We start from the raw sequence: 55,358 nt of genomic DNA on the forward strand, positions 1-55,358 counted from the left end.
CAGACCCTCCATGTCGGCGTCGAAGGCGATCGGGTAGATGTCCTGGTACTTCTTCGGCGGGTTCTCCGCATAGGCGATGGTGCCGTCGGGACGGTGGTGGAACCACTCCGGGTGCTTCTGCACCCAGGGGTGGTCGGGGGAGCACTGGAGAGCGAAGTCCAGCGCGATCTCCAGACCGTGCGAGGCGGCTTCCCGCACGAACCAGTCGAAGTCCTCGATCGTGCCCAGATCCGGGTGCACGGCGTCGTGGCCGCCCTCCGGCGAGCCGATCGCCCACGGCACCCCCACATCCTCGGGGCCCGCGGACAGGGTGTTGTTGCGGCCCTTGCGGAACGTCGTGCCGATCGGGTGGATCGGCGGCAGATACACCACGTCGAAGCCCATCGCCGCGATCGCCGGCAACCGCCGCGCCGCACTGCGGAACCTCCCGTGCGGCCGCTCCGCAGTGCCCTCCGAGCGGGGGAAGAACTCGTACCACGAGCCGAACAACGCCCGCTCCCGCTCCACCAGCAGCGGCAACGACTCCGACGCCGTGATCAACTCCCGCAGCGGATGGCGCGCCAGCACCGCGTCCACCTCCGGCGTCAGCGCACCCGCAAGACGGGTGGCGACCGGCAACGAGTCGTCGGCGAGCGTCCTCGCGGCGGCCAGCAGCACCGCCTGCTGCGGTTCCTCCGTGACGCCCGCCGCGGCGCGGGTGTAGAGCTCGGCGCCCTCCTCCAGGACCGACCCGGTGTCGATACCGGCCGGCACCTTGACGCGCGCGGTGTGCCGCCAGGTGTTCACCGGGTCGCTCCAGGCCTCCACGCGGTACGTCCAGCGGCCCTCGACGTCCACCGTCACCTCGGCGCCCCAGCGGTCGCTGCCCGGGGCCAGCTCCCGCATCGGGGTCCAGGGACTGTGCCGGCCCTCCGGGTCGGTGAGGACGACGTTGGCGGCGACCGCGTCGTGTCCCTCGCGGAACACGGTTGCCGTGACCTCGAACGTCTCGCCCACGACCGCTTTCGCCGGGCGCCTGCCCGACTCGACGGCAGGACGGACGTCGCGTACCGGGATGCGGCCGATGGCCGGGGTGGTGCTCATGTTCTCGCCTCCGCCGTGCTCGAGGCCGGGCACTGGGCGCGCCCGGCCGGGGATCGAAGCTGCGCCGGAAGGCTGTCACCTCCCCGCGGGGGAACGTTCCGCCGATCTCTGTGGACCTCGTCTGACGGCGGCGCCCGCGTGCGGGAGGTCGCTCTGCTCCTGCAGGTAGGCGATCACGCTGCTGCGCAGATAGCGCTCGGCGGCGTCGGCGGCCTCGCGGGCGCAGCGCTTGCCCATCAGGACGCACAGCGTGTAGCCCGAGTCCTCGAAGGTGCTCCGGACGGTGAGGTCGGCGGGGGAGGCGAGCATGCGGCGCTCCCATGCGCGGTAGCGCCGCAGTTGCCGGGCGACTTCGGCTTTGGCCGGTAGCAGCATGGCGCCTTTCACCTTTCGGGGCCGGGGAAGATCCGGGACACGCGGGATCTTCACTCATGGTGCACGGGTAACGACTCAGCGTCTTGTTGGATCTTCAACGGGATGAGACCAGGCCGAGTCGGCCGACACCGGCAACACGCGCCTCAGGAACCGCTCGTGTTGCACGAATGGCGTAGCACTCCCACTCTGGAGTGACTCTGAAGCGAACAGCGCTCACGCTCCGTGTGTTTCGGGGCCCGGTCCCGCGGGGGCCGGGAGGAGCGGGAGCTTCGCCGGTGAGGAGCGAGCGACGATGAAGACCGCAGTCCCCTGCTACTACCACCTCGACGTGGAGGTCAGCCCGGAACGGGTCGGACAGGTCAGGCGCATCCTGGCCGCCCACCTACGTCTCTGGGACCTGGAAACTCTGGTCGAGCCCGTCTGCCGCGGTGCCGTCCTGCTGCTGAAGGCCATCGACGAGCACGCGACGGACAAGAACACCTCGATCGAGCTGTGGTGGAACGGTCAGCACCTCATCACGGCCGTCGGCGAGAACGACAGCGACCTGCGCCCGGACCTGGATCTGCGCGCCTGCCTCGAACGCATCGCCGTGATGAGCGACGGCTGGGGCTGCTGCGCCACGGAGACCGGCAGCAAGGTCATCTGGTTCTCCCAGCGGGCCCGCTCCGGGGAGCGCGTCCCGCTCGTGCCGACGGCGCCCGACCCCACCCTGCGGGAGGTCCTCCAGGTGCCGCGCGAACTGCCGGTCGCGGCCCTGGCCGCCGCTGCCGCCGAGGGCGGGTGCTGACGTGCCGGCGTCCAGGAGGAAGCCGGACAGGAACGGGAAGCGGGTGCCCGCCTGGAGCGGGCGCCCGTACCCGCTGGGCGCCGCCTTCGACGGCGAGGGCACCAACTTCGCGCTGTTCAGCGAGGTCGCCGAGCGCGTCGAACTCGTCCTGGTCGACGACAAGGGCGGCCACAGCACCGTCCCGCTGACCGAGGCCGACGGATTCGTGTGGCACGGCTATCTGCCCGGGGTCGGACCGGGGCAGCGGTACGGCTACCGGGTGCACGGCCCCTGGCAGCCCGAGTTCGGCCACCGGTGCGACCCCTCCAAGCTGCTCCTCGACCCCTACGCCAAGGCGGTCGACGGGCAGACGGACAACCACCCCTCGCTGGTCACCCCCGAGGCCGACAGCGCCGGGCACACCATGCTCGGCGTGGTCACCGACCCGGCCTTCGACTGGGGCGACGACACCCCGCCCTGCCGGGCCTACGCCGACAGCGTGATCTACGAGGCGCACGTCCGGGGGCTCACCCGCACCCACCCCGACGTCCCGCCCGAACTGCGCGGCACCTACGCCGGTCTCGCCCACCCGGCGGTGATCGACCACCTGACCTCGCTGGGCGTGACGGCCGTCGAGCTGATGCCGGTGCACCAGTTCGTGCAGGACGGGGTGCTCCAGGACCGCGGCCTCTCCAACTACTGGGGTTACAACACGATCGGCTTCTTCGCGCCCCACAACGCCTACGCCGCCCACGGCACCCGCGGACAGCAGGTCGCCGAGTTCAAGGCGATGGTCAAGGCGCTGCACGCGGCCGGTCTCGAGGTCATCCTCGACGTGGTCTACAACCACACCGCCGAGGGCAACGAGAAGGGGCCCACCCTTTCCTTCCGGGGCATCGACAACGCCTCGTACTACCGGCTGGTGGACGGCGACTGGGGCCACTACTACGACACCACCGGCACCGGGAACAGCCTGCTGATGCGGCATCCCTACGTCCTTCAGCTGATCATGGACTCACTGCGGTACTGGGTCACCGAGATGCACGTCGACGGCTTCCGCTTCGACCTCGCGGCGACCCTGGCCCGGCAGTTCCACGAGGTGGACCGGCTGTCGGCGTTCTTCGACCTGATCCAGCAGGACCCGGTGATCAGCCGCGTCAAGCTGATCGCCGAGCCGTGGGACGTGGGGGAGGGCGGCTACCAGGTGGGCAACTTCCCGCCGCTGTGGTCGGAGTGGAACGGCAAGTACCGCGACGCCGTACGGGACTTCTGGCGCGCCGAGCCGCACACCCTCGGGGAGTTCGCGTCCCGGCTGACCGGGTCCTCCGACCTGTACCAGCACAGCCGCCGCCGCCCCCGCGCGAGCGTCAACTTCGTGACCGCGCACGACGGCTTCACGCTGCGCGACCTCGTCTCCTACAACGACAAGCACAACGAGGCCAACGGAGAGGGCGGCCGGGACGGCGAGAGCACCAACCGGTCCTGGAACTGCGGGGCGGAGGGCGAGACCGACGACCCGGCCGTGCTCGAACTCCGGGGCCGTCAGCAGCGCAACTTCCTCGCCACGCTGCTGCTCTCCCAGGGCATCCCGATGCTCGGCCACGGCGACGAACTCGGGCGCACCCAGGGCGGCAACAACAACGCCTACTGCCAGGACAACGAAGTCTCCTGGATCGACTGGGCGTTGAGCGAGGAGCAGCGTGAACTCGCCGCGTTCACGCGGTACGTGATCGGGCTGCGGGCCGCGCACCCCGTGCTGCGCAGGCGCCGCTACTTCCGCGGGGAGACCGTGACGCACGCGGGGCAGCCGCTGCCCGACCTGGTCTGGCTGCTGCCGGACGCCCGCGAGATGACGGAGGCCGACTGGCAGCGCTCGGACGCACACTCGGTCGGCGTCTTCCTCAACGGTGACGCCATCGCCGAACCCGACCCGCGCGGCCGGCCGGTGGTCGACGACTCGTTCCTGCTGCTGCTCAACGGCTACTGGGAGCCCGTCGACTTCCGCCTCCCCGACCCCGCGTACGGCGAACGCTGGACGACCCTCCTCGACACGGCGGAGCCCCAGGGCGCCGACGAGTCGGAACACAAGGCGGGCACGGAGACGACGGTCCAGGCGAGGAGTCTCGTCCTGCTGTCCCGGCCGTCCCGCGGGGGCGGCTGACAGCGGAAAGGCAGGGGCGCCGCGAACTCCGTCGCGGCGCCCCTCCCTCGTTGAGCTCGCCCCTCCCTCGTTGAGCGCATCAGGCGATCGAGGCGCTCAGTGGCTGCGCCGTGACGTCACCGTGAACTGGGCTCCGTCGGGGTCGCGCAGGACGGCCTCGGTGCTGTCCTTGGTCAGGACGCTGCCGCCGTGCGCCTCGGCGGCCCTGGCGCAGGCCGTCACGTCGGAGACGGCGAAGTGGACCTGCCAGTGCGGCCGGATCGAGGGGTCGGGCGCGGAGCCGAGGGCCCCCGACTCGATACGGGCCACGACGTCACCACCGCTGCGCAGCACCACCTCGCCGCCCTCGTACTCGACCTCACAGCAGCCGGGGCGTCCCGTCGCCCACTCCAGGACCTCGCCGTAGAAGATCGCCGCGTCGAACGCGTCGCGGGTGTGCAGCCGTACGAAGGCCGGCTGGGCCCGCCGCCACCTCTCCCAGTCGGCGACCAGCTCGCCCTCCCAGATGCCGAAGGTCGCGCCGTCGCGGTCGGAGAGCAGCGCCGCGCGTCCGGGCGGGAAGGACAGCGGTCCCACCGCCAGCGTGCCGCCGCGCTCCTGGACCCGGGCCACGGCTTCGTCCGCGCCGGGCACCGCGAAGTACGCCGTCCAGGCCACCGCCATCTGCCACATCGACGCCACCGCCGCGATACCGGCGACCGGCGTGCCGTCCACCAGCGCGACCCGGAACCGCTCACCGAGCTTGACCGGCTTCCACTCCCAGCCCAGGACGGCTCCGTAGAAGTCCTCCGTGGTCGCCTGGTCACGACAGGTCAGGCTCACCCAGCAGGGGGCTCCGAAGACATGGTGGCTGGAGACGACGTCCGCGGTCGTACCGGGGAGTCTCGGGTGGTGGTTCATGGCGGTCGCGTCCTGCTCTCGTCGGGCTGCGGCCAGTGGGGCTTTCGTCCAGTGTCGATCCGGAACCCCTGCGGCCGCCTGCCGAGTACCCCGGGGGAGGCACCGAAACGGTGCCCCGTACGGACTCCTGCCCGCTGCCGGGGAGCCGTCCGAGTGACACGATGGACAGGTGTCAGGCGTACCCGAGGAACCCGCCGCGGACCCGGACCGGGTCTTCGCGCTCCAGGAGGAGATCGACCAGCTGAAGGAGGCGGTCGCCTCCCACGCCGTCGTGGACCAGGCCATCGGCATGGTCGTCGCGCTCGGCAGGGTGAGCCCGGACGAGGGCTGGGCCGTGCTGAAGGCCGTCTCCCAGCACACCAACATCAAGCTGCGCAACGTCGCCGATCTCATCCTCATCTGGGGCAGGACCGGAGACATCCCCGAGGAGATCCGGGTCGAACTCGAAGAGGCCCTCGACCAGTACGGCCCGACGCAGATTCCGGGTGCGCCGCCGGAGTGACGGCGCCCCCGGAATCCAGGGGTCCGATCAGCCGCCGTCGGCCAGGATCTCCTCGCGCAGCCGGTCGAAGCAGGTGCTGAGCAGCCGCGAGACGTGCATCTGGGAGATGCCGAGCTCCTCGGCGATCCCGCTCTGGGTCATGCCCCGGAAGAACCGCAGGTACAGGATGGTCCGCTCACGCTCCGGCAGGGCTTCCAGGCAGGGCCTGGCGGTCACCCGGTCGACTACGACGTCGTAGGCGGGGTCCGGGCCGCCGAGCGCGTCGCCCAGGGCGTAGCCGTCCGTGCCCGGCATCTCCGCCTCCAGCGACAGCGCCGAGAAGCACTCCAGCGCTTCCGCACCGGCGCGCACCTCGTCCTCGGTGAGATGCGCCCGTTCGGCGATCTCCGCGACGGTGGGCGTCTGCCCCGGGGTCTGCGACAGTTCCTTCGAGGCCTGCCTGACCCGGTTGCGCAGGTCCTGCACCCGGCGGGGCACGTGCAGGGTCCACATGTGGTCGCGGAAGTGCCGCTTGATCTCGCCGGTCACGGTCGGCACCGCGTACGCCTCGAAGGCGCTGCCGCGGGCCGGGTCGTAGTGGTCGACGGCCTTGACGAGGCCGAGGGCGGCCACCTGGTAGAGATCCTCGAGGGACTCGCCGCGGCCACGGAAGCGGACGGCGATCCGCTCCGCCATGGGCAGCCACAGCTCCACCAGTTCGTCCCGCAGCGCCTTGCGCTCCGGGCCATCCGGCAGCAGGGCCAGGCGCTCGAACGCCGCGTTGGTGTCGGGGGCGTCGTCATGAGGGTGGGGCTTGGTTCTGGTGGCGACGGTCATGCCGCGCACCTCCCTGAGCGGGTGCTGGATGGACAGACACCGTGGGAGGGGAGCACTCGGACCATGAAACATCCGGAACCCGCTCGCCGGGCTCCCACGGACGTGCCTCCTGTCCGAAGCACTGGATTAAAGATTCCCGCTATCGGGTGAAAACAAACAAATGATGGCGATAGTCCGATACTGGTATTTGGGGAGGGGTGAGTGCTTGACCCGTCCTTGGTCGAGATAGCTCTGTCGCAGAGGTAATCTCGGCCGTATGGACGAGGAGACCTTTCCGGAAGAGCTGGCCGACGCCCTCGTCGGAGTGCAGCGGCTGCTCAGGCGCAGACTCCGCGCGGGGCTCACGGTGCCGCGGCTGCGCGGCGCCGAGGTCGAGCTGCTGCGCCTGGTCGAGTCCCGGCCCGGCATCGGCGTCTCCGAGGCCGCGAAGGAGCTCCACCTGGCCGGGAACTCCGTCTCCACCCTGGTCAACCAGCTCGCCAAGGAGGGGCACCTGGTCCGTGAGACCGACCCCGCCGACCGGCGCGCCGCCCGCCTGCTGCTCACCGAGCAGGCCGAGGTGCGGCTCAGGGACTGGAAGCAGCGACGGGTCGCCCTCGTCGGGCGGCAGGTCGCCCGGCTCGACACGGCCGAGCAGGAAGCCCTGCGCGCCGCGCTGCCCGCCCTGCGCGCCCTCGCCGTCACCCTGCAAGAGGAAGCCGAGGAGTCATGACACCCGACGCCGTGTCCTGCACCGGACTCGACTACGCCTTCGGTGACACGAAGGCCGTGGACGCACTGGACCTGACCGTGGCGGAGGGCGAGGTCTTCGGACTGCTCGGCCCCAATGGCGCGGGCAAGACCACCGCCATCCGCTGCATCACCACCCTGCTCCCGGTCCCGGCCGGCATGATCCGCGTCTTCGGCCGCGACACCGCCGAGGACGCCATGGCCGTACGGCGGCTGCTCGGCTACGTCCCGCAGCAGCTGTCCGCCGACGCGAACCTGACCGGCCGGGAGAACATCACCCTGTTCGCCCGCGTCTTCGACGTGTCCCGCAGGGAACGCGCCGAGCGGGTCGCCCAGGCCCTGGCCGCCGTCGACCTCACCGACGCCGCCGACCGGCTCGCCGGCACCTACTCCGGCGGCATGGTCCGCCGCCTCGAACTCGCCCAGGCCCTGGTCAGCGCGCCCCGGCTGCTCATCCTCGACGAGCCGACCATCGGCCTCGACCCGATCGCCCGCACCGGCGTCTGGCAGCACATCAACGCCGTACGCGAGGCCACCGGCATGACGGTCCTGGTGACCACCCACTACATGGACGAGGCCGACCAGTACTGCGACCGGGTCGGCCTCATGCACCGCGGTCGGGTCCGCGCCCTCGGCACCCCCGAGGAACTGAGGCGAGGGCTGGCCGGGAAGCGGGGCACCGACACCCTGCCGACGCTGGAGGACGTCTTCCGGGACGTCGCCGGCAGCGGACTCGAAGACGAAGGAGGGGATTTCCGCGATGTCCGAAGCACCCGCCGCACCGCGAACCGTGTCGGCTGACATCGGCCTGCTGCTGAAGCCACCGGAGCCGCGCGCGGGGTGGCGGCTGCTGCCCGCCCGGGTCGTGGCGATGTGCGCCGTCGAACTCCAGAAGCTCCGCCACGACCGCACCGAGCTCTACACCCGCGCCGTCCAGCCCGCCCTGTGGCTGCTGATCTTCGGCCAGACCTTCACCCGTATCAAGGCGATCCCCACCGAGGGCATCCCCTACATCGACTACCTCGCGCCCGGCATCATCGCCCAGTCCGCGATGTTCATCGCCATCTTCTACGGCATCCAGATCATCTGGGAGCGGGACGCGGGCATCCTCAACAAGCTCCTGGTCACGCCCACTCCGCGCTCGGCGCTGACCACCGGCAAGGCCTTCGCGGCCGGAGTGAAGTCGCTGATCCAGGCCGTCGTCGTCATCGTCATCGCCGCTCTGCTGGGCGTCTCCCTGACCTGGAACCCGCTCAAGCTCCTCGGCGTCGGCGTGATCGTGATCCTCGGCTCGGCCTTCTTCTCCTGCCTGTCGATGACCATCGCCGGCATCGTGCTCAGCAGGGACCGCCTGATGGGCATCGGGCAGGCCATCACCATGCCGCTCTTCTTCGGCTCCAACGCCCTGTACCCGCTCTCCGTCATGCCGGGCTGGCTCCAGGCCGTCAGCAAGGTGAACCCGCTCAGCTACGAAGTCGACGCCCTGCGCGGCCTGCTGCTAGGCACACCCGCCCATCTGGCGCTCGACTTCGGGGTACTGGCCGTGGCCGCCGCACTCGGCATCACCGCGGCCTCCTCGCTCCTCGGCCGGCTGGCCCGTTGATCATGGCAGGGGAACGTGATGTGCGGCACGCCCGTGGAAGGGTTTTTCCGGCCGTCCGGCGGATTCTGCCTGCGCACGGCTTGATCAGCGATCAAAGAGGGTGAATTCCCTGGCCACAGCGCATTCTGCTCATTTGACAGTGCATTGAGCACACAGATAGGAAGCAGCTCTCTGAGGTCGAAGAGGTGCACTGTGTACAAGCCGAACGTGGTCGGGGACTGGCAGGAGTACGACGAGCATGCCGGTCTGCGGGTCCGCGTCCACCGTCTGGAGGCGGCCGAGCCGCCGCGCGGGCGGGACGACGCCGCCGAAGGGCTCACCTACTTCAGCGTCCGCGTGACCGTGGAGAACCGCGGCGAGAAGCACCCGACGGTCCACCTCGAGGACGGCCAGATCGACGTGCGGATCGGCCCCGACGGCGAGAGCGCCTTCATCGACTGGCGGAACTCGCAGTTCATCGAGGGCTTCGACGTCTATCCGCTGCGCCGCGCCACCGCCGTGCTGTTCGCGGCGGCCCCGGAGGCGAGCCTGAGCCAGATCGACGTGCAGATCCAGCTGCGGGTCGACGACGAGTGGGCCGACCGGCGGCTGTGGGCAGGCGGTATCGGTCTCCACGAAGGTGCCACGCACGCGGGCGCGGGCCGTGAGGGCCTGGCCTGCCAGATCAGCAACTTCCTGCGGGACCAGGCGGAGGAAGGCACGGCCTGAGCCGTCCGCGCTCCCGGCGCCCGGTCCCCCCGACTCAGTGCGGGATGCCGTCGATGATCTCGCGGGCGCCCTGACGCAGCAGTGCCACCGCCACCGACGTGCCGAGCGTGGCCGGATCCAGACGGCCCGCCCACTCGTGGGCGTTCAGCCGCGTCTTGCCGTCCGAGGTGAAGACACAGGCGCGCAGCGAGAGTTCGCCGGTGTGGTCCACGCGCGCGTACCCGGCGATCGGGCTGTTGCAGTGGCCCTGGAGAACGTGCAGGAACATCCGCTCGGCGGTGGCCTCCCGGAACGTGTCGGGATGACCCAGCGCGCTGACCGCGTCGATCAGTTCGGTGTCGCCCTCGCGGCACTGGAGGGCGAGGATGCCCGCGCCGATGGGCGGCATCATCGTCTCGGGGGACAGGATCTCGGTGATCACGTCCCGCCGGTCGATGCGCTCCAGGCCGGCGACCGCCAGCAGCAGTGCGTCCGCCTCGCCCGCCGCCAGCTTCGCCAGCCGCCGGTTGGCGTTGCCGCGGAACGGCACGCACTCCAGATGCGGATGGGTGGCGGCCAGCTGCGCCACCCGGCGCACCGAGGAGGTCCCGATCCGGGTCCCCTCCGGGAGTTCGTCCAGGGTGAGCCCGCCCGGGTGGATCAGGGCGTCACGGATGTCGTCCCGCTCGAGGAACGCGGCGAACGTGGTGCCCGCCGGGAGCGGCCGGTCGGCCGGCACGTCCTTCACGCAGTGCACCGCGAGATCCGCCTCGCCGGCCAGCAGCGCGGCGTCGACCTCCTTGGTGAACGCGCCCTTCCCCTCGACCTTCGACAGGTCGCCCATCCACTTGTCACCGGTGGTCTTCACCGGTACGACCTCGGTGCGCACACCGGGATACAGGGCGGTCAACTCGCTTCTGACGCGCTCCACTTGGGCCAGCGCCATCGGCGAGTCACGGGAGACGATGCGAATCAGTTCCGGGAGGGACATGCGGGACACGATAGACCCTGCGGAGGCCCGGTGTTTGAAGGTCGCGGAGCAACGGGTAAGCAATAGGGCCCTTTCGGCCCGGCCCGGGCGCCCCCGAAGAGGACACATCCGGTCGTCATCCCGGGCCCGGCTCCGACGCCTCCACCGCCGCCCGCGTGACGACGGTCGCCGGTCGGCACAGCACCACCAACGCCACCGCCGTGAGCAACCCCCCGGCCAGGAACGTGCCGCGGGTCCCGGTCAGGGGCAGCAGCACCCCGCCGAGCAGGGCGCCGGCGGCCACGCCCACGTTGAAGGCCGCCGAGTTGGCCGCCAGCGCCGTCTCGGTACGCCCCGGCGCCACCAGCAGCACCTGGCTCTGCGTCGCCATGAACGCGGGCGCCACCGACGCGCCCAGCAGCATGAGCAGCACCACGGTCGCCACCTGGCTGCTCCCGGCCGCGTACAGCCCGACCAGGGCCACCACCTGTCCCGTCACCGGGACGACCAGCGTGGCCCGCGGATACCGGTCCAGCAGCGGCCCCACCGCCGCGACGCCGGCCAGCCCCGCCGCCCCGAACGCCAGCAGGACGGCGCTCACCGCGTCCCGCCCGAACCCGCTCACCTCGTCCAGGAACGCGACGAGATACGTGAACCCGGTGAACGCCCCCGTCACCGACAGGGCGGTGGTGGTGAGCACCACCGCGAACCGGCGCCGGTCCGGGGCGGCGCCGTAGGCCGCGTGGCTCTCCCGCGGACGCGAGGTCGGCAGCAGCACGGCCACCATGACCAGCGACACGACGGCGAGCGCCCCGAGCACCGCGAAGGGCACCCGCCAGCCGCTGTGCCCGCCCAGCCACGTCCCGGCCGGCACCCCGGCCACCGTGGCCAGCGAACCGCCGACCGACAGCAGCCCGATGATCCGCCCCCGTCGCTCGGGCGGGAACAGACCGACCGCGACCGGCCCCATCACCGCCCAGAACAGCGCCTGCGCCAGCGCGGTCGCCACCCGGGCGGCCAGCAGCAGGCCGTACGACACGGCTGTGAGCGCGGAGAGCCAGCTGGCCGCCGCGAGCACCGCGAGCAGGCCGGTCATCAGATACCGGCGCGGCACGGACCGGGTGAGGTGGGCCAGCGGCAGCGAACCGACGGCCACCGCAAGGCCGTAGCCGGTGACCAGGGCGCCCACCGCGGTGAGGGAGACCCGCAGGTCGTCCGCCATCAGGGACAGCAGGCCCACCGGGAGGTTCTCGGTGGTGTTGAAGGTGAACGCGGCCAGCATCAGTGCCGCGACGACGGCGGCCCTGCGCCAGGGGGCCGGACGTGCGCTGTCCATCCAAGTGCCTTCCGGGGGGAGGGGAAGCAGGACGGCCAGCGTGCTGCGCCGGGCTGTACGGCTCTACTCTTTCGTTCCAGGACGAATCACTCACGGCCGCCGGGGAGGCTGGTGTGGCGCTGACCCTGCGGCTCGGGAACGACGACCTGCGCCGGAGCCGGTTCGCCGTCTCCCCGCTGTGCCAGACCCATGAGGCGCTGCGCATGCTGCGCCGGTCCGCCCGGCACGGCTACCACCGGGACTGGCTGCGCCGCGCGGCCCCCGCGGTGGCCGGGCTCGACCTGTCGCCGCTGTGGCTGTTCATCCCACCGGTCGGCGGCTACACCCCCGACTTCCTGGGGCCCCCGCCGGAGGAGCCCTGCCCCCGCTTCGAGGACGAACTGGCCCGGGTGCGCGCCACCGATCCCGCTCTCGCCCGCGAGGAGATGGCGCGTTCGCTCGCCTGCACCCCGGGCCTCACCGAGTCGCCGCGGGGCCGGGCCGCCCTCGACGACCCGGCCGCAACCGTACGGCGTCTCGCCGACCTCACCGAGCAGGCCTGGCAGGCTCTTGTCGCCCCCGACTGGGCGCGTCACCGGGCCGTGCTGGAGGCCGACATCGCCCACCGCTCCCGGCAGGTGGCGGACGCCGGGCTCGACGCCCTGTTCGCTGATCTGCACCCGGACGTCGACTGGGCCGACGGCAGTCTCACCCTCCCCGTGCGCGGAGACATGAGGGACGCCCAACTGGCCGACGGGCGAGGCGTGTTGCTCATGCCGAGCGTGTTCGTCTGGCCGGACGTGGTGAGCGGCTTCGCCCGGCCCTGGCAGCCGACGGTGATCTATCCCGCCCGCGGTATGCGTGCCCTGCACTCCGCCGCGGCACCGCGCCCGCCGGAGGCGCTCGCCCGGCTCTTGGGGCGCCAACGCGCCGCCGTCCTGGCCGGATTGGACGATCCTGCCTCGACCACGGACCTGGCCCGCCGACACGGCCTCGCCCCGTCGACGGTCTCCGCCCATCTGGCCGTCCTGCGCGAGGCGGGCCTGCTGGCCTCACGGCGGCAGGGCCTCCACGTGCTCTACGGGCGGACGTCCCTGGGCGACTCGGTGGTGGCCGGTGCCTAGACGAGCGGCTCGCTGAGCTCGACCGCGCGCAGGGCGGACGCGAGGGCCTGCTCGTCCCCGACGTCCAGGGCGGTGTCGGTGAGCTTGATGACGTGTTCGTCGCCGTGGGCGAAGGCCCGCTCCAGGACCTCCTCCGGCGCGAGACGCCCAGGCGGGACGTAGGCGACCGGCTCCTTCGGCGCGTACATCGCCGTGACCGCCGCCGACGCCGCCCAGGCCGCGTGCAGACTGGGGGCCCACTGGTCCCGGGGGAGTGAATCCAGCGTCCGCAGCACGGCGTTGGGGGCCGTCGCCGCGTGGACGAGCATGGTGGGCTCGCCGTGGCCGTGGGTGGCGTAGCGGTGGGTCGCGGCCCGGACCAGTTCGGTGAGCCGCTGCCTGGCGGTGTCCGGGTCGGTGACCTCCTGCGCCCAGACCGGCAGGCGCCGCACCGCGGCCAGCCGGTCCCGGAACCCCACGTGCCCCGGCTCGATCGCCGGTACGGCGTCCAGGGCCCGTGCGGCACCCGCAGCGCCCGGCACGGCCACGAGCCCGGTCACCGGCTGGTACCGGGCGGCCCAGTAGCCCAGCGCGTGGGCGAGTTCGGTGCGCCGGGGCGTGTTCTCCTCGGCCGCCACCGCGCGCACGGCGTGGCCGACCCGGATGACGGTGTGCGTGGCGCCGCCGTACAGGCCGGGCAGCAGACGTGGCCACCACTCGGCGAGGACGTCCCGCCAGGGACGCTCGGCGAGCGTGCGGGTGAAGTGGTCGGTCCAGTCGGCGATACGGCGCGGATCGCCCAGCGCCGTACGCCAGTTGTCGTCCGTGACGGGGGCCGTCCGGTCCGGGAAGTCCTCCAGCCGGTCCCGGTACAGGTCCAGCCATCGGTGCACCGAGTCCGCCCGTCCGTGTGCGGCGAGCGACTCGACGACCATGGGCGCGTGGTTGGACAGCCAGCCCTCTCGCTCCGGGCCGGACGCGTGCACGCGTTCCAGGGCCTCTTCCAGGAGTCCGCCGGTCTCTTTCGTGTGGGTCGTGTCCATGACTGAAACGCTAGATCGGGGGTGATCGGCGAGGATCGGGCGCGGGACGGAATCCGGCGGTGCCGGGGTCCTAGGTCCCGCGCCCGACGTCGGTCCTACGGGGCCCGGCGGGGGTTCGAACGGCCTCGCCGGCTCACGCGTTGGGGTCGAAGGGGATTCCCGACGGCTTCGCCGACGTCAGGTGGGCGGCGAAGTTGGCGTCCTTCAGGCCGAAGTTGGCGCTGCCGAAGTCGTAGGCGCTGAGCTTGTCGCGGAGAGCCGTGGACGGGTAGCCGTTCCAGCCGACCAGCGGCGGGTACTGCCACGTGCCCTTGGCGTTCTCCGGCGGCTCGTCGTTGGAGTTGGCCAGCCGGAAGCAGTGCGTGCTGATGCCGTCCTTGTGGTATACGATCTTCGCGTGCGTGCCCTCGAAACGGACGCCGGAGGCCGCGGTCACCGTGAACGAGCCGTGGTTGGACGTCGACACGTACTGGACCGTGCCGTTCTGCGTCCAGATCACGACGTGCTCCCAGTCGTTGCGGTGCCCGCCGATGCTGGTGTTCGCCAGCGCCTGGTCCTTCTCGAAGTACAGGCCGTACAGGTAGGCGCACCAGCCGTTGTTGCACTTGTAGCGCGAGTACGTGTTGGTGTTGTCCAGGTCCGAGGCGTCATGGCAGTCGCCGCTGAGTGAACCGGTCGGCTTCAGACCGCCGTTGATCGTGCCGTCGGGGCCGATGGCGGGTGTCGAGTAGCAGCCGTCGGTGTCGTAGTCGAAGGCCGGCTGGTAGGTGAACTCGGCGCTCTCGGCGTTGGCGGGCAGTGCCTTCGGCGGAGCGGCGAAGGCGACGGAGGGGAAGGCCGCCACGAGGGCCGCGGCGCCGGCCAGGCCGGTGAGCCATCTCGTGCGGTGCTTCTTGAACGACGGTGACGACACTGCGTCCTCCTCGTGTCCGGGCGCAGCCCAACGGCTGTGGGGTACTGGGGAGTTCAGCTTCCCGGCTTTCCATGTCCACGCCAAGAGGGGGGAGGTGTCACGTGGGTGGCTCCGGCAGATCGGCGGCGGAGTCCTCCGGGGCGAGATCGGGACGCAGCCGCAGCCAGGACGGCTGACGCAGCAGCCCGGCTCTCGTGCGGGTGCTGTAGCGCACCTCGCCGACCAGTCGGGGCAGCACCCAGCGGGCGCCGGGAGCCGGCGGGACGGGATCGAAGGGGCACACGTCCGTCGCCGCGGCCGCCAGCAGCGCGGCGAGTTCGCTGCGCTCCGTCGCGCTCCAGCCGGTGCCCACGGAGCCCACGAACCGCAGCCGCCCCTGCGCCCGCTGACCCACCAGCACCGCGCCCGGCAGTCCGGTGAGCCGCCCCTTGCCCGGCAGCCAGCCACCCACCAGAACGTCCTCGCTGCGCATGTTGCGGATCTTGATCCAGGCCCGGGAGCGCACCCCGGGCTCGTACACCGAGTCCAGCCGCTTGCAGACCAGGCCCTCCAGTCCGTGCTCCCGCGTGGCACGCAGGGCCTGCTCGCCATGGCCGACGAGGGCGGCGGGCGTCGACCAGCGGGGCCCGGCGAGCTCCAGCTCCTCCAGCCGCGCCCGCCGCTGTGTGTAGGGCAGGGCCAGCAGCGAACTCCGGCCGAGGTGCATCAGGTCGAACAGCACGAGATGCACAGGGGCCTCGGCCGCCCGGCGCGCTGCCCGGCCCGGTGCGTGGGCGAGCCCCATCCGCTGCTGGAGCAACTGGAAGTCCGCACGCCCCTGTTCGTCCAGGGCCAGGATCTCCCCGTCGAGCACCGCCGGGGTGGGACCGAGGGCACCGCCCAGCGGCGCGAGCTCGGGGTAGGCGCCGGTGATCTCCTCCCCGGACCGGGCCCGCAGCACCGCGCTGCCGTCTCCGGCGAGGTACACCACGACCCGCTGGCCGTCCTGTTTGGTCTCGTAGGCCCACCGGGCGTCCTGCGCGGCGGACGGCAGGGTTCCTGGTGTGGCCAGCATGGGCGCGATCAACGGGAGGGTCACGGGTGAGATGTCGACACGACCACCGGCCCCCACGCGCCCCGGGCGCGGGGTTCCCCTGAACGGGCGCGGCCGGGGGGCGCTCTTCGCGGCGAGCGCTGGAGGGGGGCGGCGTGTGTAGGGGTGGCGGAGGGAGGGGCACCGTGTGGCGGGCGTGGCGGGCGTGGCGGGCGTGGCGGACGTAGTGGCGTGGGGCGCGAGGCGAGCGGCGGAGGCGCGGTGAGCGCGGTGTCCGGACGCGCCGTCAGGCCCCCGGTACAGGCTGACCAGGTTGTCGTCCGGGATCCGCAGCCGCATCAGCCTGCGCTCCCGCGGCTGGGTGGTCGGCGGCTTGAAGATCTCGGCAGGGCGGCCTGGCCCCCCGACCTGTCAGGGCGGCGTGGATGCGGCCGGCAGGGCGCCGTGGCTCCCGCCAGTCCGGGCCGCGTGGCCCCGGCCTGCAGGGCGGCGTGGCCCCTGGCCGGTCAGACGATCCCCCCGTTGGCCCGCAGCACCTGGCCGTTGACCCAGTGGCCGGCCGGGCTGGTCAGGAACGACACGACGTTGGCTATGTCCTGGGGTGTGCCCAGCCGCTCCAGCGGGGGCTGGGACGCGAGGCGGGCGACGGTCTCCTCGTCCTTGCCGTCGAGGAAGAGGTCGGTCGCGGTCGGGCCGGGGGCCACGGCGTTGACGGTGACGTCGCGGCCGCGCAGTTCACGCGCGAGGATCAGGGTCACGGCCTCGACCGCGCCCTTGCTGGCCGCGTAGGCGCCGTAGCCGGGGAAGGCGAGGCCGACGACCGAGCTGGAGAGGTTGACGAGCGCCCCGCCCGGACGCAGCCGGCGCGCGGCCTGCTGGTCGACGACGAAGGTGCCCCGGATGTTGGTGCGGTACAGCGCGTCGAGTTCGGCGAGGTCGAGGTCCGCGATCGGGGACAGGGGCATCCGGCCCGCGGAGTGCACCACCGCGTCGACACCGCCGTAGGTGGCCTCCGCCAGGTCGAACAGGGCGGCGACCGCGGTCTCGTCGGCGACGTCCGCGCGGGCGGCGTACGCGGTGCCGCCGGTCTCCTCGATGGCACGCACGGCCTCGTCGGCCGCCTCCTTGTTCCCCGCGTACCCGACGACGACCGCGAATCCGTCGGCCGCCAGCCGCTGGGCGATCTGCCGCCCGATGCCGCGCGATCCGCCGGTCACGATGGCGACGCGCTGGTCCGTCCCGGTGTGAGTGGTCATGACCCATCCTTGGTTAGCGTTGCTACGAACGATTCGTATCGACGATAACATGGATTCGTAGCGACGGTAACCGCTCATTCGTATCGACGCTACGAATGGCGTACGGTAGGGGCATGGATGCGAGGGAAAAGATCCTGGAAGCGGCCACCGAGCTGCTGGCCGGTGCGTCGGCCGCCGATGTCTCCACGCGGGCCGTGTGCGAGCGGGCCGGGGTCGGGGCGCCGATGCTCTACCGGCTCTTCGGCGACAAGGCCGGTCTGCTGGCCGCCGTGGTCGACCGGGGCTTCGAGCAGTACCTCGCGTCCAAACGCGCGGCGCGGCCGAGCGAGGATCCCGTCGAGGACCTCAAGGACGGCTGGGACAACCACATGCGGTTCGCGCTGGAGCACCCCAGCCACTACCGCCTGATGTACTCGCCCGAGCTCACCGCGCCCCCGGCCGCCGCCCAGGAGGCCCATGACCTGCTCCACGGCATCCTGGAGCGCTGCGCGGCCGAGGGGCGGCTGACGGTGCCGCCCGCGCTGGCCACCCGCATGATCATGTCGGCCAATGTCGGGGCCGCACTGTCGATGCTGACCAGACCCGAGCAGTACACCGACGGGAAGTTCGCGGAGCGGCTGCGCGACGCGGTGCTGGACTCGGTGACCCGGCCCGCCGGCACCGCCGTACGGGACGAGGGGCGTCAGGTGTCCGTCGCGGCCGCCACCCTGGCCGCGAGGCTCCGGGCCGAGCTGCCGCCGACGCTCACCGTGGCGGAGACGGCCCTTCTCCAGCAGTGGCTGGAGAAGCTGTCCGACAGGTGAGCGGTCAGCGCTCCTCGGACGGCAGGGCCTGCACCAGACCCGACTGGTAGGCCATCACCACGAGCTGGGCGCGGTCCCGTGCGCCCAGTTTGGTCATCGCGCGATGGACGTGGGTGCGGACCGTCAGAGGGCTGACGAAGAGCTTCGCCGCGATCTCCTCGTTGGAGTGCCCCTCGGCGACCCACGCCATCACCTCGCGTTCCCGGGTGGTGAGGCCGGTCAGGTCGTCGGCGGCCGCGAGCCGGGTGCCCAGGCCCGGGGCCGACAGGAAACGGGTGATCAGGGTGCGGGTGGCGCCGGGGGAGAGCAGGGAGTCGCCGGCCGCCACGGTCCGGATCCCGGCGAGCAGGTCCTCGGCGGTGACGTCCTTGCCCAGGAAGCCGCTCGCCCCGGCCCGCAGTGCCTGGGCCACGTACTCGTCGATCTCGAACGTGGTCAGGATCAGCACCCGGGTGCCGGAGAGCTCGGGATCCGCGCAGATCGCGGACGTGGCGGCCAGACCGTCGGTCCCCGGCATCCGGATGTCCATGAGGATCACGTCGGGACGGTGGACGCGTGCGAGGTCCAGGGCCGCGGCACCGTCGGGCGCCTCCGCGACCACCTCCAGGTCCTCGCACGAGTCGATGAGGATCCGGAAGGTGGCCCGCAGCAGGGCCTGGTCGTCGGCGAGCAGCACGCGGATGGTCATGGTGTCCGTTCCTGGCGTTCCGGGGCGGTGGGGAGCAGGGGGAGCCCGGGCTGTCCCGCCACGTCGGGCCGATCGGGGCCGGGTTCGCCCTCGCCGTCCTGTGGTGACGCGGGCAGCCGCAGCCCGGTCGCCGCGGCGACGACCGTACGGACATGATCGTCGGCGTAGTGCCGCAGGGGCATGCTCATCGGCTCTCCGCTCGTGTCCTGGAACGGCTCCATTCTTCCTGGTCCCGGCCGCCCCGTCGTCGTACCTCCGCCGACCGTCACGGCTACTGAGAACGCAGTACGCGCCGGGGTGCGTCTCCTCCCTGGGCAGGACCCGTGCCCTCTGCACGACATGCACCGGCGACAGCCGGTGGCCGTCGGGCGGCGGCCACCAGGGGGATACGTGTCAGCTGCCGGAGGGGGCTCCCGCCGAGGTCTCCTCCGCGGCCGGTGCGGCGGACGCCGCCGGCGCCGCGACGCGCGGGCGGGGGATGAACGACGCGATGGCGAAGGCGAGGAGCGCGGCTCCGGCGCCGATCGCCATGACGGTCTTGAAACCGTTCTCGGACGGCAGGGCGTAGCCGCCGAGATCGATTGTCATCTGTGCCAGGACCACACCGGCGATGGCGCTCGCCGTCGACGTACCGATGGACCGCATGAGGGTGTTGAGGCTGTTCGCGGCCGCCGTCTCCGAGGCGGGCACGGCGCCCATGATGAGCGCGGGCATCGAGCCGTACGTGAAGCCGATGCCCGCCCCGATCACGCACGAGACCATCACCAGGTGCCAGACCTCGGACATCAGCACGATGTTGAGCCCGTAGCCCGCGGCCACGATCAGCGCGCCGATCATCAGCGTCACCTTCGGGCCCTTGGACTTGGAGACCGCCGCCGAGACCGGGGCCAGGGCCATCATCACCAGTCCGGACGGGGCCATCACCAGACCGGCGGTCAGCAGCGACTTGCCGAGGCCGTAGCCCGTCTGCGTAGGCAGCTGGAGCAGCTGCGGCAGGACCAGCGACATCGCGAACATCGAGAAGCCGATCGCGATCGAGGCGAGGTTGGTGAAGAGCACCTGACGGCGGGCGGTGGTGCGCAGGTCGACCAGTGGCTGGGCGGTGCGCAGCTCGAAGAAGCCCCAGGCCAGCAGGATGAGCACGGCCGCGGCGAACAGGCCGAGCGTGGTGCCGCTGGTCCAGCCCCAGTCGGCGCCCTTGGAGATGGCCAGCAGCAGTGAGACCAGTCCCGCGGCCATGCCGACCGCGCCGACCGCGTCGAAGCGGCCGCCGGTGCGCACCCGGGACTCCGGCACGAACGCCAGGACCAGGACGAGGGCTACCGCGCCCATGGCGGCCGACGCCCAGAACAGGACGTGCCAGTCGAAGTTGTCCGCGATCAGCGCGGCGGTCGGCAGACCCAGGGCGCCGCCGACACCCAGGGAGGCGCTCATCAGCGCGGTGGCGCCGGCCAGGCGGTCGGCGGGCAGTTCGTCGCGCATGATGCTGATGCCGAGCGGGATGACACCGGAGGACAGCCCCTGGAGGGCACGGCCGACGATCATCGGGACCAGGGCGTCGCTGAGTCCGCAGACCACCGAGCCGGCGACCAGCATCACCACGCTGACCAGCAGCATCCGGCGCTTGCCGAACATGTCGCCGAGCCGGCCGACCACCGGGGTGGCCACGGCGGCGGCGAGCAGCGTCGCCGTGACCGCCCACGCGGTGTCCGAGGCGGGCGCGTCAAGCAGCTTCGGCAGCTCCGGGACGATCGGGATCACCAGGGTCTGCATCAGCGAGACGACGATTCCGGCGAAGGCCAGCACCGCCACCACGGCGCCCGGCCGCGGCGGGGAAACGGCACCCGCGTCGGCGGGGCTGGCGGGAGCGTCTGTCATCAAAGGCCTCCATGGGGGCGGGACGGCGGGGCGCCGGGGCTAAATTAAGTCAGGTGCTTGACTTACGTCGACTTACCTTACTGGCCCCGACCGGACGGGTCGTACGGCGGTCTCGGGGCGGGTTCGGCGATGCCGGCAGGTCGCCGAGGTCGGCCGGTGCGCCGGAGTCGGCCCAGGTCTGCCCCGGTGCCTGCGCCTCGCCCCGATGTGCGGTTGCGTAGGCTTCCCGCACTGGAGACCGTCGCACCGCCGGCGGGCGTCGGGCGGCTCGAGGGACTGGCCGTCGGAGGGGTCAACGAAGTCCCGGTGCGGTGGTGGGCATGGCGGGCAGGACGGCACGCAAGGAGCAGGTCAGCGCCACCAGGGAGCTGATCCTGACCGCCGCGGAGCGCCTCTTCGCCGAGCGCGGTGTGCTCGCGGTCTCCAACCGTCAGGTCAGCGAGGCGGCGGGACAGGGCAACAACACCGCGGTCGGCTACCACTTCGGCACCAAGGCCGACGTGGTCCGGGCGATCGCCCGCAAGCACCACGTCCGCATCGAGGAGATCCGCGCGCGGCTGCTGGCCGAGGCGGGCGACTCCACCGACGTACGCGACTGGGTGGACTGCCTGGTCCGGCCCGTGCCCGAACACCTGGCCGCGCTGGGCAGCCCCACCTGGTTCGCCCGGTTCTGCGCCCAGGTCATGACCGACCCGGTGCTCCAGCAGATCATGGTCGAGGAGTCCATGACCTCGCCGTCGCTGCGGAAGATCGTCGAGGGGCTGAACCGCTGTCTGCCCGAACTGCCCGCCGACGTGCGCGCCGAGCGCGGTGAGATGGCCCGCCATCTGATCGTGCACATGTCGGCCGACCGCGAACGGGCCCTCGCGGAGAACACCCCGACCCCGCGCGCCAGCTGGCACGACGCGGCCACCGGTCTCGCCGACGCCGTGGTCGCCATGTGGACGGCTCCCGTCACGCCGACAGGACGCTAGGGCCCTTACGTCCGCCGGGTCCTGCCACCCCCTGGGGGCGCGGGGAACTGCGCGACCAGCCACGACGGACCCGCACCCGCCCGACAAGCGAACCCGGCGTACCTCACAGCCCGCCGCCGGAGGCCTCCGTACCGTCCAGTAATGTGCGCGGCAGCCCCCCGAAGGAGGAACCGTGTCCCGGTCCCCACGTTCGCCCCTGCTGCTCGCCGGACTGCTGGCCACCGCCGGCGTCGCCCACTTCGCCACCCCGCGTTCCTTCGACGCGACCATCCCGCGGGCCCTGCCCGGCGAGCCCCGCACCTGGACCTACGCCAGCGGTGCCGTGGAGCTCGCGCTCGCCGCCGGTCTTGCGCTGCCGAAGACCCGGCGTACGGCAGCCCTGGCCACCGCCGCCTTCTTCGTCGGCGTGTTCCCCGCCAACGTCAAGATGGCCGTCGACTGGCGCCACCGCCCCGCACGCCAGAAGGCCGCGGCCATCGGACGGCTGCCGCTCCAGATACCGCTCGTGCTGTGGGCGCGCAGCATCGCCGAGAACGGGAAGGACCAGGCATGAGCAGGACGATCGAGACCGGGGACACCGTCGAGGACTTCGAGCTCCCCGACGAGACCGGCACCGGCCGCAAGCTCTCCGAGCTGCTCGCCGACGGCCCGGTCGTCCTGTTCTTCTACCCCGCCGCCCTGACCGCCGGCTGCACCGCGGAGGCCTGCCACTTCCGCGACCTCGCCGCGGAGTTCGCCGCGGTCGGCGCCCGCCCGGTCGGCATCAGCGGCGACACCGTCGAACGCCAGCAGGAGTTCGCCGGGCAGCACTCCCTCGGCATGCCCCTGCTCTCCGACACCGACGGCACCGTGCGCGAGCTCTTCGGCGTCAGGCGCGGCTTCTCCATGGCCCCCACCAAGCGGGTCACCTTCGTCATTGCCGAGGACCGCACGGTCCTGGAGGTCGTCCGCAGCGAACTGCGCATGAACACCCACGCCGACCGCGCCCTCGAAGCCCTGCGCGCCCACCGGACGTGACGCACGGGGCCCGGTTGCCCCGTTTCGGTTGATGCGGTCCGGCAAAGGGACCATCCTGGACGATATGGAGCACGTCTCCGCTACGGCGGTCATCGATACCGCAGGTGTTGTGACGGGCTGGAGCGAGGGCGCTCGGAGGCTGACGGGGCGCACGGCCGAGGAGGTCGTGGGACGGGCGGCCCGGGAGCTGCTCGCCGAGGTTCCGCCGGGGCCCGCCGTGGCGGCACTGAAGGGGAACGTCGTCCTGCGACACCGCGACGGTTCCTCTCTCACGCACTTCGTGGAGGCGTGTCCCGTCGCGGGCGCCGACGGCACCCCCGTCGCGTACGTGCTCACCGCCCGGCCGCCCGCCTCCAGCAAGCCGACCGTCGCCGAACAGGCCTTCCAGCAGGCGTCCATGTCCATGTCGGTGTTCGACACCGACCAGCACTACCTGCGCCTCAACGGCGTGGCCTGCCGGGTGATGGGGATGCCCCAGGAGGCCCTGCTCGGGCGGCGTTTCCCGGAGACCGTCGAGGACGCCGAGCACAGCCTGGGATTCAACGCGCATCTGCGGCAGGTCGCCGAGACGGGCCTGCCCGTGCGCTACGAGAGCTTCACCGGTGCCCCCTCCCTCAACCGGGAGCACGCCTGGAGCATCGAGATGTGGCCGGTCCGCGACGAGGACTCCGGCGAGGTGACCGGCGTCGCCCTGGCCGCTTTCGACAGCAGCGACCAGTACTGGGCCCGACGGCGGCTGGCCCTGCTCAACGAGGCGGCGACCGCCATCGGCACCACCCTCGACGTGGTGCGCACCGCCGAGGAACTCGTCGAACTGCTCGTGCCCCGCTACGCCGACTTCGCCAGCGTCGACCTCCTCGAATGGGTGCTCGGTGCCGACGAACCACCGACCGTGCTCGAGGGCGACGTCGTCCTGCAGCGCGTCGCCCACGGCTCGGGACACGAGGGGACCCCCGAGGCCGCCGTCCGCCTCGGTGCGGCCGACACCTACCAGGCGTCCTCGCCCCCCGCGCAGGCTCTGCGCAACGGCCGGGCGGCCGTCAGCCAGGCCGGCGAACCCGAATTCACGCGCTGGGTCGCCGAACGCAACGCCCGCGCCCCGGCCGGCCGCTCCTTCCGCGAAGGCGTCCACTCCATGCTCGCGGTGCCGCTCAAGGCCCGCGGCACCACCCTCGGCGTGGTGGTCGCCGTCCGCATCGCCCACCCCGACGACTTCGGCGAGGACGACGCCCTCCTCGGCGAGGAACTCGCCAGCCGGGCCGCCGTCTGCATCGACAACGCCCGCCGCTTCGCCCGTGAGCGCACCACCGCCCTGGCTCTCCAGAACAGCCTTCTGCCGCGTGGGCTGCCCGGTCAGGCGGCGGTCGAGGTCGCCCACCGCTATCTGCCCTCCGGCTCGCTGGCCGGCATCGGTGGCGACTGGTTCGACGTCATCCCGCTCTCCGGCAGCCGGGTCGCCCTCGTGGTCGGTGACGTCGTCGGCCACGGCATCCCGTCCTCGGCGACCATGGGCCGCCTCTGCACGGCCGTGCGCACCCTCGCCGACGTCGATCTGCCGCCCGACGAGCTCCTCACCCACCTCGACGACCTGGTCACCCACCTCGCCTCCGACGACCGCCCCGACGAGGGCACCGAGGTCGCCGAACTCGGCGCCACCTGCCTCTACGCCGTCTACGACCCGGTCTCGCGCCGCCTGACCGCCGCTGCCGCCGGCCACCCGCCGCCCGCCCTCGTGCTGCCCGACGGCAGCACGAGGCTCCTCCCGCTGAGCGCGGGGCCCCCACTCGGCGTCGGCGGCCTGCCCTTCGAGGCCACCGAGATCGAACTGCCCGAGGGCGCCGTCGTCGCCCTCTACACGGACGGGCTCATCGAGGACCGGGACCGCGACATCGACCACGCCACCGAGGAACTGTGCCGCGCGCTGACGGCGAAGGCCGACACCCTCGACGACCTGTGCGACACCGTCCTGAAGGCCGTACTGCCCGAGGAGCCCGGCGACGACGTGGCCCTGCTGCTGGCCCGTACCCGGGCCCTCGGCGCGGACCGGGTCGCCACCTGGGACGTCGAACCGGACCCGGCGCACGTCGCCGCGACCCGGCAGGCCGCCATCGAGCAACTCGCCGCCTGGGGACTGGAGGGGGCCTCCTTCGTGACCGAACTCGTCGTCAGCGAGCTGGTCACCAACGCCATCCGATACGGGGCGCCGCCCATCCAGCTGCGGCTGATCCGCGACCGCACCCTCATCTGCGAGGTCTCCGACGGCAGTTCCACCTCGCCGCACCTGCGGCGCGCCCACGCCTTCGACGAGGGCGGCCGCGGGCTGCTGCTGGTCGCCCAGCTCACCCAGCGCTGGGGGAGCCGGCAGACGGGCAGCGGCAAGACGATCTGGGCCGAGCAGTCGCTGGAACCGCTCGACTTCTGATCGCCCTGTCCAGGCCGCTCTCCGGGCCGCTCACCGGGCCGCTCACTGGAAGGAGCAGCCCGGGTTCGGCACGTCCTCCGAGTACGGCGAGCCGTGCGGCAGCACGTACAGCACCTCCAGGACCAGCGGGGTGGTGCCCTCGTTGCGGCCCAGGTGCACATCGCCCGGCCCGCCCGGCTCGCGCACGACCGTGCCCTGCGGATAGACGCCGTCGCTCTTGCAGTCGGCGTGGTAGTGGCTGAGCGTGCCCTGCTTGACGTACCCGTAGACCGGGCCGTCGTGGTAGTGCCAGCCGGTGGCCTGACCCGGCGGCACGGTGATCTCCCTCAGCACGTAGTCGGTGTCGCCCACGGTCTTCTGGGCGATCAGCGTGCCGACCACTCCCGGGCCGGGAGGGGTCGCGTGGGCGGAACCGCCTGCCAGCACGGTGGTGGCGACGACCGCGCCGGTCAGGGCGGTACGGAGCGCTGTGCGCATGGGGAAGGCCTCCTGGCTGGGAACGCGTGAGCGACGAAGTGTCGTGGGCATCGTTGCGAACATAGAGGCAGGAAAGCCGAGTTGGGGCCGAAAACCTGGATGACACGGCACGTCGGCACGGTCAGCATGAAGAAATGGCGCGACTTCACGACATCGTCTTCGACTGCACCCGCCCCGCGGCCACGGCCCGCTTCTGGGCCGCCGCCCTGGACGACCATGCCGTCGCGCCCTACGACGAGACGGAACTCGCCCGTCTGCGCTCCCTCGGGATCGACAGCGCCGAGGACGACCCGACGGTCCTGGTCGAACCGGCGGGCGGCGGACCCCGCCTGTGGTTCCAGCTGGTGCCGGAGGGCAAGCGGATGAAGAACCGGGTGCACCTGGATCTCCGGGCGGCGGACCTCGACGCGGAGATCGAGCGTCTCAGCGGGCTCGGCGCGGCCGTGCGGGCCCGGCACGCGGGTCATGTCGTTCTGACCGACCCTGAGGGGAACGAGTTCTGTCTGGCCCCGGCCGAGTAAGAGACCCCATCTCCTCCCAGGCCCCGCCGCTCAGTCCTCCGCGCCCCGCACCGCGACCTGGGCGAGGGTGCGGCCCGTGCGGGCCGAGCGGGCGCGGTGGGGGTCCGGGGTGCCGTGGCCGCGGGACGGGCCCTTGGTGGTCCGGACCAGCAGCCAGTTGTTCTCACGGAACCGGGTGAGGGCGTACTCGCCCCGCAGCTTCGTCCCGTGGAGGCGGAACGTGGCGTGCCCGTGCTCCAGGGACTGCGCGAAGTCGACGGGGTTCCCCCTGCGGTCGTGGCTGAGGGGCTCGTACGTGCCGTGGTCCCACACGATCACCGTGCCCCCGCCGTATTCGCCCTCAGGGATCACGCCCTCGAACTCCTCGTACTCCAGCGGATGGTCCTCCGTCGGCACGGCGAGCCGCTTGTCCTTGGGGAGATCGGAGGGGCCCTTGGGAATCGACCACGACTTCAGCACGTCACCGACCTGGAGCCGGAAGTCGAAGTGCATCGTGCTCGCGTCGTGGATCTGCACGACGAACCGCGGCTGAGCACCGACAGGCGTGTCCCGGCCCTCGGGCTCACCGGTCCGGCCGAAGTCCCGCTTGCCGTGGTAGTCCCGCAGACGCTCGTTCATGCACCCCGAGTGCCCCTCCCGCGGCTCAGAACTCCTCGTGCGTCTCCGGGTCCCCGCCCAGGCGCCGGTGCGTGCGGTCGGCGAGCGCCGCCATCTCCGCCTCGGTCAGCTCGAAGCCGAAGACGTCGAGGTTCGCACGCTGCCGGTCCCGGTCGCCGGACTTCGGGACCGGCAGCGCTCCGAGCTGCACGTGCCAGCGCAGGACCGCCTGGCCGGGGGTGACCTCGTGCGCCCGGGCCACGGCGGCCACGGCAGGGTCGTCCAGCAGGTCCGAGCCCCGTCCAAGCGGGCTCCAGCTCTCGGTCACGATGCCCTTGTCGGCGTGGTAAGCGCGCAGCTCCTCCTGCGGGAAGAGGGGGTGCAGCTCGATCTGGTTGACGGCCGGCAGGACCCCGGTCTCCTTCTCCAGCCGCTCGATGTGAGCCGCCGTGAAGTTGGAGACCCCGATCGACCGCACAAGACCGTCCTCCCGGAGCTTGATCATGGCCCGCCAGGAGTCGACGTACTTGTCGACGCGGGGGAGCGGCCAGTGGATCAGGTACAGGTCCACGTACTCCAGGCCGAGGCGGCCGCGGGACTCCTCGAAGGACGCCAGGGTCTCCTCGTAGCCGTGATGGCGGCCGGGGAGCTTCGTCGTCACGACGACCTCCTCGCGCGGGACCCCGCTGCCGGCCACTCCTCGGCCGACACCGGTCTCGTTGCGGTAGTTGGTCGCCGTGTCGACGAGCCGGTAGCCGCTCTCCAGGGCGGTGCCGACCGCCCGCTCCGCCTCGGCGTCGTCCATCGGCCAGGTGCCGAGCCCGAGGGCGGGGATCGTCGTGCCGTCGTTCAGGGTGTGCGTCGGGATGCTGATCACGTGCGGACCTTCCCTTGACTGTGTCGTGCCTCCAGCCTCACGGATCGGGGGAGCGGTGATCAACCTGACGGGCGGGGACGAGGACAGCGGACGGCATGCGAAGCACCGAGGCAGGCGGTCGGCGGGGTCCGGGCGGGCCACGCCACGGGACGTCGCCCGCGGCTTGCGCCGCCGCCGTACGGCCGTGATCGGCCTGGTCGCCGACGCGATCGCCTCCTCGCCGTTTCCCGGGCGGCTGCTGCGCGGGGCCCTGTGGAGACTGCCTGGGACAGCGATCACCTGGTCCTGACCGTCGACTCCGGCGGCGACCGCGCCAAGGAGGACGCCGCCGTCGCCGAACCTCTCGACCGGCGCGTGGACGGCATCATCTACGCGGCCATGTCCCTGCGCCGGGTCCGGGTCCCCGAGGGCCTGCACCGTACCCACTCGGTGCTCGCCGACTGCGTGCCCGACGACGACTCCCTGCCCTCCGTCGTCCCCGCCGGGCGGGCAGGCGGCCGTACGGCGGCACGGTTCCTCGTCGAGCAGGGGCACCGCAGGATCGCGCTGGTCGGGGGACACCGGGTCGCGGCCGGCGCCCTGCACGCCGTGACCCGGCTCGGCCTCACCGTCCCCGACGACCTCTCGGTGGTCGGCCACGACGACCAGGAGCACATGGCCGCCTTCCTCGACCCGCCCCTCACCTCGGTCGCGCTGCCGCACCACGCGATGGGCGAGGCGGCCGCCCGGTTGCTCCTGGGATCGAGCGCAGTACGACGGCAGCGGAGCTCAGGGAGTGGGCGGGGGCTCAGGGAGCGAGCGCGTGGGCCGTGCCGCCTTGCGCGGCCATCGACTCGGCGATCAGCAGGTGGGTCTGCCGCCGCTCCTCGTCGGGGACGGGCGGCAGGAGTTCCTCCCACACGGGGAGGAAGGTGCCGCGCAGCTGGAGCAGCCCCGCCGGGCGGGCCAGCAGCCAGAAGTGCAGATGTGCGGCGCCGTCACCCCAGCGGTTGACGTGGACCCGGGCGACGCCGTCGAGGCCGAGCAGGGCCCGCTCCGCCCGCTGGAGCAGGGGGCCGAGTTCCGCCGCGCGCTCGGCGGGGAGGTCGGCCAGGTCGTAGTGGCCGCGGGGTTGCAGCATGACGACCGCCGGGAGCCTGGACTCGGTGCCGATCGCGTTCAGGCGCCAGTGGTCGTCGGCCCACAGCGCCTCCGTGACCGGCTTGAGGCAGGTGCGGCACTGCTCGGGGCCGTGCTCCCCGTGGCGGTCGGGCTCGGGCAGGACGGGCGGCTGCAAGGGCCTGACCCGGAGGTCACCCTCGAAGGGGAACGTCTCCCAGCCGACCACCGAGCCGGCGGGCAGGGGCAGCCGCTCGCCCGTGGGCAGGCGCCGTACGAACGCGCTCGGTTCCTGGGGAGTTGAGGAAGTGGCCACGGTGGGAAGTCAACCATGGGTGACGCGCCCCGCGGGGCGCGGACCTGCGGTCGCACCACGGACACGGCGAGCTACGGAGCATGCATGACGACGGACAACGGCACGGCGGAGCGGGACCCGGGAATCGAGGTGAACCCGGTCGCCGGGCACATCGGGGCCGAGATCACCGGCGTCGATCTCGCGGACGACCTCGACGACTCGGTGGTCGCCGCGATCCGGGCCGCGGTGCTGCGGTGGAAGGTGGTGTTCTTCCGCGGGCAGAAGCTCGACCACACCGGGCACGTGGCCTTCGCCCGCCGGTTCGGTGAGCCCGTCGTCCTGCGCAAGCGGGGCGGTGCGTCCCCCACGGACTTCCCCGAGGTCGAGACGACGGCCGACCGGCTGGAACTGGGCGGGAAGTTCGGCATGGAGCACGAGGAGTGGCTGCGGCGCCGACGGCACACGCTGCTGCGCGGCTGGCACTGCGACCACGGCGCCCGTGTCGACCCGCCCGCCGCGACGATCCTGCGCGCCGAGACCGTCCCGCCGTACGGGGGCGACACCCAGTGGTCCAACCTCGCGGTCGCCTACGCCGGACTCTCCGGACCGGTGCGGGAGTTCGTCGACGGGCTCCGCGCGGAGCACCGCCTCGGCGTCGGCTACCAGCCCCGTCCCGGGGACGACGCCTACGTCCGGCATCTGCTGGACCACCAGGTGGCCTCCCTGCACCCGCTGGTGCGGGTGCATCCCGAGACGGGGGAGCGGATCCTCTACGTCAACGGCTACTACGTCGAGCAGATCGCGGGCCTCTCCCGCGCCGAGAGCCGAGCCGTGCTCGACATGCTCCTCGAACAGGCGGTGCGCCCCGAGTACACGGTCCGCTTCCGCTGGGAACCGGGCAGCGTGGCCTTCTGGGACAACCGCGCCACCATCCACCTGGCCCCCAGCGACAACGCCCACCTGGACTTCCCCCGCACCATGCACCGGGTGATGCTGGCGGGAGACGTGCCGGTGGGGGTGGACGGCAGGGCGTCGGAGGCGATCACGGGGACGGAGGCGGGGCGGTGGTGACGGGGCTTCCGGCGGTTCGGGAGTGGGTCTGGGCTGCGGAGCACGAGTGCACCTGGGCCCCGCGAGCACGAGCGGACCTGGACTCCGCGGGCCCGAGCAGACCTGGGCCTTGGGCCGCGCCTGAGCAGGGCTGGGCATCGGGTGGGCCTGAGTGGGCCAGGTTCCGGGCGTATCCGGGGCGCAAGGGCCCGGGCGCGGGCGGGCTCGCGCCATGGGCGTCCCGAGCGGACTGAGGGCTTCGGACCGCCACCCCGGCAATCCAGGGCTGTGCCTCGGGCGTGCCGGAGCAGAGCCAGGCCGCGCCCGGGCGGGCCTGCGCCCTGGGTGCCCCGAGCGGACTCAGGCTCCGGACCGCCCCCTGGCAGTCCCGGGCTGCGCCTCGGGCGTGCCAGAGCAGAGCCACGCCGCGCGCGCGGGCCTGCGCCCCGGGTGTCCCGAGCAGACCCACGCCCCGGACCGTCACCCCGGCAGACCCGGGACCAGGCGCTCGATCAGACCTACGACCCGGCTCGCCACCCCAGTGCCGGGCCCAGCTTCGTTGCCATGTCTGTCAGGATCTGTACGTAGTCCTCGTGTTCGAAGGTGAACGGGAGGGCGAAGGCCACCTCGTCCACCTCGCGGAACGCGGCGTGTGCCTGGAGGCGTTCGGCGATCTCCTGGGACGTGCCGACGATGTCCGGCGCGAACATCATCCGGGCCGGACCCTGGGGCGAGGCCGTACGAGGGGTGCGCTTCGCCGCGTACTCCTCGTACCTGGCCCGCTGCTCGGGCGAGGCGGAGTCGGTGGGGATCACGACGAGACCCTGCGATACACGGGCCTCCTCGCCGTCCGGGTGGGCGGCGCGGAACGCGCGGATGTGCGAGAGCTGGATCTCGGCGAAGTCGTACGGCCCCTCGGCCGCCTCCGCCTTGACGACACTGCTGGTCAGGAAGTTCATGCCGTGCTCGCCCGCCCAGCGCGCCGAACTCAGGCTGCCGCCGCCGTACCAGAGCCGCCGGCCCAGGCCGGGGGAGTGCGGCTGGACGCGGTCGGAGAAGACCTCGAAGCCCTGCACCCCGCTGAAGTCGCTCGCCGGCTTGCCGCGCACCAGGTCAAGGAGGCGCCGCACCCGCTCGTAGGAGAAGTCCTCCGCGTCGGCCGTGTCCGGGTACAGCGCCGCCTTGATCTCGTCGAAGTGCATCGGCGGGCCCACGCTCACACCCGGGTTGATCCGGCCCCCGGACAGGATGTCCACGGTCGCCAGGTCCTCGGCCAGCCGCAGCGGGTTCTCCCAGCCGAGGGGGATGACGGCCGTGCCCAGCTCGATGCGGCGGGTGCGCTGCGAGGCGGCCGCCATGACGGCGACCGGGGACGAGATGCCGTACTGGAGATGGCGGTGGCGCAGCCAGGCGCTGTCGAAGCCGAGCCGCTCGCCGAGTTCGATGATCTCCAGCGTCGACTCGTGGCCCCGTCGGGGGTCCGCCTCGTCGAACAGTCCGATGGTCAGGAAGCCCAGCTTGCGCAGGGGGCGAGGGGTGGACGGCACGGGCACCTCCGGGACGCTTGATGTATCAAGTAGTACTGCTGAGGCAACTCCGGAGCCGCCCACCGTGTTCCCCTGTCAGCTCAGCGGAATGATCACCTCGTCCTCGACGGGCGGTTCCACCTCCTGGGCGAGATTGCCGGTGGCCGCGAAGCAGCGCAGACGTACGGCCTCCGGCGTGACGTCCAGCCGCAGGAAGCACTTGAAGAACGGCGGGCTGTAGGTCGCCGAGCTCGGCGAGAACAGCTGGGTGTAGATCTTGCGGACCGGGAGCCGGAACCGCGAGGTGCGGTCGGGCCGGCCGCCGGCACCCAGGAGGCTCGCGACGAGGCGGGTGCGGAAGGTGACCCGGGCAGGCTCGCCGGGGAGCCGGGTGGGCGGGATGCCGAGCCGCTCCGCGATCACTGCGGTGGCCTCCGCCTCGGTCAGGGCGAAGAACCTGCGCAGGTGCAGACGGCGGCCGTAGAGCCTGCTGTAGAAGGCCAGCGAGTCGCCGCGCAGCGGATAGCAGCGGAAGTCCTGCTCGGTGACGTCGGCGATCGACACCCGGGGGATGGTGTGGGTGGCGTGCATGAACGCGCCGCCGCCGCCCGAGACGACGTACTGCAACGTCCTGCCGTCCACGTCGACCGGGTAGCGCTGGTAGTTGTGGATGTCGCCGCCTATCGCCGCGACGAAGTGGTGCTCCGGGGCGCGCACGATCTCGTCGACCGTGCCCCCGCCCTCGATGGCGCAGGGGTGGTGCTCGCCGTCCACGTACAGGGGCGAGCCGGTGATGAGGATCTTCGGCCGGGGGCCCTGGGAGACCTCGCGCAGCCACGCGCCCTGTTCGGCGTCGATGGTGCCGAGCAGTCCGGTGTCGATGCCGATGATGCGCAGCGGACCCGCGTCGACGGCCCAGTACGGGCCCGGCTGGACGGCCTGTTGGGCCGGAGCCGCCCGCAACTGGCGTGCCCGGGCGAGGCGTTGACCGTCCTGGGGGCGAGGCCGATGCCACAGCAGGGAGCGCAGCCAGGCGCGGCTGAGGGGGCGGGCGCGAGGTTCGGGATCGAGGGGCGGTGCGTCGCCGCAGAAGACACGCATGAACGCGCCGAGGCCCTCGTACCAGTCATGGTTGCCGGGTATCGCGTAGATCGGGGCCGGATAGTCCTGGTAGGGGCGGAAGAACTTGGTGTCGTAGTCGTCCGCGCTGCCGACGGGGTAGATCACGTCACTGGCGACGACCGTGAACCTGGTGTCCTGACTGATCTTCAGAAAGCCTGGTACGACGGCGTACTGGGGGTCGTCGCCCTCGCCGGTGTCGCCGATGACCATGAAGGAGAAGCGCTCCGGGTCCGCGCGCCGGATCACCTTGTCGGCGGGTGCGCCGGCCGCCGCGCGCTGGGCCACCCAGCGGTTCCGGGTACGGCCCGTGGGGTCCCCGAGCCAGGAGGCGACCACGCCGTTGCGGGCGGCCCACAGCGTCTTCGGGTTCAGCCACGAGATCTTCTCGACCTCGGGCGGCATCAGCCGCTTGTACTCGCCGAGCCGGGCGGAGCCCCAGCCGGCGCCTTCGGCGGTATCGCGTGAGGAGTCAGACACCGGTGCACCGTAACAACGATCTACAACCGGCCCGACGGGGGAGTCACCTTCGTGGGCCGCGGGGCACGGCCCACTGCGGATCCTGCGGCGCGCGGGCCTGGACCACCCTGGGCGCCTCGTCCTCTCGGAGCGACTCGTTCTCCTGGTCCTCCGGGTGCTCGAAGAGCGAGCCGGACCGCGGGGCGGCGACGACGGCCGACGCCGGCGTGCGGTTCCATTCGCCGTCGCCGAGCACCAGCAGCGGGTCGAACATGACGACAACTCCCGCCAGGAGCAGGAAGATCGCCGGACCCACCAGCATGGGCAGCAGCAACGAGGTGGGTGAGTCGCCCGCCCACGATCCGCCGGTCCGGCCGTGCACATGCACGCTGACCGCGGACATGCCCGTGTAGTGCATCCCCGTCACCGCGACGCCCATGATCAGGCTGGCGCCGAGGCTCGTCAGGAAACCCCGGACGGTGACGGCCGCCCACAGGGCCGCGGTCGCCGCGACGACGGCGATGACCACGGAGAGCGCGACGACCACGGGGTCGTAGTGGATCGTCCCGTTCAGGTGCAGCGCCGCCATGCCGAGGTAGTGCATGGCCGCCACGCCGAGCCCGGTGATCACGCCCGCGAAGGACAGGTTCAGGGTGTTGGCGCCCCGGTAGCCGACGATGAACACGCCGATGCCGACGACGACGATCGCCACGGCGAGACTGAGCACCGTGAGCCCGACGTCGTAGCGGATCCGGGTCTCCACGACCTGGAAGCCGATCATGGCGATGAAGTGCATCGTCCAGATGCCACAGCCGATCGAGGACGCGCCGAGCGCCAGCCAGCCCGGCTTCCACGACTCGCTGCCGAGCAGGGTCCGCACGATGCAGCGCAGCCCCAGGGCTCCTCCCAGGCAGGCCATCACAAACGCGGCGACCGGGGTCACCATGCCGTAGCGGAATCCGTCGACGGTGCCTTCCATGAGCCAACTCCCCCCAGAGCTTTGGCCGGTAGTGGAGGAAGGGTTACGGCTGCGGATCGCGTAAATCAAGCCATTACCGCGGGTAAGAGAAGAACTCCCCGGTGGCGTCGTTGAACTTTAGTCACATGAAGGCGAGTTTCGGCCAAGCGGGCTCACGGGGCTCGGCAGTGTGCCAGAGTTGAACGATTTTCAGCCTTTCCGTGGCCGCAGACACCCGGGGCCGACGGGGAAAAGCGGTTGTCGGTCCGTCCTCCGCCATGGACGATCTCACCCCGTGACGACACGCACCGAATCCCCCGCCCGTCCGCTCGCCCTGATCACCGGCGTGGGGCGCACCGTCGGCATCGGCGCCGGGATCGCGCAGCAACTGGCCGCCTCCGGCTGGGACATCGCCTTCACCTGCTGGAACCCCTACGACGCACGCATGCCCTGGGGCACCGAGCCGGGCGCGACCGCGACGATCGAGGGACTGCTGGCCGAGCGGGGCGCCGCCACCGCCGCCATCGAGGCGGACCTCGCCGAACCCGGCACCCCGGCACGGGTCTTCGACGAGGTGGAGCACCGGCTCGGTCCCGTCACCGCGCTGGTCATGAGCCACTGCGAATCCGTGGACTCCGGCCTGTTCGACACCACCGTCGAGAGCTTCGACCGGCACTTCGCCGTCAACACCCGGGCGACCTGGCTACTGATCCGGGAGTTCGGACGCCGCTTCACCGCACCGCCGGGCACCGGGCGCATCGTCAGCCTCACCAGCGACCACACCGTGGGCAACCTGCCCTACGGGGCGAGCAAGGGCGCGATGGACCGCATCACCCTGGCCGCCGCCCACGAACTCGCCCACCTGGGCGTGACCGCCAACGCCGTCAACCCCGGTCCCGTCGACACCGGTTGGATGTCCGAGGAGGGCCGGGCGCACTGCCTCGCGGCCACCCCCCTCGGCCGACTCGGCACCCCGCGGGACACCGCGCATCTGGTGGACTTTCTCTGCTCGCCGGAAGGGCAGTGGGTCAACGGCCAACTGCTGAAAAGTAACGGGGGGTTCGGGTGAGCGCGGCCGGGCCGCGCACCTAGGAGAAGAACTCGCCCAGCAGCGGCAGCAGCAGCGATGTCCGGCGCATCAGGGTCATGTGCTTGGTGCCGGGGAGGACGGCCAACTGCGCCCCGGGGATCAGGGATTGCATCTCCGCCGCGTGCTCCACGCGGACGAAGTCGCTGTCGCCGACGACCAGCAGCGTGGGCGCCTGCAGCCCGCGCAGGTCGTCGGCGGTCCAGGGAAGCGGGGCCTGCGCCGCCGCGGAGGTCTTCGCGAGGAACTCCTGGAAGTGCTCGGGGTGTGGTGCCACGGCCGCGTAGGCGTCGGCCATCTCCTGGAAGTCCGCCTGGCTGGGCAGCAGGGGCGAGCTGTAGTCCGGGACGCGCACCTCCTCGTGGACACCTTCCTGGGTGTACATGGTGGCGGCGAGCGCGAGCCGTCCGACGCGCTCGGGACACCGGACGGCGATCTCCAGCGCGGTCAGGCCGCCCAGGCTGAACCCGAGGAAGTCGGCCTGTCGCACGCCGAGTTCGTCGAGCAGCGCCACCACGTCGGAGGCCAGACCGGCCACGGAGATGTCACGGTCGATGTCGGCGGTGTGCCCGTGCCCCTGGAGTTCGGGTGCCACCACCCGCCGGTGATTGGCCAGTTCGGGCAGCACGCCCGCGAATGTCAGATCCACGGTGAGGACACCACCGTGCAGCAGCACCAGCGGACGGCCTCCCTCGTGGTCCGCGTGGTCCGCGCCATGGATCTCGTAGTACATCTCCAGACCGTTGACCTTGGCGTAGGCGGAGCTGCTCGGCATCGTCATCACATCCGTTCTGCGGGAGTCGTATGTGAGGAAGACCGTGGCAGCGCCGGAAAGTCATCGCGCCGGCCGCGGGCAGGGGACTCCGGGAACCTGTCCGACTACCTGTCCGACCACCTGACCGACTAGAGGGCCACCATCCGCCCGCTCCGACCTTGGAGCCGGACCGAGGCCAGGGTCGCGCAGACCGCGGCCGTGGCGAAGAGGGTGCCGCAGGCCGTCGCCGCGGCAGGAGCGTCGCCCGCGAGCGCGGCGCGCAAGCCGTGAGCGGCCCAGTAGCCGGGGGAGGCCGGGGCCACGTCCGCGACCCAGCCGGGCAGGACGGCGAGCGGGACGAGGGCGCCGCCGACGCTGCTGAGGAGCATGCCGCCGATGTCGTAGGCGGCGGAGAGCTCGCCCATCGTGCGGACCAGCACCCCGAGCAGCGCCCCGAGGCCGAGCAGCGTGCAGCTCCAGCTGAGCAGGACGCCCAGCAGCAGAAACGGATGCGGCACGCGCAGTCCGAACACGCACACCCCGAAGGCGACGATCAGCACCTGCTGTGCGAGCAGCGCGGTGAGCACGGGCACCGCCTTGCCGAGCAGCAGCTCCGCCGGGTGCAGAGGAGTGCCGCGCAGCCGGGCCCAGGTGCGGCCGAGGCGCTCGGAGAGGATCGCGTTGCCGGAGATGCTGAGGGCGAGCAGCGAGAACGTGACCAGCGTGCCGACGACGGCCTGTTCGGTACCGGCCGTGTGGCCCTGCGCGGACAGGTAGAGCGGGCGCAGCAGGGTCATGAAGACCAGCGGCAGGAGCATCCGGCTCAGCAAGGGGCCCGGTTCGCGCAGCATCAGCAGCGTGTTGTGGCGGATCAGGGCGCTCAGACGGGTGGCGGACTCACGCGGCGGCATCGTGGGGCTCCGTCCGGGTGGGTGCCGCAGGGTGAGTCGTCGTGGCCTGCGTCGTCGTCTCCAATGAGTGGTACAGGTCGTCCAGGCCGGGCCGGTGGACGTCGACGGAAGCGGGCGTGCGGCCGGAGGCGAGCAGGGCCGTCAGGTCGGCGCCGGGATCCGTGGTCGGCTTGCGGAGTTCGGGTTCGGCCGGGTCGGCGAAGGTGACCCGGAGCTCGCCGGGAAGGTGCCGGGTGAGCTCCTCCTGGGTGCCGCGCGCGATGACCCGGCCGGCGCGCGCGATCGCCAACGTGGCGTCCAGGTCGACGAGTTCGGGGAGGTAGTGGGTCGTGTAGACGACGGCGGCACCGGCTTCGGCGCGAGCCCTCACCGCGGCCAGCAGAGCCGAGCGGGTCTCCGGATCGGCGCCGGCCGTCGGCTCGTCGAGCAGCAGGAGCGGAGGTGAGCCGACCATCGCCGTGGCTGCCTGGACCCGGCGCCGCTGCCCGCCGGACAGGATGCCGACGGGCCGGTCCGCGACCGCGGACAGCTGGAGCTCCTCCAGGACCCGGGCGATCCCCGCGTCCCGGCGCCGGCCCCGGAGCCCGGCCAGCCCGGCGAGCAGCCGCAGGTTCTCCCGCACGGTGACACTGCCGTACAGGGCCGGCTCCTGTGGAGCGATCCCGACGAGCCGCCGGGCGTCGCGACCCTCGCTCCGCGCGTCGTACGGCCCGATGCGGACGCTGCCCGCGTCGGGGCGTACCAGACCGGTGACGATCTCCACGAAGGTCGTCTTACCCGCGCCGTTGTGGCCGATCAGACCGACGATCTCGCCCGGCTCGACCGTCAGGTCGAAACCGTCGAGCGCGTGATGACGGCCGTAGGACTTCACCAACCCGTTCGTGACGAGCATGCACCCTCCCCTGTGTCTGCTGTGTGTGCCCTGTCCGCGAATCTGTCCGCGAAGCACGTGTCTACGGTGTATACGTCTACACTGTAGACCTATGAGTGGCAGACGGGAAGAGATCCTGGACGCGGCCCTGGCCATCGCCGACGAGCGCGGTCTGGAGGCGGTGTCGATGCGTGCGCTGGCCGAGCGTGTCGGGGTCACGCCTATGGCGCTGTACCGGCACGTCAAGGACAAGGCGGCGCTGCTGGACGGGATGGTGGGACGCCTGCTGTCCGCGCTGCTGCCGACGGACGGAGCGGATGCGGGGGAGGAGCCGACCTGGGACCAGCGGCTCGACGCCCTCGCCCATGCCTGCCGGGCGGTGACCCAGCGTCACCCCTGGGCGGCACACCTGCTCTTCTCGCGTCCCGCCGTCACTCCGGACGCCGTGCGCGCGGTGGACATCATCTACCTTGCGCTCATCGAGGCCGGGGTCCCGGAGCCTCAGGTGCCCCGACTGGAGCGGCTGATCAGCACCTTCGTCATCGGCTTCGCCGCCTCCGAGGCGTCCGGCCGCTTCACTCCCGGTGCTCTCGACCCGCGGGGCCGCCGCAGTCAGCTCCCGGCCGGTGAACTTCCCGGCCACAGCCGGGTCGGACCGTGGCTGGACCTCCCGGTCGACCTCACGGCCGAGTTCGAGGCGGACCTGGCGGACATCCGGCGGATGGTGGAGTCGGTGGCGCGGGGTGGGGAGTGAGGGGCCCACGGGGCCGGGACCGCGCGGGGTGAGTTGCTGAGGGTGTGTGCGGGGTGAGCTGCTGAGGGTGTGTGCCGCGTCGGAAGTGTTCTGGCCTCGGCCTCGATGTCCGGCGGGACTGGGGGTGGCCGCTCTGACGGGGGAGTGTCACATCGTCGTCGCCCGAGCCGCCGCGGGCCGCGCGGATGCACTGGGTCTGCCCGAACCGCCGCCGCCCGCCTCCCGGTGTCCGGCGTCAGCGGAGTTTATTCGGTCCGGCCGGTGCGCTCGTCTTGGTACCGTGCGCCTTCCGTACCGCATGAACCGGCATGGCGGTGCTCACCGGGGAGGGCCGGTCGGCGATGCAGGTCTCGGAGCTTCCGCGTGCGGTGGCCGCGGCGAGGGCGGCGGCCGCGTCACTGGGCCTCACGGCCGACGAGGCGCTCGTCCTCCAGGACTCGAACAAGCTGACTCTGCGGCTGCTGCCCTGTGACGTCCTGGCCCGGGTGGCGCCGGTGGCGGACCAGGTCGCCCAGCTCGAAGTCGAACTCGCGCAGCGGCTGGCCGAGGTGGGAAGCCCGGTGGCCGCGCTCGCACCTCGCGTGACGCCGGGCGTTCACGAGCGCGACGGCTTCGTGGTCACCCTGTGGACCTACTACGAACCGGCCGTGCCCCCGGAGGTCCCACCCGCGGCCTACGCCGACGCACTCACGAGGCTGCATGTCGGTATGCGTCAACTCGACGTCCCTGCACCGCACTTCACGGTCCGTGTCGACCAGGCGCAACGCCTTCTGGCGGACCGCGACCGCACACCTGCGCTGGCCGAGGCGGACCGCCGGCTCCTCGACGAGACTCTGCGCAGGCTGCGGCGAGCGATCGGCGAGCGTGGCACCGTGGACCAGCTGCTGCACGGCGAGCCGCACCCGGGAAACCTGCTCGCCACGAAGAGCGGGCCCCTCTTCATCGATCTGGAGACATGCTGCCGGGGCCCCGTCGAATTCGACCTCGCCCACGCACCCGACGACGTCGCCGAGCACTGCTCGAACATCGACCGGGACCTGCTGCACGACTGCCGTCTCCTCGTCCTCGCGATGATCACGACGTGGCGATGGGACCGCCACGACCACCTTCCGAACGGCCGCAGGCTGGCCGGTGAGTGGCTCGGACGGCTGCGGGAAGCGTCCGCCGGGACACGGTGAGCGGATTCTCTCTTTAATCGAACGTACGTTTTGTTCGCGAGGCCGGTGGTAGGACACCGGCATGCCCCTCACCTCCCTCCGCGAACAGCTCGTCCGCACCCTCCGCTTCACCCGTGGTGTCCCCGGGCGGTTCGTCGTCGGCGCTGATGGGGAGATCGTGCTGTTCCTCCGCGGGCGCACCGGTGACGACCCGGTGACCTGTCTGTGGGCCCTGGACGTGGCCTCCGGCAGGGAACGGTTGCTGGCCGATCCCGTTCGGCTGCTGGGGGCCGGGCCGTCCGGGCGCAGAGGGCGGGTGGGAGGTGTCGAGGCGTACGGCACCGACGCGGCGGCCGGGGTCGTCGCCTTCGCCCTCGGCGGCGGACTGTGGACCGTGGACTCCGGCAAGGGGGAGCCGCGGCGGCTGCCCGTCCTCGGACCGGTCTTGGACCCCCGGCCCGACCCCACCGGGCGTCGCATCGCCTACGTCTCGCACGGCGGCCTGCGCGTGGTGGAGACGGACGGGGCGGGGGACCGGTCGGTAGCCCGAACGCCCACGTCCGGCGTCGAGTTCGGGATCGCCCCCCACACCGCTGCCACGTCCCTCGACGATGCCCGTGGACACTGGTGGTCGCCGGACGGCAACCACTTGCTGTTCGCGCGGACGGACTCCACGCGGGTCCGGCCCTGGCCGACGGCCGCTACGACGGCCGGTCCGGCAGCCGATCCCGCAGTCGATCCCGCCGTCGATCCGGCCGGCGGAGGCGACAGGGCGGACGGGATCGACTCGCCCGACCTGACCGCCCCTGGCGACCCGGACCGCGAAGTCCGCCGCACGGCCCTCGCGGGCACGCCCAACCCCGACGTCACGTTATGGCTCTCCGACCTCGACGACCCACCGGTGCAGGTGAGTTGGGACCGGGTCGCCTACGAGTACGTCGTGGGCGCCGGGTGGGACACACGCGGGCCCTGGGCTCTCGTCCAGTCACGTGACCAGCGCACCGTCCGCTTCCTCGGCATCGACCCCGACGACGGCCGGACCGCCGTCCTGGACGAACAGCGCGACGCGTGCTGGGTGCACCTCGTCCCCGGACTGCCCGCCCGCACGGCCTCCGGCGCCCTTCTCGCCCACCACGACACGAGCGGCACCCGACACCTCACCTGGGACGGAACGGACGTCACCCCGCGGGGACTTCAGCTGCGCGCCGTGCTCGGCACCGACGGCGACGACGTCCTGTTCACGGCCACCGACGAACCCACCGAGACCCACCTGTGGAGCTACGGCCCCAAGTCCGGCCTACGGCAACTGAGTTCAGGGCCCGGTGTGCACTCCGGCGCCCGGAGCGGCGGCACACTGGTCCGGGTCACCCGGGACGCCGAGCGGCCCGGCGGGCGGGCCGCGGTGCTGCGCGCGGGCAGACCGGCCGTCACCGTCCTGTCGTACGCCGAACGCCCGGTGGTCGACGTCCGCGCCGAGCACTTCGTCCTGGGCCCGCGAGCGCTTCGCGCCCGGCTCCACCTGCCCTCCTGGCACCGCCGGGGCAGCGGCCCGCTGCCGGTCCTCGTCGACTCGTACGGCGGCGCGGCCCTCCAGCGCGTCACCGCCGAACTCGACTCGCGGGTGCTGCTGGCCCAGTGGTTCGCCGAGCAGGGCTGCGCGGTGCTCACGACCGACGGCAGCGGCACTCCCGGCCGCGGGCCCGGCTGGGAGCGCGAGGTCCACGGGGACCTGTTCGGACCCGTCCTCGACGACCAGGTCAGCGCCCTGCGCGAGGCCGCCCGCCGGTGTCCCGACCTCGACCTCGGCCGGGTCGCCTTCCGCGGCTGGTCGTTCGGCGGTGCGCTCGCCGCGCTGGCCGTGCTGCGCCGCCCCGACGTGTTCCACGCCGCCGTGGCCGGTGCGGGCGTCACCGACCAGCGGCTGTACCACGCGCACTGGCGCGAGCGGTTCCTCGGGCATCCCGACATGTACCCGGAGCGGTACGACGCCTGCGACCTGCTCCGCGACGCGCCCCGGCTGACCCGGCCGCTGCTGCTGATCCACGGGCTCGCCGACACCAACGTCCCGCCGGTCAACACCCTCCGCCTGTCCGCGGTGCTCAAGGCCGCGGGGCGCCCGCACGAACTCCTGATCCTCCCCGGTATCGGCCACCAGCCGATCGGCTCGACCGTCACCCGGCAACTGCTGGAGCGGCAAGTGGACTTCCTGCGCCGCCACTTGGGCGTCGAGCCGCCCCGCTCCGCCTTCTAGAACGTGCGCTTGAGCAGGTCCAGCAGTGCGGCCCAGTGCCGTTCGTCGCCCTCGCCGTGGTACGCGGCGGTGTCGGCCTGGGTGAAGCCGTGCGGAGCGCCCTCGTAGACCTCGCAGCGGTGCCGCACGCCGGCCTCGGTCAGGGCGGCTTCCAGACGCTCGATCTGCTCGGGAGGCAGCGAGTGGTCGTTGTCGGCGTGACCGAAGTACAACTCCGCGGTGATGTGCTCGGCCACCAGGTGCGGGCTGTCCGGGGTGTCGGTGGCCAGGCGCCCGCCGTGGAAGCCGGCCGCCGCTGCCACCCGGTCCGGATAGGTGCCCGCGGTGAGCAGGGACAGCCGCGCGCCCATGCAGTAGCCGGTGAGGGCGACCGGGCCGTCCGCGACCTCGGGACGCTCGGCCAGCCAGCGCAGATACACCCCGGCGTCCCGCATCGCGAGCTCGGGCGTCAGCGCCTGCATCACCGGCATGATCTTCTCGAAGATCTCCGGCCGGGCGCCGGGGTCGATGAACTCCGGAAGGTCGAAGACCGGCGCGCGCCCGTGCCGGTAGAACACGTTGGGCACGAGGACCGTGTAGCCGGCCTCGGCGAGCCGGTCGGCCATGGACCTCAGTTGGGGGCGCAGCCCGAACGCGTCCTGGAAGACCAGGACGGCGGGCCGGGGCGCGCCGTCGGCCGGGTGGGCCAGATAGGCGTCGGCGATGCCGTCCTCGGTGGGGATGTCGACGTCGGTTCCCTGTACGGAGGTCATGGGGGGTGCCTCTCTGCGCATGCGACGGCGAGCAGGTCGCCGGCCCGGCGGAACCGGGCCGGGCACATGCTTGCACGCACCAACGAAGTCGCCGCCATGGCCCCCTCCCGCTTGAGCGGCGCTTTACTCGAACCGGCTGGTGTCGCCCGCGCCCTTCCGGATGATCTCCGCCTCGCCGCCCGAGAAGTCGATCACCGTCGTCGGTTCGGTGCCGCAGTCGCCGGAGTCGACGACCGCGTCCAGAACGTGGTCGAGACGGTCCTTGATCTCCCAGCCCTGGGTCATCGGCTCCTCCTCGTCCGGCAGCAGCAGAGTGCTCGACAGCAGGGGTTCGCCCAGCTCGGAGAGGAGCGCCTGGGTGACGACGTGGTCGGGGATGCGCACGCCCACGGTCTTCTTCTTCGGGTGCTGGAGCATCCGCGGCACCTCCTTCGTCGCCGGGAGGATGAAGGTGTAGCTGCCGGGCGTCGACGCCTTGATCGCCCGGAACACGTCCTTGTCGACCCGTACGAACTGGCCGAGCTGCGCGAAGTCCTGGCAGACCAGGGTGAAGTGGTGCCGGTCGTCGAGATGGCGGATGCTACGGATCCGGTCGATGCCGTCACGGCTGCCCAGCCGGCAGCCGAGTGCGTAGCAGGAGTCCGTCGGGTACGCGATGAGGGCGTCCGACCGGATGCTCTCGGCGATCTGCGAGATGGCGCGGGGTTGCGGGTTGTCCGGGTGCACGTCGAAGTACTTGGCCATTCACCGAGCTTATGCCGTAGCGGTGGGACGGCGACGCAGGCCGGGGAGCGCCGCCGCGGCCGACCTGCGCGAGGCCCGGCGGTGCCTGTCACCTACGCTCCGGACATGGACCGGGAACGCATCGCCGTACGACTCCACGCCCCTGCCGCCGCGAAGGCGCCGGCACTCGTGCTGCGCCCGTGGCGGCCTGCGGACGCCGCCGAGCTGGCCGTCCTGCACCGCGACGAGGAGCTGCGCCGCTGGATCGGCTCCGTCGTGGACGGTGAGGCGGAGGCCGAGCGGTGGGTGCGGGAGCAGGAGCGGGGGTGGCACGAGGGGGACCGGTTCGCCTTCGCGGTCGTCGAAGAGGGGGCGCTGTGCGGGCCGGACGGTGCACCGGTCCTCGTCCCTGAGTCCGCTCACGGCAGGCCGGTCGTCGGCACATCGGCCGTGCGGCAAGCCGAAGTGGGTGAAGTCGAAGGCGGTGGGGTCGAAGTCGGTGAAGTCGCCGCCGGTGAACGCCTCGTCGGGCACGTCGTTCTCAAACGCCCCGCCCCGGGCGGCCCCTCGGGCGAGGTCGGCTACTGGACGGCGGCACACGCGCGGGGCCGGGCGGTGGCGCCGCGGGCCCTGGACGCGTTGACCTGCTGGGCGTTCGACGCCTTTGCTGGGGACGGGCTCGTGCGCCTCGAACTCCTCCACAGCGAAGACAACATCGCCTCCTGCCGGGTGGCACGGAAGTGCGGGTACCCCCTCACCGCCCGCTTCCCCGCGGCTCCCCCACACTTTCCGCGTGACGGGCACCTTCATACCCGCCTTCTCACCTTCTGACGGCGTCCGGCCCGCCGGTCGCCGACCGCACGTGAGGTAACGTACCGAGCGGTATGTCGGGAGGGTGCGAGCGGCGAGGAGAAGGGTGACGTGGCAGGTCACGGGGGAAGCAGGGCGCAGGACGCCGGGGACTCGACGTGGGCGCAGGAACTCCTGGACCATCTGAGGCCGACCGGGCGGGACATCCGCAGACTCGTCGCCTGGCTCGGGGAGACGGTGCACGGCACGGCCTCCCTCCACGACGATGCCGGAACCCTCGTCGCCGGCCCCCGCATCCCGCTCGACGAGAGCCTCGTCGCGGACATCCGCGTCGGCCGGATCGCCTCCGCGGCCTCGGCGGACGGAGGCGGCCATGTGCGCCTGCTCAGGGTCGAACACCCGAACCCGGCGGCGGCCGGTGTGCTCGCGGTGGCCCGCCCCGCCCCCTTCGACCGGCGTACCTCCGACATCCTCACCCACACCGCGCAGGTCCTCGAACTCCTGATCCGCGCCCGGGAGACGACCGCGGCCGACCGGCGCCTGAAGCGGGCCACCTCCGATCTGCGCCTGGCCATACTCCAACTGCTGATGGTGGAGGACACCGTCGCCGCGCGCCGCGTCGCCGCGGGGCTGTGGCCCGGCCTGCTCGACACGGACACGGCCTGCGTCTACGTCCTCGAAGGCGACGCGGCGGAACGCGACCGGCTCGCCGAGGAGTGCCTCGGCGTGACCGGGGGCCGGGCCCTGGTGGTGCGCTGCCCGGCCATGGACGGACACGTGATCCTCGTGACCGCCGCGGACGCCTCCGGCGAAGCCCTGCGCTCGCTCGTCGACCGCAACCCCGGCACCCTTCTCGGCGGCAGCGCCCACCAGAGCCTCGCCCAGACCGCCGCCGCCTACGGACAGGCGGTGAGCGCCCTCGCCGTGGCGCGCGTACGGCCGGACAGGGCGGCCGTGTACCCCGAACGCACCCACCCCGAACGGCTGATGGACCCGGCGGCGCTGCGCGCGTGGACCGCCCGGCTGCTGCGCCCGCTCGACACCCTGCCGCACCACACCCGCGCGGAACTGCTCGCCACCACCCGTCTCGGCCTGGAGTTCACCGCCGTGAGCGCGGCGAAAGTGCTGGGCGTCAGCCGCAACACGGTCCGCGCCCGTATGGAACGCGTCGAGGCCCTGCTGCGCACCGACTTCACCGACCTGGCCGTCCGCGCGACCGTCCATCTGGCCCTGAGCACCCAGGTCAGCCTCGCAGACGGACAGGAAGGAGAGCGCTGCGACCGCGCAGACGCACGGCAGGCCGGGACCCGGCTGGGCGACCTGCTGCACGGGCCCGCCCTGGAAGCCTGGGCACGGGAACTGCTCGGCCGCCTGGACAGCGACGCCCGCGATCTGCGCCGCACCCTGCGCAGCTGGATCGCGGCCGGCGGCAACGCGGAGCGGGCCGCTCAGGCGCTGGCCGTGCACGCGCAGACCGTGCGGGAACACGTCCGCAGCGCCGAACCGGTCCTCGAACGCCGGCTCCTCGCCTCCGGCAGTGATCTCTACGAGGTCGTGCTGGCCCACCTCGCGAGCGGAGAACTCGATCCTCCCGTCCTGCCGTGGGACGATCCGGGCCAACCGGACGCACCTGTGCACGGGTGAGCCCCGCGTCCGGCCCAGCGGGCATCGGCGCGATTCACAGGAGTCCGCAGGTCACGTAAGTTCGGACACACCGCAGGGGGCACGACCGGAACGGGGGACCGGTCGCACCCCCTGCGAGGCGTTTCCCCCGCGCACGACGGGTACTCGTCCGGCTCCGGAACGACCACCGCTGGAGGAGGCCCGGTATGACGAGCAGCACGGAGACCGGCGGCGCTACCGGCACGCCGGACAAGGACTACAACCTGATCTGGTACGTGGAGGCGTGTCTGAGCAACGCGCTGCGGCTGGAGAGCTACATCCAGGACGCGGAACGCGCCAAGGACACCGAGGTCGCCGACCTGTTCCGCAAGGCCCAGGCGGACAGTCGCAAGGGCGCCGAGATCGGCAAGGGCCTGCTGCGCTCACGGCTGAACGGCGGCTGACCCTGCGGGCACGGAAGGGCCGGACAGACGGGTGTCCGGTCCTTCCGCATGCGCATGGACACCCGTGTCACAGGGACGCCCATGTCACGCCGGAAGTCGGCCGTACACGAACAGATGCGGCTCCGGTGCGCCCTCGGGGTGGTCCGGTGTGAACTCCACGAACTGCTCCGACTCCACCACCAGGCCCGCGTCCCGCACCACCGCCACCACGTCCTCGGCGGCGAAACTCGTGGCCCGGACCGGCCGGCCCATGAACTCGATCGCCAGGTCCTCGACGTCGGCGGGCACCGTGGCCAGCACCAGACTTCCGCCCGGACGCAGCGCCCGCGCGAGCCGCCCCAGCACCTGGGACTGCTCCGCGCGGGACATCTGCAGCAGGGAGAAGTACACGCACACCGCGTCGAACGCGCCCTCCTCCAGCGGCAGTTCGCGGATGTCGGCGAGAAGGAAGGTGGCTCGCGGCACCTGTCGGACGGCGAGGTCCACCATCACGGGGGAGACGTCCACCCCCAGCACCTCGTGGCCCGCGTCGGCGAGCGTCGACGCCGTGGGGCGGCCGGTGCCGCTGCCGACGTCCAGGACCCGGCTGCCCGGCGCCAGCCGGCCGAGCAGCCAATCCAGGGACGCCAGATGCGCCTCGGAACGCGCGAACGCCTTCTCGTACGTCAGCCCCAGCGCGTCGAAGACCTCCGCCGCCCGCTGTCCGTCTCCGGCCACGACCTGCTCCCCCCTCGCGGTGTCCCGGCATCGTAGCCCGGCACCCCGTGCACGCGGCCCGGCTTGCGGCCGAAAGCCGAGGCAGGGCAGGGTGCGAGCGTGGCCACCTTGCTGATCGTGCATCACACGCCCTCGCCGAACTGCCAGGCGATGTTCGAGGCCGTCGTCTCCGGAGCGACGGCCCCCGAGATCGAGGGCGTCCGCGTCGTACGCCGTGCGGCCCTGTCCGCCACCGCCTCGGACGTACTGGCGGCGGACGGGTACCTGCTCGGCACCCCGGCCAACCTCGGCTACATGTCCGGTGCCCTCAAGCACTTCTTCGACCAGGTCTACTACCCCTGCCTCGACGAGACGCGCGGCCGTCCGTTCGGTGCCTTCGTGCACGGCGGCAACGACGTCACCGGAGCCCTGCGCGGCATCGAGTCGATCACGACGGGTCTGGGCTGGCGCCGTGCGGCCGAACCGGTGACCGTGACCGGCGAACCGGCCAAGGCGGACATCGAGGCGTGCTGGGAGCTGGGGGCGACGGTCGCCGCCGGACTGATGTCCTGACGCGCGCTGTGCGCGGCCGGGCGGTGTCCTGACGGGCGCTGTGCGGCGCCGGACCGTGTCCTAACGCGCACTCTCCGCAGGCCCGCCCGGAGTGATCAGTCCGCTCTCGTAGGCGAGGACCACCGCCTGCACCCGGTCCCGCAGCTCCAGCTTCGACAGGATCCGTCCGACATGGGTCTTCACCGTCGTCGGACTCAGGAACAGCCGCTCGGCCAGCTCGGCGTTGCTGAGCCCGGTCGCCAGCAGCCGCAGCACCTCCAGCTCGCGCGGCGTCAGCCCGGACAGGTCGCGGTGCGGGGAGGCCGGCGGCGCGGCCTCCGGGCGGGCGAAGCGCTCGATCAGGCGGCGCGTGATCGCGGGCGCCAGCAGGGCGTCCCCGGACCGCACCAGCCGTACGGCGGCCACCAGATGCTCGGGTGTGACGTCCTTCAGGAGGAAGCCGCTGGCCCCCGCCATGAGCGCCGCGTACACGTAGTGGTCGAGGTCGTAGGTGGTCAGGATGATCACCCGGATCTCGCCCGCGGAGTCCTCGGCGAGGATGCGCCGGGTCGCCTCGATGCCGTCCATGCCGGGCATCCGGATGTCCATGAGGACCACGTCGGGGCGGGTCCGCAGGACCGAGGCGACCGCCTCCGCCCCGTCGGCCGCCTCCGCGGTCACCTCGATGCCGTCCGCCGCCAGGATCATCCCGAACCCGGTCCGGACCAGGGCCTGGTCGTCGGCGATGACCGCCCTCACCGTGTCCCCGTTCACGCCGTCCGCCACGGCAGCTCCGCCCTGATCCGGAAGCCGCCGGCGAGGGTCGGACCGGCCGCCAGCTCGCCGCCGTAGACCGCGAGGCGCTCGCGCAGCCCGATCAGCCCGCGCCCGTTCCCGTCCGCCGGGACCCCGTCGCGGACCCCGCCGGTGTCCCTGACCTCGATCTCCAGCAGGTCGTCGGACCAGCCGACGGTGACGACGGCCTCGGCGCCCGGCGCGTGCTTGAGGGTGTTGGTCAGCGCCTCCTGCACCACCCGGTACGCCGTCAGGTCCACCCCCGGCGGCAGCGGCTCGGCCGGCAGCGACACCGCGACCCCGACCGGAGTCCCCGCGGCCCGCACCCGGTCGATCAGCGCGTCCAACTGCCCGAGCCCCGGCTGCGGTTCGAGACCGTCGGCGGGGGAGTCCGGCCTGCCGGTGTCCGAGGGCGCCAACAGGCCCATCACATGCCGGAGTTCGGCCATCGCGGCCCGCCCGCCGGCCTCGACCGCGAGCAGGGCCTGTCGGGAACGCTCCGGTGCCACGTCCATGACCTTGCGCGCCGCGCCCGCCTGGATCACCATCACGCTCACATTGTGGGTCACGACATCGTGCAACTCCGCGGCGATCCGGGCGCGTTCCTCCTGCACGGCCCGGCGGGTCGCCTCCTCGTGCGCCCGCTCCAGGGCCGTGAACCGGTCCCGGCTCGCCGCGAGCCGCCCCTGCCCGAACCGGACCACACCGGCCAGAACCCCGGCCACCAGCAGCACCACCCCGGGACTCGACCAGCCCGGCAGCACCGGATCCGTCGACCGGAAGGCCACCCCCGCCAGCACGGCCGCCACCACCAGACCGGTCATCGCCCCCGCCCGGTACCGGCTGTACATGACCGCGCTGTACGTGCCGATCACACAGGTCAGCACGGTGATCCAGGAGGCGTTGTCACCGATCCCGAGCGCCGCGCCGAGCACCACCGCGAACACGGCCAGCGGGAAGCGCCGCCGTGCCGCCAGCGGCAGCGCCGACAGCACGACCAGGACCCAGGGCGGGGAGGCCGGTCGCCCCACGTCACTGCCGGGCACGGGCGGCCGGGGCGGCGCCGGGGGTGCCGGAACTCCGTACTCGATCCGCGACATCCGCACCGGCCCGTCGCCGGGGTAGCGCGCCGCCACCACCAGCGCGACCACCGTCAGCAGCACGGCCAGCAGCACGTCGAAGCACACCGACCGCCTCGACAGCGGGGCGCGCTCGGCCTCAGGGCGCAGCGCGAAACGCACCTGCCGACGCCACCCCCGCAGGTACTCCGTCTCCATGCGTCCATTGTCATGGCCCCTCGGCCCGTCCCGCGTCCCCCCGGATGACCAGCGCCCCCTCCGCGGGACGTACTCCTCGGGGACGACCCCGGCCCCGGATCCTCCCGGCGAAGGGCCGCGTGTCGGTGTTCCGGCCGACGCGCCGACGGCCCGACCGTCCGTACCTTCGCCACGCCGACGCAACCGCGCGGCCCGGCCGCCCCGCCCGTCGTGGCGCGGACCCGCTCGACGACACCCCCGAAGGGGATCTCCCGTGACCCAAGTCATCGAACTGAAGGGCGTGGCCAAGCGCTACGACAGTGCCGGCGCACCCGCGCTCGGCCCGCTCGACCTCTCCGTGGCCCAGGGCGAGGCCCTCGCGGTGACCGGCCCCTCAGGCAGCGGCAAGTCCACCCTGCTCAACCTCGTCGCCGGGCTCGACAAGCCGACCGAGGGCACGGTGACCGTCGACGGACAGCGGATCGACCGGCTCGGCGAGCACGCGCTGGCCCGGTTCCGCCGCGAACGGATAGGCATGGTCTTCCAGTTCTTCAACCTCCTCGACGACCTCTCCGTCCTCGACAACATCCAACTGCCCGCCCAGCTCAACGGAGTTGCGCGGCGCACCGTGCGGGACCGCGCGACGGAACTGATGGAGGTCCTCGGCATCGAGAAGCACGCCCGCGCCCACCCCGGCCGTCTCTCCGGCGGTGAGCGCCAACGCGTCGCCGTGGCACGGGCGTTGGTGAACCGGCCCGCCCTGCTCCTCGCCGACGAACCGACCGGCGCCCTCGACAGCGCCTCGGGTCAGGACGTCCGTGACCTCCTCGTGGACCTGCACCGCGGCGGCCAGACCATCGTGCTGGTCACCCACGACCCGGCCCTCGCCCGGGCCTGCGCGAGCCGTACCGTCCACCTCGTCGACGGCCATGTCGCCCTCGACTCCCGTGCGGAGGCCGTGCGATGACCGGACCGCTCGGCCGCGTCATCCGCTCCGGGGTGGGCCGGCGCCGGGTGCAGACCGCGGTCATCGCGATCGCCACGATGATGGCCGTGGCGGCCGCCGTGGTCGCCGGCTCCCTCATGGTCGTCACCAACGCGCCCTTCGACCATGCCTTCGCCGCGCAGAAGGGCGCCCACCTCACCGCCGGTTTCGACCCGGCCGAGGTGACCGACGCCCAACTCGCGGCCACCGGGCGGCTGGACGGGGTCGCCGCGAGCGCCGGGCCCTATCCCACCGCGCTCCTCCAGGTCACCGACTCGGCCGGCCGCAAGCCCCCGGCGATGACCTTCGTGGGGCGCAGCGGCCCGCACGCCACCGTCGACGACCTGGACCTCTCGGCCGGCCGATGGGCGAAAGGGCCGGGCGAGGTCGTGCTGAGCTCCTCCTACCGGGGGCCCGCCTTCGAGGTGGGCGACACCCTGACGGCCTCCGGCACCACGCTCACCGTCGTCGGCTTCGCCACCTCCGCCGGCCGGAGCGCCGACGCGTGGGTGACGCCCGCACAGGTCAGGGCTCTCGGCACGAAGGACGCCCCGGTCACCCGGCAGATGCTCTACCGCTTCGAGGAGGCCGGATCGACGGGCGACCTCGCCGCCGACCGCAAGAAGCTCACCGCCGCCGTCCCCACGGGGGCGCTGCTCGGCACCCGGTCCTACCTGGACACCAAGCGCGCCGCCGACAGCGGGGCCGCCCCGACCATCCCCTTCCTGATCGCGTTCGGCGTCCTCGGCCTCGTCATGTCCGTGATCATCGTCGGCAGCGTCATCAGCGGCGCGGTCGGCACCGGCCTGCGCCGGATCGGCATCCTCAAGGCCATCGGCTTCACCCCGGGCGAGGTCGTGCGCGCCTACGTGGCGCAGGCGCTCGTCCCGGCGGGAGCGGGCATCGCGCTCGGCGTCGTCCTCGGCAACCTGCTGGCCCTTCCGCTCCTCGACGAAACCGAGCAGGCGTACGGCACCGCCACCCTGTCGGTCGCCTGGTGGGTGGACGTCGTGGTCCCGGCCGCCGCCCTGCTGGTCGTCGGCGCCGCCGCCTTCGTCCCCGCCCTGCGGGCCGGGCGGCTGCCCACCGTCGAGGCCATCGCCGTCGGCCGTGCCCCGCGCACCGGACGCGGCCGGTGGGCGCACCGCGCGGCGGGCCGCCTCCCGCTGCCCCGGGCCGTGACCTACGGCCTCGCCGCGCCCTTCGCCCACCCGGTCCGTGCCCTCGCGATGCTGCTGGCGGTCGCGTTCGGCACGATCGCGGCGACCTTCGCCGTCGGACTCACCTCCTCGCTCGACGAGGTCGGCCGGATCCAGGACCCCGAGGACCGTGCCGCGGTCACCGTCTTCACCGGCGGCCCCGGCGTGGCACACGGCGAACACGTCCCCGCGCCCGGCACCCAGGAGCCCCGGCAGGCCGACCCGGCACAGGTGAGCGCCGCCATCGAGGCGCAGCCGGGCACGGCCTCCTACTACGGCGAGGCCCAGCAGGACGCCACCGTGGCCGGGATCACCGGAAACGTCCGGGCCGGCCTGTTCACGGGCGACTCGGGCACCGGCGCGTACGCGATGACCGCCGGGCACTGGCTCGACGGCACCGGCCAGGTCGTCGTGCCCCGCCAGTTCCTGGAGACCACCGGGACGCAGACCGGCGACACCGTGCGGGTGACGGTCGGCAAGGAGACGGCCGCCCTGCGGATCGTCGGGGTGGCCTTCGGCAGCGCCGACGACCAGCTGGAGATCCAGGTGAACGCCGCCGACTTCCCCGCGACCAGGCCCCAGGTGTTCCTGGTCGACGTGAAGGCGGGCGTCGCCCCGACCGCGTACGCCGAGAAGCTCTCCACCCGGATCCGGCCCCTCGGCGCCGAGGCCGTGGCCAACTCCCCCTCCCGGCAGCACAACATGGTTCTCGTCCTGAACACCATGGCCGCGCTTCTCACCCTCATGCTGGTCTCCGTCGCCGGGCTCGGCGTGCTCAACTCCGTCGTCCTCGACACCCGGGAACGCGTCCACGACCTGGGCGTCTGCAAGGCCGTCGGCATGTCACCCCGGCAGACCGTGAGCCTCGTCCTCGCCTCGGTGGCCGGCATCGGCGTGCTCGGCGGCCTGGTCGGCGTCCCGGCCGGATACGCGCTGCACGGGTTCGTGCTGCCGGTGATGGGACACGCTGCGGGCACCGACCTGCCCCCGTCCGTCCTCGACGTGTACGGAACCCCGCAGCTGCTCCTGCTGGGCCTGGCCGGCCTGGCCATCGCCCTGCTGGGCGCGATGCTCCCGGCCGGCTGGGCGGCCGGGGCCCGTACGGCGACGGCCCTGCGCACCGAGTAGCCGTCACTCCCGCAGGCCGATCACCAGGTCGCGGGGCAGGCCGTGGGTGTCGTGGAGGTAGTCGTAGTCCTCGTCGCTCAGCGGCCCCCGGTACCGGGGGCCCGACAGCAGACGGCGACCGCGCTCCAGCAGCCTGTCGAAGCCCCGTTCCTCCTCCAGCAGCACATCCCGGACGGGACCTGTCCCGCAGGTCTGCCGGAAGTGGTCCAGCGTGTGCTGGAGGTGCTCCACCGGCAGGTCGGAGAGGGTGCGGAAGGGGTCCTCGCGCCGCAGGGTGGTGAGCAGCCGACGGACGAGCCGGCGCAGGACGTAGCCGCGTCCGGTGTTCGACGGGCGCCCCCCGTCGCCGATGACGACGACGGCGGAGCGCAGATGGTCGCTGACCAGGCGCAGCGAAGGCTCGTCCAGGGACCACGGCAGCAGCCGCCTCCAGGGCTCGAACAGGTCGGTGTCGTAGACCGAGTCACGGCCCTGGAGGACGCTGACCAGCCGCTCGAGACCCATGCCGGTGTCGACACCGGGACGCTCCAGGGGCTGGAGGGAGCCGTCGTCGAGACGGCGGTACCGCATGACGACGTGGTTCCAGATCTCCACCCAGCGCGGGTCCGTCGTGGGCGTGCCCCGCGGCGGGGTGCCGCCGGTCCACACGAAGATCTCCGAGTCCGGGCCGCACGGGCCCACCGGACCGTTGGACCACCAGTTGTCCTCCCCGGTGAGCTCCACGGGCACGCCCGACTCCTCCCAGGTGCGCAGGGCGTCCAGATCCGGGCCCACCTGCTCGTCGCCGCCGAAGACCGTGGCGTGGAGTCTGTCGTGGGGGATGCCGAAGCCGTCGCGGAGCAGCTCGTACCCCCAGCGAAGGCTCTGCGAGTGGCCGTAGTCGCCGAGCGACCACGAGCCGAGCATCTCGAACACCGTCAGGTGCGTGGCGTCGCCGACCTCGTCGAGATCGGTGGTGCGCAGACAGCGCTGCACGTTGACCAGACGCCGGCCCCGGGGATGGGGACGGCCTTCCAGGTACGGCGTGAGCGGATGCATGCCCGAGGTCGTGAACAGCACCGGATCGCCCGGCGGCGGCAGCAGGGTGCTGCCAGTGATCAGGTGGTGTCCGCGCTCGCGGTAGAAGTCGGTGAAGACGCGTACGGTCCGGTCGGAGTCCATGGCGGGATCCTTCGGTCTCGTGGGACCGGAAACGACCGCGGCGACGGGAGGCGCCCGGGAAATCCTGCACCGGCGGTCCGTTTCCGGCCGCCGGGGGAGTGGGTGAGGTCAGGCGTCGGCAGCCGGCGAGCTGGTCGCTCGCGCGGCTGCGGTGTGGTGCGTACGGCTGATGACCTTCATGCGGTCAACCGTACGCACGGGCCCGTCGGCCGTCACTCGGTTTTCCACGGCAAGGCGCCGACCCGCGCCACGGCGCCGCCTAGCGCGCGCACCAGTGCTCCTGGCGCACCAGGGGCCGGCCCCCGTGCAGCGCGCGTGCCTCGCCCAGCGCGATACGCAGCGCGGGGCGGATCTCCGGGGGCAGTTCGCCGACGGCGGGCCACTGCACGACATGCAGGGCCACGTCCCGCAGCTTGGTGTTGGTGCGCTGGGAGACGGTCTTCAGGATCTCCCACCCCTGCTCGGACCGCAGACCGCTCAGGGCGACGACGACCCCGATCGCCTGGTCGACGACGGCGTGCGAGACAAGGGCCTGCTGGAGCTGGGCGACCTCCTCCTGGAGTTCCTCGATCTTCCCGACCAGCTCTTCGCGATCCGTCATGTACCGCCCTGCCACCCTCTCCCCCTGCCGCCCGGCGACTCCCCGGTCACCGACTCTCCAGTCTGAACGGCGGGAGCCACCGGCCACGAGACACCAAGCGCACACTTTGTGAGCAGGCAGGACAGAAAGCGAAACGCCTCGATGCAGCCTTACGGCATTCGCGGGTAGGGGAAAAGAGGACGCAGAGCGCAGATCAGTGAGAGGAAGGGCCTGGCCGCGTGGAGACGCTCACCTTCGACAGCGAGGACCTGGAGCGCACCGAGGAGTTCCTCAGTCACGCCTACGCGAAGATGCGCATCGGAAACGGCACCCCGGACAGCAGCCGCGCGCGCATCCACCGCAGCGCCATCGACACGGTCAGCGTCGACGAGCTCGACCTCGACTTCGACATGAGCTACGCCGTCACCCCGCTGGGCCGGATCTGCCTGTGCGTGGTCCACGAGGGCACCATCGAGGACCACGTCTACCAGGGCGTCTCGGACTCCTTCGGACCCGGCGACGTGGTGTCCTTCGCCCCGCCGGAGCTCTCCTACGCCGGCCGCATCCACGCGGCCCGCTACAACATCACCATGCTCGACCCCGCACTGCTCACCCAGGTCGCGGGGGTCGCGGACCCGCTGCGCCCGGAACCGGTGCGGCTGACCGGGCACCGGCCGCTCAGCGTGGCGGCGGGGGAGCGGCTCCGGTCGACCATCCGCTATGTCCAGGACCACGTCCTCGCGGACCCCGCCGTAGCCGACCAGCCGCTCGTCGCCTCCACCGCCGCCCAGCACCTGGCCGCGACCGTCCTGGCCACGTTCCCCAACACCGCGTCCGTCGACCCCACGGGCTCCGA

56 protein-coding genes and 1 pseudogene (1 of these 57 running past the window's edge) are annotated in these 55,358 nt (G+C 72.3%); 27 read left to right on the plus strand and 30 right to left on the minus strand.

The genetic code is table 11. The annotated features are described in order from the left end of the window. Both H295_RS43540 and H295_RS0125565 read right to left on the minus strand, forming a co-directional pair. A partial coding sequence (locus H295_RS43540; RefSeq protein ID WP_020138194.1) for a maltotransferase domain-containing protein occupies nt 1–1,083 on the minus strand: 1,083 nt, incomplete at its 3' end. A gap of 75 nt (nt 1,084–1,158) precedes the next feature. Further along, a complete protein-coding gene (locus H295_RS0125565) occupies nt 1,159–1,458 on the minus strand; it encodes a DUF5133 domain-containing protein (protein ID WP_020138195.1) in 300 nt (99 codons plus the stop codon). A 292-nt stretch (nt 1,459–1,750) separates the two neighbouring features. Here H295_RS0125565 and H295_RS0125570 point away from each other — a divergent pair, with 292 nt between their 5' ends. Beyond that, nucleotides 1,751–2,245: a hypothetical protein gene (locus H295_RS0125570; RefSeq protein ID WP_020138196.1), complete on the plus strand. Its 495-nt coding sequence runs from the start codon at nt 1,751–1,753 to the stop codon at nt 2,243–2,245. A 43-nt stretch (nt 2,246–2,288) separates the two neighbouring features. After that, nucleotides 2,289–4,385: a glycogen debranching protein GlgX gene (glgX, locus tag H295_RS0125575; RefSeq protein WP_020138197.1), complete on the plus strand. Its 2,097-nt coding sequence runs from the start codon at nt 2,289–2,291 to the stop codon at nt 4,383–4,385. Nucleotides 4,386–4,481: 96 nt separating this feature from the next. Here glgX and H295_RS0125580 read toward each other — a convergent pair whose 3' ends face one another. Beyond that, nucleotides 4,482–5,285 carry a VOC family protein gene (locus H295_RS0125580; RefSeq protein WP_020138198.1) on the minus strand — a complete coding sequence of 268 codons (804 nt, stop codon included), beginning with the start codon at nt 5,283–5,285 and terminating at the stop codon, nt 4,482–4,484. A gap of 169 nt (nt 5,286–5,454) precedes the next feature. Between H295_RS0125580 and H295_RS0125585 the strand changes: the two genes are divergently transcribed. Continuing rightward, nucleotides 5,455–5,787: an ANTAR domain-containing protein gene (locus tag H295_RS0125585; RefSeq protein ID WP_020138199.1), complete on the plus strand. Its 333-nt coding sequence runs from the start codon at nt 5,455–5,457 to the stop codon at nt 5,785–5,787. Nucleotides 5,788–5,814: 27 nt separating this feature from the next. On the opposite strand, the gene H295_RS0125590 is transcribed toward H295_RS0125585, so the two are convergent. After that, the gene (locus tag H295_RS0125590) at nt 5,815–6,603 is read right to left on the minus strand and encodes an RNA polymerase sigma factor SigF (RefSeq protein WP_020138200.1); all 789 of its coding nucleotides are present in this window, start codon (nt 6,601–6,603) and stop codon (nt 5,815–5,817) included. Nucleotides 6,604–6,859: 256 nt separating this feature from the next. Between H295_RS0125590 and H295_RS0125595 the strand changes: the two genes are divergently transcribed. The 4 genes from H295_RS0125595 to H295_RS0125610 all read left to right on the plus strand — a co-directional run bounded on the left by H295_RS0125595 (nt 6,860) and on the right by H295_RS0125610 (nt 9,643). Further along, the gene (locus tag H295_RS0125595; protein ID WP_020138201.1) at nt 6,860–7,315 is read left to right on the plus strand and encodes a MarR family winged helix-turn-helix transcriptional regulator; all 456 of its coding nucleotides are present in this window, start codon (nt 6,860–6,862) and stop codon (nt 7,313–7,315) included. Then, nucleotides 7,312–8,133 (plus strand): ABC transporter ATP-binding protein, encoded by an 822-nt coding sequence (locus H295_RS0125600; protein WP_020138202.1) that lies wholly within the window; start codon nt 7,312–7,314, stop codon nt 8,131–8,133. Before H295_RS0125595 ends, H295_RS0125600 begins: the two co-directional genes overlap by 4 nt. Next, nucleotides 8,093–8,935: an ABC transporter permease gene (locus H295_RS0125605; RefSeq protein ID WP_020138203.1), complete on the plus strand. Its 843-nt coding sequence runs from the start codon at nt 8,093–8,095 to the stop codon at nt 8,933–8,935. The genes H295_RS0125600 and H295_RS0125605 overlap by 41 nt, the downstream gene beginning before the upstream one ends. A gap of 192 nt (nt 8,936–9,127) precedes the next feature. Then, entirely contained in the window at nt 9,128–9,643 is a 516-nt protein-coding gene (locus tag H295_RS0125610; RefSeq protein ID WP_020138204.1) for a hypothetical protein, read from the plus strand. Between the two features lie 34 nt (nt 9,644–9,677). On the opposite strand, the gene hemC is transcribed toward H295_RS0125610, so the two are convergent. Together hemC and H295_RS0125620 are read right to left on the minus strand one after the other, a co-directional pair. Then, on the minus strand, nt 9,678–10,613 hold the full coding sequence (gene hemC / locus H295_RS0125615; RefSeq protein WP_020138205.1) for a hydroxymethylbilane synthase: 936 nt from the start codon (nt 10,611–10,613) through the stop codon (nt 9,678–9,680). A 115-nt stretch (nt 10,614–10,728) separates the two neighbouring features. After that, nucleotides 10,729–11,928: an MFS transporter gene (locus tag H295_RS0125620; RefSeq protein WP_020138206.1), complete on the minus strand. Its 1,200-nt coding sequence runs from the start codon at nt 11,926–11,928 to the stop codon at nt 10,729–10,731. Nucleotides 11,929–12,041: 113 nt separating this feature from the next. On the opposite strand from H295_RS0125620, the gene H295_RS0125625 reads away from it, so the two are divergent. Further along, entirely contained in the window at nt 12,042–13,031 is a 990-nt protein-coding gene (locus tag H295_RS0125625) for a DUF5937 family protein (RefSeq protein ID WP_020138207.1), read from the plus strand. Here H295_RS0125625 and H295_RS0125630 read toward each other — a convergent pair. The 4 genes from H295_RS0125630 to H295_RS0125645 all read right to left on the minus strand — a co-directional run bounded on the left by H295_RS0125630 (nt 13,028) and on the right by H295_RS0125645 (nt 17,255). After that, entirely contained in the window at nt 13,028–14,053 is a 1,026-nt protein-coding gene (locus H295_RS0125630; RefSeq protein ID WP_020138208.1) for a questin oxidase family protein, read from the minus strand. The genes H295_RS0125625 and H295_RS0125630 overlap by 4 nt on opposite strands. Before the next feature lie 133 nt (nt 14,054–14,186). Continuing rightward, nucleotides 14,187–14,966, minus strand: a complete 780-nt coding sequence (locus H295_RS0125635) for an NPP1 family protein (RefSeq protein WP_020138209.1) — start codon at nt 14,964–14,966, stop codon at nt 14,187–14,189. Between the two features lie 97 nt (nt 14,967–15,063). After that, the gene (locus H295_RS0125640; protein ID WP_028809746.1) at nt 15,064–16,044 is read right to left on the minus strand and encodes an ATP-dependent DNA ligase; all 981 of its coding nucleotides are present in this window, start codon (nt 16,042–16,044) and stop codon (nt 15,064–15,066) included. A gap of 461 nt (nt 16,045–16,505) precedes the next feature. Next, entirely contained in the window at nt 16,506–17,255 is a 750-nt protein-coding gene (locus H295_RS0125645) for an SDR family oxidoreductase (protein ID WP_020138211.1), read from the minus strand. Nucleotides 17,256–17,368: 113 nt separating this feature from the next. On the opposite strand from H295_RS0125645, the gene H295_RS0125650 reads away from it, so the two are divergent. Continuing rightward, on the plus strand, nt 17,369–18,058 hold the full coding sequence (locus tag H295_RS0125650) for a TetR/AcrR family transcriptional regulator (RefSeq protein WP_020138212.1): 690 nt from the start codon (nt 17,369–17,371) through the stop codon (nt 18,056–18,058). Nucleotides 18,059–18,062: 4 nt separating this feature from the next. Here the strand turns inward: H295_RS0125650 and H295_RS0125655 are convergent, their stop codons facing one another. From H295_RS0125655 to H295_RS0125665, 3 genes are all read right to left on the minus strand, one after another. Then, nucleotides 18,063–18,746, minus strand: coding sequence for a response regulator (locus tag H295_RS0125655; RefSeq protein WP_020138213.1), 684 nt, complete (start codon nt 18,744–18,746; stop codon nt 18,063–18,065). After that, nucleotides 18,743–18,934: a hypothetical protein gene (locus H295_RS0125660; RefSeq protein WP_106960945.1), complete on the minus strand. Its 192-nt coding sequence runs from the start codon at nt 18,932–18,934 to the stop codon at nt 18,743–18,745. The genes H295_RS0125655 and H295_RS0125660 overlap by 4 nt, the downstream gene beginning before the upstream one ends. Nucleotides 18,935–19,139: 205 nt before the next feature. Continuing rightward, a complete protein-coding gene (locus tag H295_RS0125665) occupies nt 19,140–20,624 on the minus strand; it encodes an MFS transporter (RefSeq protein WP_020138215.1) in 1,485 nt (494 codons plus the stop codon). A 320-nt stretch (nt 20,625–20,944) separates the two neighbouring features. On the opposite strand from H295_RS0125665, the gene H295_RS0125670 reads away from it, so the two are divergent. The 4 genes from H295_RS0125670 (at nt 20,945) to H295_RS0125685 (ending at nt 25,037) form a co-directional block, all read left to right on the plus strand. Then, complete coding sequence (locus H295_RS0125670) at nt 20,945–21,598, plus strand: TetR/AcrR family transcriptional regulator (RefSeq protein WP_043217980.1); 654 nt, start codon at nt 20,945–20,947, stop codon at nt 21,596–21,598. A gap of 172 nt (nt 21,599–21,770) precedes the next feature. Continuing rightward, on the plus strand, nt 21,771–22,151 hold the full coding sequence (locus H295_RS0125675; protein ID WP_020138217.1) for a MauE/DoxX family redox-associated membrane protein: 381 nt from the start codon (nt 21,771–21,773) through the stop codon (nt 22,149–22,151). Continuing rightward, on the plus strand, nt 22,148–22,615 hold the full coding sequence (locus H295_RS0125680; RefSeq protein WP_020138218.1) for a peroxiredoxin: 468 nt from the start codon (nt 22,148–22,150) through the stop codon (nt 22,613–22,615). Before H295_RS0125675 ends, H295_RS0125680 begins: the two co-directional genes overlap by 4 nt. Nucleotides 22,616–22,679: 64 nt before the next feature. Further along, the gene (locus H295_RS0125685; RefSeq protein WP_028809747.1) at nt 22,680–25,037 is read left to right on the plus strand and encodes a SpoIIE family protein phosphatase; all 2,358 of its coding nucleotides are present in this window, start codon (nt 22,680–22,682) and stop codon (nt 25,035–25,037) included. A gap of 42 nt (nt 25,038–25,079) precedes the next feature. Here H295_RS0125685 and H295_RS0125690 read toward each other — a convergent pair whose 3' ends face one another. Beyond that, entirely contained in the window at nt 25,080–25,514 is a 435-nt protein-coding gene (locus tag H295_RS0125690; RefSeq protein WP_020138220.1) for a cupin domain-containing protein, read from the minus strand. 134 nt (nt 25,515–25,648) lie between these two features. On the opposite strand from H295_RS0125690, the gene H295_RS0125695 reads away from it, so the two are divergent. Beyond that, entirely contained in the window at nt 25,649–26,035 is a 387-nt protein-coding gene (locus H295_RS0125695; protein WP_020138221.1) for a VOC family protein, read from the plus strand. Between the two features lie 30 nt (nt 26,036–26,065). Here the strand turns inward: H295_RS0125695 and H295_RS0125700 are convergent, their stop codons facing one another. Both H295_RS0125700 and H295_RS0125705 read right to left on the minus strand, forming a co-directional pair. Continuing rightward, nucleotides 26,066–26,653 (minus strand): DNA polymerase ligase N-terminal domain-containing protein, encoded by a 588-nt coding sequence (locus tag H295_RS0125700; RefSeq protein ID WP_020138222.1) that lies wholly within the window; start codon nt 26,651–26,653, stop codon nt 26,066–26,068. A gap of 25 nt (nt 26,654–26,678) precedes the next feature. Continuing rightward, nucleotides 26,679–27,509, minus strand: a complete 831-nt coding sequence (locus H295_RS0125705; RefSeq protein WP_028809748.1) for an aldo/keto reductase — start codon at nt 27,507–27,509, stop codon at nt 26,679–26,681. 100 nt (nt 27,510–27,609) lie between these two features. On the opposite strand from H295_RS0125705, the pseudogene H295_RS45665 reads away from it, so the two are divergent. Next, nucleotides 27,610–28,265, plus strand: a pseudogene (locus H295_RS45665) (substrate-binding domain-containing protein); the annotation flags it as partial. 31 nt (nt 28,266–28,296) lie between these two features. On the opposite strand, the gene H295_RS48015 reads toward H295_RS45665, so the two are convergent. Further along, a complete protein-coding gene (locus H295_RS48015; RefSeq protein ID WP_020138224.1) occupies nt 28,297–28,923 on the minus strand; it encodes a hypothetical protein in 627 nt (208 codons plus the stop codon). A gap of 84 nt (nt 28,924–29,007) precedes the next feature. Between H295_RS48015 and H295_RS0125715 the strand changes: the two genes are divergently transcribed. Further along, nucleotides 29,008–29,973: a TauD/TfdA dioxygenase family protein gene (locus tag H295_RS0125715; protein WP_020138225.1), complete on the plus strand. Its 966-nt coding sequence runs from the start codon at nt 29,008–29,010 to the stop codon at nt 29,971–29,973. Nucleotides 29,974–30,470: 497 nt separating this feature from the next. Here H295_RS0125715 and H295_RS0125720 read toward each other — a convergent pair whose 3' ends face one another. The 3 genes from H295_RS0125720 to H295_RS0125730 form a co-directional block, all read right to left on the minus strand. Continuing rightward, entirely contained in the window at nt 30,471–31,499 is a 1,029-nt protein-coding gene (locus tag H295_RS0125720) for an LLM class flavin-dependent oxidoreductase (protein WP_020138226.1), read from the minus strand. Between the two features lie 75 nt (nt 31,500–31,574). Next, nucleotides 31,575–33,077, minus strand: a complete 1,503-nt coding sequence (locus H295_RS0125725; RefSeq protein WP_020138227.1) for a metallophosphoesterase family protein — start codon at nt 33,075–33,077, stop codon at nt 31,575–31,577. A 43-nt stretch (nt 33,078–33,120) separates the two neighbouring features. Beyond that, nucleotides 33,121–34,035 (minus strand): MHYT domain-containing protein, encoded by a 915-nt coding sequence (locus H295_RS0125730; protein WP_020138228.1) that lies wholly within the window; start codon nt 34,033–34,035, stop codon nt 33,121–33,123. Nucleotides 34,036–34,309: 274 nt separating this feature from the next. On the opposite strand from H295_RS0125730, the gene H295_RS0125735 reads away from it, so the two are divergent. After that, the gene (locus H295_RS0125735; protein ID WP_020138229.1) at nt 34,310–35,083 is read left to right on the plus strand and encodes an SDR family oxidoreductase; all 774 of its coding nucleotides are present in this window, start codon (nt 34,310–34,312) and stop codon (nt 35,081–35,083) included. 19 nt (nt 35,084–35,102) lie between these two features. Here H295_RS0125735 and H295_RS0125740 read toward each other — a convergent pair whose 3' ends face one another. The 3 genes from H295_RS0125740 to H295_RS0125750 all read right to left on the minus strand — a co-directional run bounded on the left by H295_RS0125740 (nt 35,103) and on the right by H295_RS0125750 (nt 37,658). Continuing rightward, the gene (locus H295_RS0125740; RefSeq protein ID WP_234021676.1) at nt 35,103–35,876 is read right to left on the minus strand and encodes an alpha/beta fold hydrolase; all 774 of its coding nucleotides are present in this window, start codon (nt 35,874–35,876) and stop codon (nt 35,103–35,105) included. Nucleotides 35,877–36,004: 128 nt separating this feature from the next. After that, a complete protein-coding gene (locus tag H295_RS0125745; protein WP_020138231.1) occupies nt 36,005–36,766 on the minus strand; it encodes an ABC transporter permease in 762 nt (253 codons plus the stop codon). Then, a complete protein-coding gene (locus H295_RS0125750) occupies nt 36,753–37,658 on the minus strand; it encodes an ABC transporter ATP-binding protein (protein WP_020138232.1) in 906 nt (301 codons plus the stop codon). The genes H295_RS0125745 and H295_RS0125750 overlap by 14 nt, the downstream gene beginning before the upstream one ends. 91 nt (nt 37,659–37,749) lie before the next feature. Between H295_RS0125750 and H295_RS0125755 the strand changes: the two genes are divergently transcribed. The 3 genes from H295_RS0125755 to H295_RS0125765 all read left to right on the plus strand — a co-directional run bounded on the left by H295_RS0125755 (nt 37,750) and on the right by H295_RS0125765 (nt 41,799). After that, nucleotides 37,750–38,391 carry a TetR/AcrR family transcriptional regulator gene (locus H295_RS0125755; RefSeq protein ID WP_020138233.1) on the plus strand — a complete coding sequence of 214 codons (642 nt, stop codon included), beginning with the start codon at nt 37,750–37,752 and terminating at the stop codon, nt 38,389–38,391. Nucleotides 38,392–38,732: 341 nt separating this feature from the next. Next, on the plus strand, nt 38,733–39,569 hold the full coding sequence (locus tag H295_RS0125760) for a phosphotransferase (RefSeq protein WP_028809749.1): 837 nt from the start codon (nt 38,733–38,735) through the stop codon (nt 39,567–39,569). A gap of 61 nt (nt 39,570–39,630) precedes the next feature. Then, a complete protein-coding gene (locus tag H295_RS0125765) occupies nt 39,631–41,799 on the plus strand; it encodes a S9 family peptidase (RefSeq protein WP_020138235.1) in 2,169 nt (722 codons plus the stop codon). Here H295_RS0125765 and H295_RS0125770 read toward each other — a convergent pair. Both H295_RS0125770 and H295_RS0125775 read right to left on the minus strand, forming a co-directional pair. After that, nucleotides 41,796–42,551: a dienelactone hydrolase family protein gene (locus tag H295_RS0125770; protein ID WP_020138236.1), complete on the minus strand. Its 756-nt coding sequence runs from the start codon at nt 42,549–42,551 to the stop codon at nt 41,796–41,798. The two genes, H295_RS0125765 and H295_RS0125770, sit on opposite strands and share 4 nt — an antisense overlap. 123 nt (nt 42,552–42,674) lie before the next feature. After that, complete coding sequence (locus H295_RS0125775; protein ID WP_020138237.1) at nt 42,675–43,295, minus strand: L-threonylcarbamoyladenylate synthase; 621 nt, start codon at nt 43,293–43,295, stop codon at nt 42,675–42,677. Between the two features lie 105 nt (nt 43,296–43,400). On the opposite strand from H295_RS0125775, the gene H295_RS45670 reads away from it, so the two are divergent. The 3 genes from H295_RS45670 to H295_RS0125790 all read left to right on the plus strand — a co-directional run bounded on the left by H295_RS45670 (nt 43,401) and on the right by H295_RS0125790 (nt 46,150). Beyond that, nucleotides 43,401–44,105, plus strand: a complete 705-nt coding sequence (locus H295_RS45670; RefSeq protein WP_028809750.1) for a GNAT family N-acetyltransferase — start codon at nt 43,401–43,403, stop codon at nt 44,103–44,105. A gap of 90 nt (nt 44,106–44,195) precedes the next feature. Beyond that, entirely contained in the window at nt 44,196–45,728 is a 1,533-nt protein-coding gene (locus H295_RS0125785) for a helix-turn-helix domain-containing protein (RefSeq protein ID WP_020138239.1), read from the plus strand. Nucleotides 45,729–45,913: 185 nt separating this feature from the next. After that, complete coding sequence (locus H295_RS0125790; protein WP_020138240.1) at nt 45,914–46,150, plus strand: hypothetical protein; 237 nt, start codon at nt 45,914–45,916, stop codon at nt 46,148–46,150. Between the two features lie 84 nt (nt 46,151–46,234). Here the strand turns inward: H295_RS0125790 and H295_RS0125795 are convergent, their stop codons facing one another. Continuing rightward, a complete protein-coding gene (locus tag H295_RS0125795) occupies nt 46,235–46,867 on the minus strand; it encodes a class I SAM-dependent methyltransferase (RefSeq protein ID WP_020138241.1) in 633 nt (210 codons plus the stop codon). A 99-nt stretch (nt 46,868–46,966) separates the two neighbouring features. Between H295_RS0125795 and H295_RS0125800 the strand changes: the two genes are divergently transcribed. After that, the gene (locus H295_RS0125800; protein ID WP_020138242.1) at nt 46,967–47,419 is read left to right on the plus strand and encodes a flavodoxin family protein; all 453 of its coding nucleotides are present in this window, start codon (nt 46,967–46,969) and stop codon (nt 47,417–47,419) included. A gap of 60 nt (nt 47,420–47,479) precedes the next feature. Here the strand turns inward: H295_RS0125800 and H295_RS0125805 are convergent, their stop codons facing one another. Both H295_RS0125805 and H295_RS0125810 read right to left on the minus strand, forming a co-directional pair. Beyond that, the gene (locus H295_RS0125805; protein ID WP_020138243.1) at nt 47,480–48,184 is read right to left on the minus strand and encodes a response regulator; all 705 of its coding nucleotides are present in this window, start codon (nt 48,182–48,184) and stop codon (nt 47,480–47,482) included. After that, the gene (locus H295_RS0125810; RefSeq protein ID WP_020138244.1) at nt 48,169–49,470 is read right to left on the minus strand and encodes a sensor histidine kinase; all 1,302 of its coding nucleotides are present in this window, start codon (nt 49,468–49,470) and stop codon (nt 48,169–48,171) included. The genes H295_RS0125805 and H295_RS0125810 overlap by 16 nt, the downstream gene beginning before the upstream one ends. A gap of 253 nt (nt 49,471–49,723) precedes the next feature. Between H295_RS0125810 and H295_RS0125815 the strand changes: the two genes are divergently transcribed. Together H295_RS0125815 and H295_RS0125820 are read left to right on the plus strand one after the other, a co-directional pair. After that, nucleotides 49,724–50,416: an ABC transporter ATP-binding protein gene (locus H295_RS0125815; protein ID WP_020138245.1), complete on the plus strand. Its 693-nt coding sequence runs from the start codon at nt 49,724–49,726 to the stop codon at nt 50,414–50,416. Then, on the plus strand, nt 50,413–52,761 hold the full coding sequence (locus tag H295_RS0125820; RefSeq protein WP_020138246.1) for an ABC transporter permease: 2,349 nt from the start codon (nt 50,413–50,415) through the stop codon (nt 52,759–52,761). Before H295_RS0125815 ends, H295_RS0125820 begins: the two co-directional genes overlap by 4 nt. Before the next feature lie 3 nt (nt 52,762–52,764). Here the strand turns inward: H295_RS0125820 and H295_RS0125825 are convergent, their stop codons facing one another. After that, complete coding sequence (locus tag H295_RS0125825; RefSeq protein ID WP_020138247.1) at nt 52,765–53,922, minus strand: alanine--tRNA ligase-related protein; 1,158 nt, start codon at nt 53,920–53,922, stop codon at nt 52,765–52,767. Nucleotides 53,923–54,181: 259 nt separating this feature from the next. After that, entirely contained in the window at nt 54,182–54,523 is a 342-nt protein-coding gene (locus H295_RS0125830) for an ANTAR domain-containing protein (RefSeq protein WP_020138248.1), read from the minus strand. A 218-nt stretch (nt 54,524–54,741) separates the two neighbouring features. Here H295_RS0125830 and H295_RS0125835 point away from each other — a divergent pair, with 218 nt between their 5' ends. After that, a protein-coding gene (locus H295_RS0125835; protein WP_020138249.1) for a helix-turn-helix transcriptional regulator crosses the window boundary here: on the plus strand, nt 54,742–55,358 show its 5' portion. Its footprint extends 343 nt past the window's final position; the window shows 617 of its 960 coding nt (coding positions 1–617); its start codon is at nt 54,742–54,744; its stop codon lies beyond the right edge, outside the window.

Source organism: Streptomyces sp. 351MFTsu5.1 (assembly GCF_000383655.1).
Lineage (GTDB): Bacteria > Actinomycetota > Actinomycetes > Streptomycetales > Streptomycetaceae > Streptomyces > Streptomyces griseorubiginosus.

Excerpts from the sequence above, each read along its gene's own strand:
- H295_RS0125565 (WP_020138195.1), bottom strand. The coding sequence starts at position 1,458 with ATGCTGCTACCGGCCAAAGCCGAAGTCGCCCGGCAACTGCGGCGCTAC.
- H295_RS0125570 (WP_020138196.1), top strand. The coding sequence starts at position 1,751 with ATGAAGACCGCAGTCCCCTGCTACTACCACCTCGACGTGGAGGTCAGC.
- H295_RS0125580 (WP_020138198.1), bottom strand. The coding sequence starts at position 5,285 with ATGAACCACCACCCGAGACTCCCCGGTACGACCGCGGACGTCGTCTCC.
- H295_RS0125590 (WP_020138200.1), bottom strand. The coding sequence starts at position 6,603 with ATGACCGTCGCCACCAGAACCAAGCCCCACCCTCATGACGACGCCCCC.
- H295_RS0125595 (WP_020138201.1), top strand. The coding sequence starts at position 6,860 with ATGGACGAGGAGACCTTTCCGGAAGAGCTGGCCGACGCCCTCGTCGGA.
- H295_RS0125600 (WP_020138202.1), top strand. The coding sequence starts at position 7,312 with ATGACACCCGACGCCGTGTCCTGCACCGGACTCGACTACGCCTTCGGT.
- H295_RS0125605 (WP_020138203.1), top strand. The coding sequence starts at position 8,093 with ATGTCCGAAGCACCCGCCGCACCGCGAACCGTGTCGGCTGACATCGGC.
- hemC (WP_020138205.1), bottom strand. The coding sequence starts at position 10,613 with ATGTCCCTCCCGGAACTGATTCGCATCGTCTCCCGTGACTCGCCGATG.
- H295_RS0125620 (WP_020138206.1), bottom strand. The coding sequence starts at position 11,928 with ATGGACAGCGCACGTCCGGCCCCCTGGCGCAGGGCCGCCGTCGTCGCG.
- H295_RS0125630 (WP_020138208.1), bottom strand. The coding sequence starts at position 14,053 with ATGGACACGACCCACACGAAAGAGACCGGCGGACTCCTGGAAGAGGCC.
- H295_RS0125645 (WP_020138211.1), bottom strand. The coding sequence starts at position 17,255 with ATGACCACTCACACCGGGACGGACCAGCGCGTCGCCATCGTGACCGGC.
- H295_RS0125650 (WP_020138212.1), top strand. The coding sequence starts at position 17,369 with ATGGATGCGAGGGAAAAGATCCTGGAAGCGGCCACCGAGCTGCTGGCC.
- H295_RS0125655 (WP_020138213.1), bottom strand. The coding sequence starts at position 18,746 with ATGACCATCCGCGTGCTGCTCGCCGACGACCAGGCCCTGCTGCGGGCC.
- H295_RS0125660 (WP_106960945.1), bottom strand. The coding sequence starts at position 18,934 with ATGAGCATGCCCCTGCGGCACTACGCCGACGATCATGTCCGTACGGTC.
- H295_RS0125665 (WP_020138215.1), bottom strand. The coding sequence starts at position 20,624 with ATGACAGACGCTCCCGCCAGCCCCGCCGACGCGGGTGCCGTTTCCCCG.
- H295_RS0125670 (WP_043217980.1), top strand. The coding sequence starts at position 20,945 with ATGGCGGGCAGGACGGCACGCAAGGAGCAGGTCAGCGCCACCAGGGAG.
- H295_RS0125680 (WP_020138218.1), top strand. The coding sequence starts at position 22,148 with ATGAGCAGGACGATCGAGACCGGGGACACCGTCGAGGACTTCGAGCTC.
- H295_RS0125685 (WP_028809747.1), top strand. The coding sequence starts at position 22,680 with ATGGAGCACGTCTCCGCTACGGCGGTCATCGATACCGCAGGTGTTGTG.
- H295_RS0125690 (WP_020138220.1), bottom strand. The coding sequence starts at position 25,514 with ATGCGCACAGCGCTCCGTACCGCCCTGACCGGCGCGGTCGTCGCCACC.
- H295_RS0125695 (WP_020138221.1), top strand. The coding sequence starts at position 25,649 with ATGGCGCGACTTCACGACATCGTCTTCGACTGCACCCGCCCCGCGGCC.
- H295_RS0125700 (WP_020138222.1), bottom strand. The coding sequence starts at position 26,653 with ATGAACGAGCGTCTGCGGGACTACCACGGCAAGCGGGACTTCGGCCGG.
- H295_RS0125715 (WP_020138225.1), top strand. The coding sequence starts at position 29,008 with ATGACGACGGACAACGGCACGGCGGAGCGGGACCCGGGAATCGAGGTG.
- H295_RS0125730 (WP_020138228.1), bottom strand. The coding sequence starts at position 34,035 with ATGGAAGGCACCGTCGACGGATTCCGCTACGGCATGGTGACCCCGGTC.
- H295_RS0125740 (WP_234021676.1), bottom strand. The coding sequence starts at position 35,876 with ATGCCGAGCAGCTCCGCCTACGCCAAGGTCAACGGTCTGGAGATGTAC.
- H295_RS0125745 (WP_020138231.1), bottom strand. The coding sequence starts at position 36,766 with ATGCCGCCGCGTGAGTCCGCCACCCGTCTGAGCGCCCTGATCCGCCAC.
- H295_RS0125750 (WP_020138232.1), bottom strand. The coding sequence starts at position 37,658 with ATGCTCGTCACGAACGGGTTGGTGAAGTCCTACGGCCGTCATCACGCG.
- H295_RS0125755 (WP_020138233.1), top strand. The coding sequence starts at position 37,750 with ATGAGTGGCAGACGGGAAGAGATCCTGGACGCGGCCCTGGCCATCGCC.
- H295_RS0125760 (WP_028809749.1), top strand. The coding sequence starts at position 38,733 with ATGCAGGTCTCGGAGCTTCCGCGTGCGGTGGCCGCGGCGAGGGCGGCG.
- H295_RS0125765 (WP_020138235.1), top strand. The coding sequence starts at position 39,631 with ATGCCCCTCACCTCCCTCCGCGAACAGCTCGTCCGCACCCTCCGCTTC.
- H295_RS0125770 (WP_020138236.1), bottom strand. The coding sequence starts at position 42,551 with ATGACCTCCGTACAGGGAACCGACGTCGACATCCCCACCGAGGACGGC.
- H295_RS0125775 (WP_020138237.1), bottom strand. The coding sequence starts at position 43,295 with ATGGCCAAGTACTTCGACGTGCACCCGGACAACCCGCAACCCCGCGCC.
- H295_RS45670 (WP_028809750.1), top strand. The coding sequence starts at position 43,401 with ATGGACCGGGAACGCATCGCCGTACGACTCCACGCCCCTGCCGCCGCG.
- H295_RS0125790 (WP_020138240.1), top strand. The coding sequence starts at position 45,914 with ATGACGAGCAGCACGGAGACCGGCGGCGCTACCGGCACGCCGGACAAG.
- H295_RS0125810 (WP_020138244.1), bottom strand. The coding sequence starts at position 49,470 with ATGGAGACGGAGTACCTGCGGGGGTGGCGTCGGCAGGTGCGTTTCGCG.
- H295_RS0125820 (WP_020138246.1), top strand. The coding sequence starts at position 50,413 with ATGACCGGACCGCTCGGCCGCGTCATCCGCTCCGGGGTGGGCCGGCGC.
- H295_RS0125825 (WP_020138247.1), bottom strand. The coding sequence starts at position 53,922 with ATGGACTCCGACCGGACCGTACGCGTCTTCACCGACTTCTACCGCGAG.
- H295_RS0125830 (WP_020138248.1), bottom strand. The coding sequence starts at position 54,523 with ATGACGGATCGCGAAGAGCTGGTCGGGAAGATCGAGGAACTCCAGGAG.